The sequence below is a fragment of the Collinsella sp. AM16-21 genome (genome assembly GCF_003471905.1).
Classification (GTDB): Bacteria; Actinomycetota; Coriobacteriia; order Coriobacteriales; family Coriobacteriaceae; genus Collinsella.
In genome coordinates this window covers 60,594-117,883 of record NZ_QRKJ01000007.1, presented here as the reverse complement: position 1 = coordinate 117,883, position 57,290 = coordinate 60,594, and the positions used below count along the sequence as shown (strand labels likewise).

The 57,290-nt window shown below is 61.4% G+C and carries 47 protein-coding genes, 2 tRNA genes and 1 pseudogene (1 of these 50 only partly in view); 30 read left to right on the top strand and 20 right to left on the bottom strand.

The window, feature by feature from the left end:
• The 8 genes from DW180_RS05530 to DW180_RS05495 all read left to right on the top strand — a co-directional run.
• Positions 1-1,291, top strand: partial view of a M20 family metallopeptidase gene (locus DW180_RS05530; RefSeq protein WP_117770184.1) — the 3' portion only. Its footprint begins 146 nt before the window's first position; only the last 1,291 of its 1,437 coding nucleotides appear in the window; its start codon lies beyond the left edge, outside the window; its stop codon occupies positions 1,289-1,291.
• A 389-nt stretch (positions 1,292-1,680) separates the two neighbouring features.
• Positions 1,681-2,619 carry a phosphate ABC transporter substrate-binding protein gene (locus DW180_RS05525; protein ID WP_117770185.1) on the top strand — a complete coding sequence of 313 codons (939 nt, stop codon included), beginning with the start codon at positions 1,681-1,683 and terminating at the stop codon, positions 2,617-2,619.
• 24 nt (positions 2,620-2,643) lie between these two features.
• Positions 2,644-3,552, top strand: a complete 909-nt coding sequence (gene pstC / locus DW180_RS05520) for a phosphate ABC transporter permease subunit PstC (RefSeq protein WP_006235426.1) — start codon at positions 2,644-2,646, stop codon at positions 3,550-3,552.
• Positions 3,545-4,471 (top strand): phosphate ABC transporter permease PstA, encoded by a 927-nt coding sequence (gene pstA, locus DW180_RS05515; RefSeq protein WP_117770186.1) that lies wholly within the window; start codon positions 3,545-3,547, stop codon positions 4,469-4,471. Before pstC ends, pstA begins: the two co-directional genes overlap by 8 nt.
• The gene (gene pstB / locus DW180_RS05510) at positions 4,468-5,340 is read left to right on the top strand and encodes a phosphate ABC transporter ATP-binding protein PstB (RefSeq protein WP_199411381.1); all 873 of its coding nucleotides are present in this window, start codon (positions 4,468-4,470) and stop codon (positions 5,338-5,340) included. Before pstA ends, pstB begins: the two co-directional genes overlap by 4 nt.
• Positions 5,341-5,544: 204 nt before the next feature.
• The gene (locus DW180_RS05505; RefSeq protein ID WP_118237791.1) at positions 5,545-7,404 is read left to right on the top strand and encodes an ABC-F family ATP-binding cassette domain-containing protein; all 1,860 of its coding nucleotides are present in this window, start codon (positions 5,545-5,547) and stop codon (positions 7,402-7,404) included.
• A gap of 6 nt (positions 7,405-7,410) precedes the next feature.
• Complete coding sequence (locus tag DW180_RS05500) at positions 7,411-8,181, top strand: Cof-type HAD-IIB family hydrolase (RefSeq protein WP_117759698.1); 771 nt, start codon at positions 7,411-7,413, stop codon at positions 8,179-8,181.
• A gap of 208 nt (positions 8,182-8,389) precedes the next feature.
• Entirely contained in the window at positions 8,390-8,779 is a 390-nt protein-coding gene (locus DW180_RS05495) for a metal-dependent transcriptional regulator (RefSeq protein ID WP_118237789.1), read from the top strand.
• Between the two features lie 279 nt (positions 8,780-9,058).
• Here DW180_RS05495 and DW180_RS05490 read toward each other — a convergent pair whose 3' ends face one another.
• The 5 genes from DW180_RS05490 to DW180_RS05470 form a co-directional block, all read right to left on the bottom strand.
• Positions 9,059-11,011: a heavy metal translocating P-type ATPase gene (locus tag DW180_RS05490; RefSeq protein WP_199569892.1), complete on the bottom strand. Its 1,953-nt coding sequence runs from the start codon at positions 11,009-11,011 to the stop codon at positions 9,059-9,061.
• Between the two features lie 100 nt (positions 11,012-11,111).
• A complete protein-coding gene (locus DW180_RS05485; RefSeq protein ID WP_035137286.1) occupies positions 11,112-11,330 on the bottom strand; it encodes a cation transporter in 219 nt (72 codons plus the stop codon).
• Positions 11,331-11,392: 62 nt separating this feature from the next.
• The gene (locus DW180_RS05480; protein ID WP_055285819.1) at positions 11,393-11,758 is read right to left on the bottom strand and encodes a helix-turn-helix transcriptional regulator; all 366 of its coding nucleotides are present in this window, start codon (positions 11,756-11,758) and stop codon (positions 11,393-11,395) included.
• Positions 11,759-12,177: 419 nt separating this feature from the next.
• Positions 12,178-13,368: a hypothetical protein gene (locus tag DW180_RS05475; RefSeq protein WP_117759704.1), complete on the bottom strand. Its 1,191-nt coding sequence runs from the start codon at positions 13,366-13,368 to the stop codon at positions 12,178-12,180.
• Between the two features lie 350 nt (positions 13,369-13,718).
• Positions 13,719-14,687: a 3'-5' exonuclease gene (locus tag DW180_RS05470; RefSeq protein ID WP_117759705.1), complete on the bottom strand. Its 969-nt coding sequence runs from the start codon at positions 14,685-14,687 to the stop codon at positions 13,719-13,721.
• Between the two features lie 171 nt (positions 14,688-14,858).
• On the opposite strand from DW180_RS05470, the gene DW180_RS05465 reads away from it, so the two are divergent.
• Positions 14,859-15,947, top strand: coding sequence for a putative manganese transporter (locus DW180_RS05465; RefSeq protein WP_117759706.1), 1,089 nt, complete (start codon positions 14,859-14,861; stop codon positions 15,945-15,947).
• A gap of 132 nt (positions 15,948-16,079) precedes the next feature.
• On the opposite strand, the gene DW180_RS05460 is transcribed toward DW180_RS05465, so the two are convergent.
• Both DW180_RS05460 and DW180_RS05455 read right to left on the bottom strand, forming a co-directional pair.
• Positions 16,080-16,562 (bottom strand): DUF188 domain-containing protein, encoded by a 483-nt coding sequence (locus tag DW180_RS05460; protein ID WP_117758351.1) that lies wholly within the window; start codon positions 16,560-16,562, stop codon positions 16,080-16,082.
• Entirely contained in the window at positions 16,563-17,165 is a 603-nt protein-coding gene (locus tag DW180_RS05455; protein ID WP_117583774.1) for an HdeD family acid-resistance protein, read from the bottom strand. It abuts the gene before it with no gap.
• Positions 17,166-17,398: 233 nt separating this feature from the next.
• Between DW180_RS05455 and DW180_RS05450 the strand changes: the two genes are divergently transcribed.
• From DW180_RS05450 to DW180_RS05440, 3 genes are all read left to right on the top strand, one after another.
• The gene (locus tag DW180_RS05450; RefSeq protein ID WP_117563980.1) at positions 17,399-18,070 is read left to right on the top strand and encodes a nitroreductase family protein; all 672 of its coding nucleotides are present in this window, start codon (positions 17,399-17,401) and stop codon (positions 18,068-18,070) included.
• A gap of 82 nt (positions 18,071-18,152) precedes the next feature.
• Positions 18,153-18,695 (top strand): histidine phosphatase family protein, encoded by a 543-nt coding sequence (locus DW180_RS05445; protein WP_055252053.1) that lies wholly within the window; start codon positions 18,153-18,155, stop codon positions 18,693-18,695.
• A gap of 17 nt (positions 18,696-18,712) precedes the next feature.
• The gene (locus DW180_RS05440) at positions 18,713-19,348 is read left to right on the top strand and encodes a histidine phosphatase family protein (RefSeq protein ID WP_117758350.1); all 636 of its coding nucleotides are present in this window, start codon (positions 18,713-18,715) and stop codon (positions 19,346-19,348) included.
• 131 nt (positions 19,349-19,479) lie between these two features.
• On the opposite strand, the gene DW180_RS05435 is transcribed toward DW180_RS05440, so the two are convergent.
• Together DW180_RS05435 and DW180_RS05430 are read right to left on the bottom strand one after the other, a co-directional pair.
• A complete protein-coding gene (locus tag DW180_RS05435; protein WP_117758349.1) occupies positions 19,480-20,160 on the bottom strand; it encodes a DUF1015 family protein in 681 nt (226 codons plus the stop codon).
• Positions 20,161-20,199: 39 nt separating this feature from the next.
• On the bottom strand, positions 20,200-21,420 hold the full coding sequence (locus DW180_RS05430; protein ID WP_118237787.1) for a M20 family metallopeptidase: 1,221 nt from the start codon (positions 21,418-21,420) through the stop codon (positions 20,200-20,202).
• 397 nt (positions 21,421-21,817) lie between these two features.
• Between DW180_RS05430 and DW180_RS05425 the strand changes: the two genes are divergently transcribed.
• Positions 21,818-22,624 carry a hypothetical protein gene (locus DW180_RS05425; protein ID WP_233545190.1) on the top strand — a complete coding sequence of 269 codons (807 nt, stop codon included), beginning with the start codon at positions 21,818-21,820 and terminating at the stop codon, positions 22,622-22,624.
• Between the two features lie 348 nt (positions 22,625-22,972).
• Here the strand turns inward: DW180_RS05425 and DW180_RS05420 are convergent, their stop codons facing one another.
• The 3 genes from DW180_RS05420 to DW180_RS05410 form a co-directional block, all read right to left on the bottom strand.
• Positions 22,973-24,136 (bottom strand): phosphoglycerate dehydrogenase, encoded by a 1,164-nt coding sequence (locus DW180_RS05420; RefSeq protein ID WP_118237783.1) that lies wholly within the window; start codon positions 24,134-24,136, stop codon positions 22,973-22,975.
• A gap of 69 nt (positions 24,137-24,205) precedes the next feature.
• On the bottom strand, positions 24,206-25,330 hold the full coding sequence (serC, locus tag DW180_RS05415; protein WP_117833492.1) for a 3-phosphoserine/phosphohydroxythreonine transaminase: 1,125 nt from the start codon (positions 25,328-25,330) through the stop codon (positions 24,206-24,208).
• A gap of 226 nt (positions 25,331-25,556) precedes the next feature.
• Entirely contained in the window at positions 25,557-27,158 is a 1,602-nt protein-coding gene (locus DW180_RS05410; protein ID WP_117758344.1) for a potassium/proton antiporter, read from the bottom strand.
• A 253-nt stretch (positions 27,159-27,411) separates the two neighbouring features.
• Here DW180_RS05410 and DW180_RS05400 point away from each other — a divergent pair, with 253 nt between their 5' ends.
• On the top strand, positions 27,412-28,251 hold the full coding sequence (locus DW180_RS05400) for a metallophosphoesterase family protein (protein WP_117655697.1): 840 nt from the start codon (positions 27,412-27,414) through the stop codon (positions 28,249-28,251).
• A gap of 355 nt (positions 28,252-28,606) precedes the next feature.
• On the opposite strand, the gene DW180_RS05395 is transcribed toward DW180_RS05400, so the two are convergent.
• Positions 28,607-30,187 (bottom strand): lipopolysaccharide biosynthesis protein, encoded by a 1,581-nt coding sequence (locus DW180_RS05395; RefSeq protein ID WP_233539789.1) that lies wholly within the window; start codon positions 30,185-30,187, stop codon positions 28,607-28,609.
• Positions 30,188-30,539: 352 nt separating this feature from the next.
• Between DW180_RS05395 and pckA the strand changes: the two genes are divergently transcribed.
• From pckA to DW180_RS05370, 5 genes are all read left to right on the top strand, one after another.
• Positions 30,540-32,210, top strand: coding sequence for a phosphoenolpyruvate carboxykinase (ATP) (gene pckA / locus DW180_RS05390; RefSeq protein WP_199569890.1), 1,671 nt, complete (start codon positions 30,540-30,542; stop codon positions 32,208-32,210).
• Positions 32,211-32,437: 227 nt separating this feature from the next.
• On the top strand, positions 32,438-33,157 hold the full coding sequence (locus DW180_RS05385) for a B3/4 domain-containing protein (protein WP_117758343.1): 720 nt from the start codon (positions 32,438-32,440) through the stop codon (positions 33,155-33,157).
• A gap of 173 nt (positions 33,158-33,330) precedes the next feature.
• Complete coding sequence (locus tag DW180_RS05380; protein ID WP_022093866.1) at positions 33,331-33,780, top strand: MarR family winged helix-turn-helix transcriptional regulator; 450 nt, start codon at positions 33,331-33,333, stop codon at positions 33,778-33,780.
• Between the two features lie 119 nt (positions 33,781-33,899).
• Positions 33,900-34,754, top strand: coding sequence for a DegV family protein (locus tag DW180_RS05375; RefSeq protein ID WP_117758342.1), 855 nt, complete (start codon positions 33,900-33,902; stop codon positions 34,752-34,754).
• An 80-nt stretch (positions 34,755-34,834) separates the two neighbouring features.
• Positions 34,835-35,155 (top strand): MGMT family protein, encoded by a 321-nt coding sequence (locus tag DW180_RS05370; protein WP_117716818.1) that lies wholly within the window; start codon positions 34,835-34,837, stop codon positions 35,153-35,155.
• A gap of 393 nt (positions 35,156-35,548) precedes the next feature.
• On the opposite strand, the gene trpS is transcribed toward DW180_RS05370, so the two are convergent.
• Entirely contained in the window at positions 35,549-36,598 is a 1,050-nt protein-coding gene (gene trpS / locus DW180_RS05365; RefSeq protein WP_117758341.1) for a tryptophan--tRNA ligase, read from the bottom strand.
• Between the two features lie 169 nt (positions 36,599-36,767).
• On the bottom strand, positions 36,768-37,967 hold the full coding sequence (locus DW180_RS05360) for an MraY family glycosyltransferase (RefSeq protein WP_117716820.1): 1,200 nt from the start codon (positions 37,965-37,967) through the stop codon (positions 36,768-36,770).
• Between the two features lie 526 nt (positions 37,968-38,493).
• Between DW180_RS05360 and DW180_RS05355 the strand changes: the two genes are divergently transcribed.
• The 5 genes from DW180_RS05355 to proB all read left to right on the top strand — a co-directional run bounded on the left by DW180_RS05355 (position 38,494) and on the right by proB (position 43,046).
• Positions 38,494-39,432 carry a radical SAM protein gene (locus DW180_RS05355; protein WP_117716821.1) on the top strand — a complete coding sequence of 313 codons (939 nt, stop codon included), beginning with the start codon at positions 38,494-38,496 and terminating at the stop codon, positions 39,430-39,432.
• A gap of 227 nt (positions 39,433-39,659) precedes the next feature.
• Positions 39,660-39,732 (top strand) — tRNA-Ala (locus DW180_RS05350).
• A gap of 64 nt (positions 39,733-39,796) precedes the next feature.
• Positions 39,797-40,249 (top strand): hypothetical protein, encoded by a 453-nt coding sequence (locus DW180_RS05345; RefSeq protein ID WP_117716822.1) that lies wholly within the window; start codon positions 39,797-39,799, stop codon positions 40,247-40,249.
• Positions 40,250-40,333: 84 nt separating this feature from the next.
• Complete coding sequence (locus tag DW180_RS05340; RefSeq protein ID WP_117655692.1) at positions 40,334-41,839, top strand: nicotinate phosphoribosyltransferase; 1,506 nt, start codon at positions 40,334-40,336, stop codon at positions 41,837-41,839.
• Positions 41,840-41,918: 79 nt separating this feature from the next.
• On the top strand, positions 41,919-43,046 hold the full coding sequence (gene proB, locus DW180_RS05335) for a glutamate 5-kinase (protein WP_089572036.1): 1,128 nt from the start codon (positions 41,919-41,921) through the stop codon (positions 43,044-43,046).
• A gap of 101 nt (positions 43,047-43,147) precedes the next feature.
• Here proB and DW180_RS05330 read toward each other — a convergent pair whose 3' ends face one another.
• A complete protein-coding gene (locus DW180_RS05330; protein ID WP_118237781.1) occupies positions 43,148-44,566 on the bottom strand; it encodes an alpha/beta fold hydrolase in 1,419 nt (472 codons plus the stop codon).
• 112 nt (positions 44,567-44,678) lie between these two features.
• Here DW180_RS05330 and DW180_RS05325 point away from each other — a divergent pair, with 112 nt between their 5' ends.
• A complete protein-coding gene (locus DW180_RS05325; RefSeq protein WP_117655690.1) occupies positions 44,679-45,965 on the top strand; it encodes a glutamate-5-semialdehyde dehydrogenase in 1,287 nt (428 codons plus the stop codon).
• 71 nt (positions 45,966-46,036) lie between these two features.
• On the opposite strand, the gene DW180_RS05320 is transcribed toward DW180_RS05325, so the two are convergent.
• Together DW180_RS05320 and DW180_RS05315 are read right to left on the bottom strand one after the other, a co-directional pair.
• Complete coding sequence (locus DW180_RS05320) at positions 46,037-46,636, bottom strand: HD domain-containing protein (RefSeq protein WP_117758339.1); 600 nt, start codon at positions 46,634-46,636, stop codon at positions 46,037-46,039.
• 108 nt (positions 46,637-46,744) lie between these two features.
• Positions 46,745-47,230 carry a CarD family transcriptional regulator gene (locus DW180_RS05315; protein ID WP_022094807.1) on the bottom strand — a complete coding sequence of 162 codons (486 nt, stop codon included), beginning with the start codon at positions 47,228-47,230 and terminating at the stop codon, positions 46,745-46,747.
• A 342-nt stretch (positions 47,231-47,572) separates the two neighbouring features.
• Between DW180_RS05315 and argS the strand changes: the two genes are divergently transcribed.
• From argS to DW180_RS05295, 4 genes are all read left to right on the top strand, one after another.
• Positions 47,573-49,426, top strand: a complete 1,854-nt coding sequence (gene argS / locus DW180_RS05310) for an arginine--tRNA ligase (RefSeq protein WP_117800437.1) — start codon at positions 47,573-47,575, stop codon at positions 49,424-49,426.
• Positions 49,427-49,954: 528 nt separating this feature from the next.
• Positions 49,955-52,528 (top strand): transcription termination factor Rho, encoded by a 2,574-nt coding sequence (gene rho, locus DW180_RS05305; RefSeq protein ID WP_369831522.1) that lies wholly within the window; start codon positions 49,955-49,957, stop codon positions 52,526-52,528.
• A 313-nt stretch (positions 52,529-52,841) separates the two neighbouring features.
• On the top strand, positions 52,842-54,242 hold the full coding sequence (locus DW180_RS05300; RefSeq protein ID WP_117758337.1) for a hypothetical protein: 1,401 nt from the start codon (positions 52,842-52,844) through the stop codon (positions 54,240-54,242).
• Between the two features lie 7 nt (positions 54,243-54,249).
• On the top strand, positions 54,250-54,699 hold the full coding sequence (locus DW180_RS05295; RefSeq protein WP_117758336.1) for a VanZ family protein: 450 nt from the start codon (positions 54,250-54,252) through the stop codon (positions 54,697-54,699).
• A 114-nt stretch (positions 54,700-54,813) separates the two neighbouring features.
• Here DW180_RS05295 and DW180_RS05290 read toward each other — a convergent pair.
• Positions 54,814-55,704, bottom strand: a pseudogene (locus tag DW180_RS05290) (ROK family protein).
• A 141-nt stretch (positions 55,705-55,845) separates the two neighbouring features.
• The gene (locus DW180_RS05285) at positions 55,846-57,027 is read right to left on the bottom strand and encodes a pyridoxal phosphate-dependent aminotransferase (protein ID WP_118237779.1); all 1,182 of its coding nucleotides are present in this window, start codon (positions 57,025-57,027) and stop codon (positions 55,846-55,848) included.
• Positions 57,028-57,191: 164 nt separating this feature from the next.
• Between DW180_RS05285 and DW180_RS05280 the strand changes: the two genes are divergently transcribed.
• Positions 57,192-57,268, top strand: a tRNA-His gene (locus tag DW180_RS05280).
• Positions 57,269-57,290: the final 22 nt, after the last annotated feature.

Sequence of the window (57,290 nt, the reverse complement as noted above, 5' to 3'; positions counted from 1 at the left end):
TGATGCGCTCGATTGCGCGCTCGGCATCGCGCAAAAGCTCGGCTACCAGACGAGCGACGACGGGGGCTATGTGGGCATCGCCGACATTCCCGGCCGCGGTGACAAGCAGCTCGCGACCATTTGCCATGTGGACGTGGTGCCTGCCGGTCCTGGTTGGAACACTGACCCGTTTGCGATGGAGCGCCGCGAGGGCTGGCTGCTCGGCCGTGGCGTGATCGACGACAAGGGCCCGGCGGTGCTGTCGCTCTACGCCGGCGCTTATCTGCTCAAGCACGGCATTGTGCCGCGCTATACCTTCCGCGCGCTGCTGGGCTGCGATGAGGAAGTGGGCATGTCCGACGTTCATCACTATCTGGAGAACTACGCAGACCCCGACTTTCTATTTACGCCCGATGCCGAGTTCCCGGTCTGCAATGCCGAGAAGGGCCAGTTTGGGGCGACGTTTGTGAGCTCCAAGATCGACGGCGGCCGCATTGTGTTTTGGAGCGGCGCCGAGGCGAGCAACGCCATTCCGTCGCAGTCTATCTGCGAGCTCGCGATTGCCGCTGATGAGCTGCCGGCGCCGGTCGAGAACGCCGACCGCCTGGAGATTACGGCACTCGATAACGGGCATGCGCAGATTTTCGCCCACGGCATTGGCGGTCATGCCTCGATGCCCGAGGGAACGATCAATGCCGTCGGCCTGATCGTGGCGTATCTGCGCGAGGCCGAGGATGCGTTTGGTGCCCGCGGCGAGCGCCTGCTGACGCCTGCCGAGCACGAGTTTGTCAAGTTTTTGGCCTTTGTGCATGCGGACGCCTATGGCCGCGGCCTGGGTATCGACGCGACGAGTCCGGCGTTTGGCCCGCTCACCTGCAACCCCGGCGTCATCCGTGTGGTGGATGGCCATATCGAGCAGGTCATCGACGTGCGCTTCCCCGACAGCACGAGCGCCGATACCATCCGCGAGCAGCTCGAGCCGCTCGTGGGTCGCTTTGACGTGACGTATCGCTTGGGTCATGCAAAGGTGCCGTTCTCGGTGTCTGCCGATGATCCGGCCGTGAAGGCGCTTATCGATACCTATAACGAGTTTACGGGCAAGCATGCCGAGCCTTTTGCCATGGGCGGCGGCACGTACGCGCGCAACTTTGCCCGCGCCGTCTCGTTTGGCCCCGAGGAGACCGGTCTGGAGCTGCCCGCGTGGGGCGGCCAGATGCACGGCCCCAACGAGTGCGCCAACGAGGAGCAGCTCAAGCAGGCGCTCAAGATTTATATTGTGGCAATCCTGCGCTTGAATGAGCTGGAGCTGTAGGGCTTCCCCAGGCACCCGACCTTGCCCCTCAAACCGTCGCTTGCGTACCAAAGTACGCGGCGCTCCTCTTTCGGGGCAATCTCGGGCACCTGGAAAACCCCTATATCCTGCTTGGATACAAACTTGAATTACGAGCCCGGTGCTTTTGCCCGGGCTTTTTCTGTTGCGGTGGGATAGTCGTTGGCGACACTCCTCCGGTGTAAAAGGCGGGCCATGCTTGGCGGCGGGTTTGTTATTCGTTTGTAAAGCCGAGTCGCGCTTGCGGTAAGGGTCTATCAAATGACCGTAAGAAACCGCAGCTGGCGCGGGCGCTGCCCGATCGAGGTCGTATCTTTCCAAACAGCAAAGCGGGCAGGGTGCCCGCGAGTCGCATGTACGAAAGGAAGATCATGCTCGATCAGGCTTATTCTCGTCGTCAGTTCCTCGGCCTCGCTGGTGGTTTTGCCAGCATCGTCGGTCTCGGTCTCGTTGGCTGCGGCGGCTCCGGCGCATCCGACGCCGCCGACAAGGGTAGCGCCGCTGCTGCCGAGTCCGTCTCCGGCGAGGTGACCTACGACGGTGCCTCTTCGTTCCAGGCTCTCGTCGAGGCCGCTGCCGAGAAGTTCATGGATGCCAACCCGGACGTCTCCGTCTCCGGCTCGGGTAACGGTTCGGGCAAGGGCCTGACCGCTGTTGCCGCCGGCACCGTCACCATCGGCAACTCCGACGTCTTCGCCGAGACCAAGCTCGAGGCCGACCAGGTCAAGAACCTCGTCGACCACGAGGTCGCCGTCGTGGGCATGGGTCCCGTCGTCTCCAAGAACGTGACGGTCGACGACCTGTCCCTCGAGCAGCTCAAGGGCATCTTCTCTGGCCAGATCACCAACTGGAAGGAGGTCGGCGGCGACGACGCCACCATCGTCGTCCTCAACCGCAAGGCCGGCTCCGGCACCCGCGCCACCTTCGAGGCCGCCGTCTTTGGCGACGAGGCCGTCGACTTTAAGGGCGACGCCGAGCTCGACAAGTCCGGCGACGTCCAGACTCAGATGGGCAGCACCGATAACGCCATCTCCTACCTCGACTTCTCGCACTTCGATGACTCCAAGTTCAACGCCATCAAGGTCGAGGGCGTCGAGCCCAAGAGCAAGAATGTCACTGATGACTCCTTCAAGATCTGGGCTACCGAGCACATGTACTGCTCCAAGGACGCCGACGAGGCCACCAAGGCCTTCCTGGAGTTCATGCTTTCCGACGACGTCCAGGGCAAGCTCGTCGAGGAGCAGGGCTTCATCCCCGTCTCTGCCATGAAGGTCGTCAAGGACGCCAGCGGCAAGGTCTCTGCTAAATAAGTAATCGCCCCGGAAAGGTTTGCAATGGCAAAACAGCTGCCAAAGCGCGACCTTGAGAACGTGGGCCTGGGCGTCACGGGCGCGTGCGTAGCGCTCGTGACGCTTGTCGTTGCCGCGCTCATCTTTATGGTCGCCCAAAAGGGCCTCTCGGCTTTTGTCAAGGACGGCGTCTCGGTCGTCGAGTTTTTCACCGGCACCAAGTGGGACCTGGCCAACACAGCCGAAAACGGCCTGCCCTATACCGGCGCCCTGCCCCTGATCGTCACCTCGTTTGCGGTCATGGTGCTCTCCACGCTTATCGCGCTGCCCATCGCCATCGGCTCTGCCATCTTTGCGGTCGAGATTAGCCCTAAGTTTGGCTCTAAGATCTTTCAGCCGCTCATTGAGCTTTTGACCGGCATCCCCTCGGTCGTCTTTGGCCTGATCGGTTTTCACGTGGTCGTCGGTCTTATGAAGAGCGTTTTCCATGTGAGCACGGGCCTGGGCATCTTGCCCGGCGCCATCGTGCTGGCGGTCATGATTCTGCCGACGATGACCACGCTTTCGGTCGATGGCCTGCGCGCCGTGCCCGACGGCTACCGCCAGGGCTCGCTCGCGCTGGGCTACACCCGCTGGCAGACCATCTGGCACGTGGTGCTCAAGTCCGCCATGCCGTCGCTCATGACCGCGGTTATCTTGGGCATGACCCGCGCCTTTGGCGAGACGCTCGCCGTGCGCATGGTCATCGGCGGCATCGAGGCCATGCCGACGTCGCTGCTGTCGCCGGCTTCGACCATCACCACCACGCTCACCACGTCCATGGCAGTCTATGCCGAGGGCTCGGCCCAAGACGATGTTCTGTGGGCGCTCGGCCTGCTGCTGATGGGCATGAGTCTCATCTTCATCCTGATCATCCACCTTATCGGCCGCAAGGGGGCGAAGGCTCGTGGCTAGCACGCGTATCCACATCGACGAGGCGAGGCTCGGGCGTGTCCAAAAGCAGGACCGCTTCGCCACGGGCGTGTTGACGGCGATCGTCGCCATCGTCATGCTCATCGTCGTCTCCATGGTGGCCTATATCCTGTTCGAGGGCATCTCGACGCTGTTCCAGCCGGGCTTTCTCACGGAGCCGTCGCGCGCCAACGGAACGCAGGGCGGCGTGCTCTACCAGCTGTTCGACTCGTTCTACCTGCTGCTGATCACCCTGATCATCTCGGTGCCCATCAGCCTGGGCGGAGCGGTCTTTTTGGTTGAGTACGCGCCGGACGGACCCATCCGCGACATCGCCTCCACCGCCATCGAGACGTTGTCCTCGCTGCCTTCCATCGTCGTCGGCATGTTCGGTTTTCTGGTGTTCTCGGTGCAGCTGGGCTGGAAGTACTCCATCATCTCCGGCGCTGTCGCGCTCACCATGTTCAATATCCCCATCCTGGTGCGCGTGATCCAGCAGGCGCTCGAGGACGTGCCACAGGCCCAGCGCGATGCATGCCTGGCCATGGGCCTTACCCGCTGGGAGGCCACGCTGCACATCCTGATTCCCGAGGCCATGCCCGCCATCGTGACCGGCATCGTGCTTTCGGCCGGCCGTGTGTTTGGCGAGGCCGCAGCACTGCTCTTTACCTCGGGTATGAGCTCGCCGGTTCGCCTGAACTTCTTGAGCTTTAACCTGTCGAGCCCCACCTGTGCCTGGAACGTGTTCCGCCCTGGCGAGTCGCTCGCCGTGCATATCTACAAGATCTATGGCGAGGGCAGCCCCGAGGCCCAGCAGATCGTCTGGGGCACCGCGGCGCTGCTGATGATTTGCGTGCTGCTGTTTAACGTAGTCGCCCGTATCGTGGGCAAGCAACTGGCAAGGAGGATGACGGCCGAATGAGCGAGATGGGTGTAACGCCCGCAACCGAAGCGGCATCGTCCGAGACCCAGGACTTTTTGTCGAGCGTGGGGGAGAGCGAGAAGCGCGTGCGCGTGAGCGGCAAGGCCGTGAGCGACGAGGTCGTGCTCTCCACTAAGGACGTCAACGTGTACTATGGCGACCACCATGCCCTGCACAATACGTCGCTCGAGTTTCACAAGGGCGAGATCACGGCACTCATCGGGCCTTCGGGCTGCGGTAAGTCGACCTTTTTGCGCAGCCTCAACCTTATGAACCGCGAGATTCGCGGCTGCCGCGTGGAGGGCGAGATTAACTACCGCGGACGCAATGTGAACACCAGGACCGAGAACACGTACGAGCTGCGTCGCTCCATTGGCATGGTGTTCCAGCAGCCCAACCCTTTCCGCAAGTCCATTCGCGACAACATCACGTTTGCGCCCAAGCGTCACGGCATTACCGACCGTGACGAGCTTGATCGTATGGTCGAGGAGAGCCTGCGCGGTGCAGCGCTGTGGGACGAGGTCAAGGACAAGCTCGACAAGAGCGCCTACGCGCTTTCGGGCGGTCAGCAGCAGCGCCTGTGCATCGCGCGCACGCTGGCGCTCAACCCCGATGTGATCCTGTTTGACGAACCCTGCTCGGCGCTCGACCCCATCTCGACGTTGGCGATCGAGGACCTCATGTCGTCGATTGTGGCCGACCGCGCCATCGTCATCGTGACGCACAACATGGAGCAGGCGTCGCGTGTGTCCAACCGCACGGCGTTCTTCTACATGGGCGATATGGTCGAGTACGACGAGACCGACGAGATTTTCCAACGGCCCAAGGATAAGCGGCTGAATGATTACCTCACCGGCATGTTCTCCTAGTCCGGGACATGCTTGAGGCCCGCGGCGGCCACGGTTGTCACGGGACTGATTGGAGAGACGGGTCATCTCTTTTGGGAGATGGCCCGCCTTTTGCTCTGCGACCGAAACGACCGCCACAAAGGGGACAGGCGCCTTCGTGGTGGTTTGGGGTGGGGCTCGCTGCTATCATGGACAACGTTGAATTTCTACGAAGGAGCAGGGCATATGGCGATTCTTTTGGGATGCGATTCCGTCAGCCTAGAGTTTCCCACCAAGCATATTTTCGATAGCGTGACGCTCGGCGTGGGCGAGGGCGACCGCATTGGTATTGTCGGCAAAAACGGCGACGGCAAGTCGACGCTGCTGAGCGTGCTCGCCGGCACGCTGGAGCCCGATGACGGGCGCGTGACGCACCGTCGCGGCACCACGATCGGTCTGCTCGGCCAAAAGGACAACCTGGTCGATACCGACACCGTGCATCATGCCGTCGTGGGCGACACGCCCGAGTATGAGTGGGCGTCGAGTCCGCGTACGCGCCAGATTCTGGCTGGCCTTATTAGCGATGTGCCCTGGGAGGGCACGGTGGGCGAGCTTTCGGGCGGCCAGCGCCGTCGCGTGGACCTCGCGCGCCTGCTGATCGACGACTATGACGTGCTCATGCTCGACGAGCCCACCAATCACCTGGACATGCGCACTATCAACTGGCTCGCGCGTCACTTAAAGGCCCGCTGGCAGCGCGGCCAGGGCGCGATGCTCGTGGTCACGCACGACCGCTGGTTCTTGGACGAGGTCTGCACCAGTATGTGGGAGGTCCACGACGGCCAAGTCGACCCCTTCGAGGGCGGCTACTCGGCCTACATCCTGCAGCGCGTGGAGCGCGATCGCATGGCCGCGGTTACCGAGGAGCGCCGTCGCAACATGGCGCGCAAGGAGCTCGCGTGGCTAAGCCGCGGCGCCCAGGCGCGTTCCACCAAGCCCAAGTTTCGCGTGGATGCCGCTCGCGAGCTGATTGCCGACGTGCCGCCTGTGCGCGACGAGCTGGAGCTCAAGCGCCTGGCGGTGAGCCGCCTAGGCAAGCAGGTTATCGACGTGATCGACGTGGACGCCGGCTATGCGGATGCCGACGGCGCGCCCAAGCAGGTGCTCTCCGATGTGACCTGGCTTATCGGCGCGGGCGACCGCTATGGTCTGCTGGGTGAGAACGGTGCCGGCAAGTCGACCTTGCTCGACGTGATCCAGGGCAAGATCGCGCCCCTTCGCGGCCGCGTGAAGATTGGCCAGACGGTGCGTTTTGGCGTGCTGTCGCAGCAGCTCGAGGAGCTCGAGCCCTACATGGGCGACACGATCCGCGAGGTGCTCAGCAACTATAAGAAGTACTACGTCATCGACGGCAAGGAGACTTCGCCTGAGAAGCTTTGCGAGCGCCTGGGCTTTACGACGCAGCAGCTCTGGAGCCGCATCGGCGATCTTTCGGGCGGCCAGCGCCGTCGCCTGTCGCTGCTGCTGACGATCCTGGACGAGCCCAACGTGCTTATCCTGGACGAGCCGGGCAACGACTTGGATACCGACATGCTGGCGATTGTCGAGGACCTGCTCGATGGCTGGCCGGGCACGCTGATCCTGGTGACGCACGACCGCTTCTTGATGGAGCGCGTGACCGACCGGCAGTGGGCGCTGCTTGACGGTCATCTGACGCATATGCCCGGCGGCGTCGACCAGTACCTGCGCCTGTGCAACGCCACGGCCGAGGGCGAGCCCGTGGGCGCGCCGAGCGCCAAGACCGGCACGTTCGACACCGGCGCCGCAGCGATTGCAGCCGAAAAGCCCAAGTCGAGCGGCCAGCCCAATGGCCTTTCCAATGCCGAGCGCCAGAAGCTCCGCCGCGAGGTGAGCTCGCTCGAGCGCAAGATGGAGACGCAGCGCGCCCGCGTGGAGGAGGCCGAGGCCGCGATGGCCCAGGTCGATCCCACCAACTACACAGCGCTCGGCGAGCAGCAGGCAAAGATCGACGAGGCCCATGCCGCCATGGACGAGCTGGAGATGGCGTGGCTCGAGGCGAGCGAAAAGCTCGAGGGCGAGGAGTAAACGAGGATGATCAAAGCCGCGTTTTTCGATATCGACGGCACGCTGCTGAGCTTTAAAACGCATCGGATTCCGGCGTCGGCGCAGCAGGTGCTCGACAGCTTTCATGAGCAGGGGATCGCGTGCGTGATCGCCACGGGCCGCCCGACCTATCAGATGCCCGATTGGCTGCTCGACTTGGGCTGGGATGCGTACATTACGCTCTCGGGCCAGCACTGCTTTGATGCCAAGGGCACCTACCGCAGCTGCCCGATCGATCCGGACGACGTCGCGGTGATTGTGGACCAGGTGGCCGAGGGGTGCTACGACTCGCTGTGCATGCAGGGCGAGAACTCGTTTGTGAATCGCCTGTCCGAGCGCGTGGTGGCGGCCGGCAGCAACGCGGGAATCGTCTATCACGAGGAGCCGTTTGACCACGCCTTTGACGCGCCGGTCTACCAGTTTTGCGCGTTTGTGGACCCGGCCGACGAGCATATCGTGGCCGACGCGGTGTCGCATTCGCTCACCACGCGCTGGTGCGACCTGTTCTGCGACATTATCCCCGCCAACGGCGGCAAGGACTTGGGCGTGGCGGCGACGCTGGAGCGCCTGGGTGTCGACGCGAGCGAGGCGATCGCCTTTGGCGACGGCGAGAACGACCTGTCGATGTTCTCGGCCGTGGGCACAAGTGTGGCCATGGGCAACGCGCAGGATACCGTGAAGGCCGCAGCGACCTACGTGACGACCGCCGTAGACGACGATGGCATCTACAACGCCGCGAAGCACTTTGGCCTCGTGTAGCTGCGACCCGGCACTTGGGGACGCTCCTTATCTGCCGGCAGCTGGGGACACTCCTTGCGGGGCGTTCCCATTTTGTTTTCATCTCGCACGTTTTGTGAAACGCGGCTAACTTTTTGGTCAATGCAGTAAGACATGGTCAACTTTTGCGGTAAAGTAAGCCAAGGAAAGTATCCAAAGGCTAACTAGCAATCATCGCGAAAGGCGGCCCATGGCCCTACGTGAATCCGGAGAAGACTATCTCGAATCGATCTACGTCCTATCGGAACGTCAGGGCATCGTGCGCTCGATCGACGTTGCCGAATACTTGGGCGTAACCAAAGCAAGCGTCTCTAAAGCCATGGCGGCCTTGGAGAGCACCGGCTACGTGGAGATGGGCAAACGCGACGTGCATCTGACGGAACGCGGTCTTGAGGTTGCCCGTCAAATGTGGGAGCGCCACTGCTTTTTTGTAGGTCTGCTAGAGGACGCAGGCGTAACGCCCGAGGTCGCGTCGCAAGAGGGCCGCCACATGGAGCACTGCCTGAGCGAGGAGAGCTTCGAGAAGTTGAGGTCGATGTTGGGCCGGGGCGAGGCGACGGATTCAACCTCGGTATCCTAACGGATCCTCAGTAGCGCGGAGTTCACGCAAAGCGCGAACCAGCGACCGGGACCAGCGGCCCTTTCGGCCAAGTCCATTTCAGCAAAGGAGCACCGCCAGCAAGCGATGCCCAAGAACTGCCAGCTACGTCACTGCAGGCCGGGGTCGGGCTTGGTTTTGAAAACAATCCGCAGCGCGAGGCCCGCCTTTCCGTTGCTCCGCAGGAGCAGGAAAGACGGGCCTCATGCGCGAGGACGTTTTCAAAACCAAGTCCGACCCCGGCCGGAGGGACCACGGGTGCTACAGGTTCTTGACACCCATCGCGCGCATGGCGTTCAGGATGGCGATGATCGCCACGCCTACGTCGCCAAAGACGGCAAGCCACATATTGGCGATACCCAGCGCTGCCAGCACAAGGATCAGCAGCTTAATGCCCAGCGCAAAGATTATGTTCTGCCAAACAATCGACATGGTCTTGCGCGCCACGCGGATCGCGCGGGAAATGTTGGACGGCTTGTCGTCCATCAGCACCACGTCGGCGGCCTCGATCGCGGCGTCGGAGCCCATGGCGCCCATGGCAATGCCCACATCGGCGCGCGTAAGCACAGGAGCGTCGTTGATACCGTCGCCGACAAAGGCGAGCTTGCCCTTGCCACTTTCGGCCGCGAGTAGCGCCTCAACGCGCTCGACCTTGTCGCCCGGCAGGAGCTGCGCGTGGAACTCGTCGAGACCGAGTTGCTTGGCCACAGACGCTGCAACCTCCTCGCGGTCGCCCGTGAGCATGACGGTGCGGTTGATACCGGCGGCATGCAGGTCGCGAATCGTTTGCTCCGCATCGGCCTTAACGGTGTCTGCAATCACGATGTGGCCGGCGTACACGCCGTCAACGAGCACGTGGAGGATCGTGCCGACAACCTCACAGTCCGGTGCTTCAACGCCGGCCGCGGCGAGCATCTTTGCGTTGCCAACGACGACGTGCTTGCCGTCGATGGTTGCCGTCACGCCGTGGCCCGCGTCATTAGTGGAATCCGTCACGCGCTTGGGATCGAGCTCGCCCTGGAAGGCGGTGCGTACCGACTGCGCGATGGGGTGGTCGGAGAATGACTCGGCGAGGGCTGCGACTTCAAGCAACGATTGCTCGGTATAGCCTGCCTCGGGGTGCACCGCGACCACCGAGAACGTGCCGTTGGTGAGCGTGCCGGTTTTGTCGAAGACGACGGTGTCCACGTCGGCGAGCGTCTCGAGGTAGTTGGAGCCCTTGATGAGAACGCCCAGCTTGGACGCGCCGCCAATGCCGCCAAAGAAGCTCAGCGGCACGCTGATCACGAGCGCGCACGGGCAACTGACGACCAGGAAGGTCAGGCCGCGCAGGATCCAATCGGACCAAGCGCCAGTCACCAGGCCGCCGCCAAGCGCGAGCACCGCGGCCGCGCCGGTGACGGCGGGCGTGTAGACGCGGGCAAAGCGCGTGATGAAGTTCTCGGTGCGCGCCTTCTTTTCGCTGGCATTCTCCACGAGCTCCAGGACGCGCGCGACGGTGGACTCGCCAAAGGGCTTGGTGGTGCGCACGCGGATGAGGCCCGTCATGTTGATGCAGCCGCTGATGATATCGTCGCCGGTCTTGGCGGGGCGGGGGACTGACTCGCCCGTGAGTGCGGCGGTGTCGAGCTGGGTTTCGCCCTCGACGATGACGCCGTCGATAGGCACGCGCTCGCCGGGCTTGACCACGATCACGGTGCCGACGGTGATGTCATCGGGGAAGACCTGCTCGAGCGTGCCGTCGGTCTGCTCGACGTTAGCGTAGTCGGGTGCGATGTCCATCATGGCACTGATCGACTTGCGGCTCTTGCCCACGGCGTATGTCTGGAACAGCTCGCCGACTTGGTAGAACAGCATGACAGCGGCGCCTTCGGCCATGTGCGGGTCGGTGTCGGGGAAGAGCACCATGGCAAATGCGCCGATGGTCGCGACGGCCATAAGGAAACTCTCGTCGAAGGCCTTGCCGCGGCGAATGTTATTGAATGCCTTTTGCAGTACGTCGTAGCCGGCAATCAAAAACGGCACGAGGAACAGCACAAAGCTGGCGTAGATGTCGCCCGGGGTGCCGAATGCGGCAGTAAGGGTACCGAGCTCGTCGAGGGCGTACACCACCGCAAAGATGCCTAGCGCTACCAGGATGCGGTTGCGCTTATGCTCGAGTGACTCTTTTTTCTTGCGCTTCTTCTTTTTCTTTTTGGGGTCGGCGGCGGCCATGACTCGTATCCTCCCATTTGAATGTATGAACACTCGCTCATATAACTTCGCGAGCAAAGGCCGCGGCAAGCGCGGCCTTGTAGGTTGGCGTAAACCTGGGCTAGAGAATGATCTCGCAGTCCGGCTCGGCGTCGGCCGTAAACTCTACAACGCGGTTGAGCACCTCGTCGAACTCGGCGTCGTCGGCCTCGAGCGTCAGCTTCTGGGTCATAAAGTTGACGGACACGGATTTGACGCCCTCGAGCTTGGCAAGTTCGTCCTGAAGCTCGCGCGCGCAGTTGGCGCAGTCGATCTCGTCGAGTTTAAACTGCTTTTTCATGATGGGTTCCTTTCCCTGTTTTGCGGCTTGGGTGCAGGCCGCGCTGGTACCTCGGTTGGTTGCTATTCGCAGATATGGCTCATGCCCTGGTTGAGCATGGTGTAGACGTGATCGTCGGCAAGCGAGTAGAGGATGTTGCGGCCGTCGCGGCGGAACTTGACCAGGTGCGACTGCTTAAGCGTGCGCAGCTGGTGCGATACTGCCGACTGCGAGGTTTCGGTCGCTTCGGCGATGTCGGCCACGCAGAGCTCACGGCCCATGAGGGCATAGAGAATCTTGATGCGCGTGGTGTCGCTGAAGACCTTGAACAGGTCGGCGAGGTCGTAGAGAAGCTCCTCGTCGGGAAGGTCCTCGGGCGAGCAGGTGGTGGGGATCGCGGGCTCGGTGGCCTCGATGTCGGGTTTCGTTTCATCAACGCGGATGCTCATTGCAATATCCTTTCATATGAACATGCGCTCATATAACTTACTTCCGATTATATGAGCGCATGTTCATATGTCAATATCGTTTAGGCAATCCGTCGTACAAAATGATGAGGAAAAGCGGACGAGATTCCGGACTAAGCGGTTTTGATAGGTGATGCCGGGGTGGGTGCCCCTGCGCCGTGCAAAAATTGGAGTATTCTGCAACGATAGGGGGTCTGTTAACTTATCGCAGGCCAAATAATGCAGCTAAAGAGTTGTCTTAGGGTGGTAAACCGATGAGTTCTTCCTCAAATGTTGCCTAACGTTCTCACGCAAGAGTGATTTCGCTTCACTTTTGGATCCACTCGAGGGTGATGGACACCCGGCTTTGCTGAATACTCGCAATTTTGCACGTCGCTAGGGTACCCACCTTGTTAGTCAGCCTAGTTTCCGGCCCCGAAGACCCTGCCCTCGGGCGTGAAGCTGCTTGTTTGGTTGAGTGATGGGCTGTCGAGTCCGACAGTCTGCATGTCATCGATTGCCGGAGCCTTGTTAATCGTCGGATCGTCCAATGTGATGCCTTCGAGCATTGCTTTTTCGAGGTCGATTCGTTGACGCTCTTCGGAATCCTGGCGAAGCTCCTCCTGGATTCGTTTCTTCTCCTCAATAAACCGTCTGAGCACAAACAGTCTCAGGTCCTCTTGCATGATTTGAAAGTCTTTTGGCAGACGCGAGGGGCGTATGCCTTCTTTCCGCTGGATTGCCTCCATGACCCTAACGAAAGAGCTGGCATGCATAAAGGAATAACGGCTGACAGTGATGATTCCGTACCCCATGGACGCAAGCGCATTCTTGCGCTCCTCGTCGATAGCGCGGTCTTCTTCAGCGTCGTGATAAAACCCGTTGTATTCAATATCTGTTCGAGATTTCTTCAGATATGCATCCATAAAGAACTTTTTGCGTCTCGTGAGATTTTTTGCGGCGGCGGTGACCTTCACCTCGTAGTCGGTCTCAATTCCTTTAATGCCAAGCCCTCCTTCGCTTTTGGGCAACGTAAGCATCATGGCAAAGGCCGTTTCCATGGGAGACCGACATCCATCGCGTACACATTGAATCGACTTTCGGGCAAGGGCCAAACCGTCACATCTGGTAATGGAATTAAAGAACTGCTTTAGCCTCTCGGTCGAGGTAAGCGCGAAACGCTCGGTATAGGAGGTTGAAGAGCCGGTTCCTAGGGAATAAGCGCCGCACAGTTCAAAGTAGTACTCCACTAGTTCGCGAAAAGGGAGATAGGTGGCGGCCTGAAGTGCACAAAGCTCAACACCAACAACGAAGATGTCTTCTCCGAGCTCTATAAAGCGTGAGTTTGAGAATCGCTTTGACGAAACGTGGCATTGACAGTTCATCGCGTAGCGCGCGTTCCTGCGATCAAACACCGTTACCTCGAGGGGATCGTTTGCGTCGCGGGCAACATCATGTTTGGCGAGCCATTCTGCGGCTGCGTCGAGGAGTGCTCCGCTGGGGCATGATCCGTAAATTGCGGCAGGGCTGCAGGACTCGATGTCTTTCGCAGACACCGAATGCGCGGCTTGGTAGACCGCTTTTGCAGTGGTATGTGACAATACGATACTCATGGCATATATCGTGTCAGCTAATGCCGTGTTGATGGCGCTGAGTGGAAAAGTCGTTTTAGAGGTCTAACCAAATGCTGTCCAAAAGCTTGACGCAATTATGGGTCGGTACGCCCTAAATAAATGTTTTCGCAGCTTGGCTATAGCATGGAAACACTCAATTGCTGCACATTTGGTATCGGTGCATCGCCATCCGAGTACAAATCACGTGTCGGGAAAGTGCTGAAATAAGTAAAAAATAGGGTTCAGAATTTGTGAAGAGCGGGCCTGCTTATGGAACGTGGGGCGGCCCCGCTGCGGGGTTTCCCGCTGCGAGGCCGCTCGTGAGCAAGCAGTGTTTGTCGCAGGCGTTGCTATTTCGCAAACAGGTTCTTGAGGTTGAACTCGGCTTGGACGGTGCGGAGCATGAGGTCGGTGTCGTCGAGGCCCAGGTGCTGCTCGTTGGCGTCGACGGCGAGGGTGCCGCGGCGGCGCGCCCAGTTCTCGAGCGCAGCGGGCGCGGACTCGCGGGGGAGCGAGCGCACGTCGGCGTCCAGGCTGCGGCAGATCTGGCGCGAGTCGATGACGATGATCTTGCCTGCGCGGCGCGCCTCAGCGTAACCGTCCAGATGAATTTTGAACCAGCTGTCCTCGAAGGCGGCATTATGCGCCATGTACGGGTACTTCTTCATGAGCTTGAGCAGCTGCTTCTGCAGCTCCTTGTTCTCGCGGAACGGCTTTTTGCCGTCGATGTCGTCCCATGTGATGTGATGGATGTTCGATAGCGGCACATCCTCGCCGCGGTAGATGTCGGGCAGGCCGCAGTAGTGTGCCTCGGCGTCATGCGGCACGGCGTCGCTGGTGAGATCCATGATCTCCCAGCCCACGTTGATGATGTAGCCGCGCTCGGGCGCGCGACCGGTGGTCTCGATGTCGATGCCCAGCACCGTGCCTTGGATGGGCTTGCGGGCATAGGCCACGCCGAGTGCGTCGCGGTCGCCGCGGATCTCGCGCATAACGGACGCGGCGGTGCGCTTTTGCATCTTGCCGATGGCGGCGCAGGTGTCGGCGTCGGACAGGCCGCGCGAGAGCGTCGCGGGCGTCACGTTGCGCAGACGCGCCTCGCCAATCTGGTCGCACAGGTCGCGGTTGCGGTCGGCCAGGTCGCGCACGGTGGCAAAGTCGAAGCCGGGGTCGCCCTCGGCGGTAAAGTACTCGGTCTCGAGCACCTTGAGGGCCTCCTCGCCCTTCTGGCGCTCGGACTCCATGGCGCCGTGGTCGCCGTAGATAAACATGGGGATAAACGGCTGGCGCTCGTATTCGAGTGCTTGCGATACGTTCATATGCTACTCCTTGGACGGGCCGCGTTGTGCGGCTCGAGGTTACTGAGTTATGGCGAGATGATAGTTTGCCATAGGCAACTATTGGCACCGCGCCCGGGACAACTACAATACCCTAGTTGACCGCTAGGACTTTTACAATGCTGCCGAAAGACACGAAAGGTTCCGTCCGTCATGGATTTACTGATTGATATTCTGCTCGACGCCGGCAAGGACACGCTGTCGCTGGTGCCGTTTTTGTTGGTGACGTATCTTGCTCTCGAGACACTTGAGCACGTTGCGGGCGACCGCGTCAACGGCGCTATCAAGCGCGCCGGCGCTGCGGGTCCCGTGGTTGGCTCGCTGCTGGGCATGGTGCCGCAGTGCGGATTTTCGGCCATGGCAGCAACGCTGTACGCCGGCCGTGTCGTGACCTTGGGCACGTTGGTGGCGGTGTTCCTTTCGACCTCCGATGAGATGCTGCCGCTGTTGCTTGCCGAGCAGGTTCCCGTGCAGACTATGGCGATGCTTTTGGCTTCGAAAGCGCTGATCGCACTGGTCACGGGTTTTATCGTGGACGCTGCCATTCGCGGCCTGCGCCGTAACGCCCGCGCGCACGCGGCGATTCGCCGTACCGTGCTGGGAACCGCGGCCAATCCGGCCCACGTGAACTGCGCGCACGACGACCACAGCGGCGGTGACATCATCGACGAGGTGGCCGAGGCGGGCGTGAGCGCCGACCACATCCACGAGCTGTGCGAGCGCGACCATTGCGGATGTGATGAAGACGAAGACGAGCACGAACACGGACATGGCCACGATCACGGTCATGAGGGCGAACATGAACACCATGATGGTCACGGTCACTCTCACTCCCACGAAGGGACGCCTGTCCTGTCGATCATCCGCAGTGCGATCTCGCACACCGTGCAGGTCTCGGTATTCATTTTTCTGGTGACGCTGATTCTGGTCGCCGTGCTCGAGACGTTCGGCGAGTCCGCGATCGAGCAGTTCCTGCGCGGCAACGAGACACTCGCTGTCCTGGGTTCGGCGCTTGTCGGGCTGATTCCCAATTGCTCGGCGAGCGTGGTCATTACACAGCTGTATCTGGAAGGCGCGCTGCAACTGGCGCCGATGCTCGCCGGCACGCTCATTTCCGCCGGCGTGGGTTATCTGGTGCTGTTCCGCACCAACCGCAGCGCCCGCGAAAATGCCGTGTTCCTGATCATGATGTACGTCATCGGCGCTGGCTGGGGCCTTATCCTTTCCGCCTTTGGGTTCTAAGTGGATGTTTGGGGCATGCCGTAAAACTAGGACATGCCATAAATTCCACCGCCATGACCTGGGCGTTGGATGCGCGTCAATCGGCAAAACAAAAAGGTAGATTATTAGGCATGTCCCAAAAACCTACCTTGGTTAGTGCAGCAACTCGGTGAGGTTGCGTTTAAAGCGGGCGCGGTCTTCGCTGGTAAATGCTGCCGGACCGCGAGTGCGTCCGCCGGCGCGGCGTACCTTCTTTTCCTCGTGGCGAATAAACAGCTGCATGTCGATGGTTGCTTTGTCGTAGACGCGCCCGCGCACACCGATAGCGGCGGCATCGCGCCCGAGCACCATGCTCGCCAAGCCAATGTCCTGCGTCACGACCACGTCGCCCGCCTGCAGGCGTTCGACAATGGCAAAGTCGGCGCTGTCGGCGCCCACGCTCACGTCGAGCGTCGTGATCCAAAAGCCGCGTCGCGCGTGCTCGGCATCGCGCGGGTCGTCGCGGCGAATGTGCCGTTCCAGGTTTTGCGTGCTGTTGCCGGCGATAACAACGGCGACGCCCGCCCGCCGCGCGCAGTCAATCGACTCGCGCGTGACCGGGCAGGCGTCGGCATCAATAAAGAGCGTCTTTGGCATCTAGCGCACCAGTTTGCCAAACTGAATGGCGCGAACAATGAGCGTCACGCCAAACACCAGCAGCGCGGCACCGCTAAAGATGACGAGCATCTTGGCCGACCACAGCGGATAGATAAACACGAACATGCCCGCGATGATGGAGAGCGCGCCGCTCAGGATGGCGAGGGCGCGGTTGGCGGAAAGCTCGGATTCCAGAATCGACATGACGCCCTCGACGATCCAGCCAAAGCCGGCGACGACCACCACGAGCGTGGTGAGCGTCGCGGTCGAGAAGGCCTGGTTGCGCAGGATTATGACGCCGCCCAGAATGATGAGCAGGTTGGAGATGATGCTCGTAACGCGCCAGCCGGTGGGCAGCAGCGGCTCGAAAACAGCGGTAAACAGCCTGATCGCGGCCGTGATCACAAAGTAGATGCCCAAGACGGTCGTCAGGAAGACGAGGGATTTGGCGGGCGCAAACAGCAGTGCGATGCCGGCGACGAGCGCCAAGACGCCCGTGATGGCGTAAATCCAGCGCACGGCCTTGACGGCCTTGCCTGCCATGCTTTTCTCGTCAAATCCAAACGCGCTCGATTGCTTGTCATCGTTCTTAAAGATGCCCATGATGTCTCCTTTCCGTGCGGCGTAAGCCGTAGCTCTTGCAACCAGTATCGCCCAAGGGCGCCGTCGCGTGGGGCGGGAAGGGCGAATGGGAGCCTCATCTTCCCGAATTGTTACCTTTGTTCCCGTTTGGATGCGGAATATTCAACAGGTGTGGAACATTGCGCCGCTGTGTGTAATTGCCTACGTTTTAGGTTAGATTTTCTTAAGAACAATATGCTTTTATTGGGGGTCTTATGAACGAAGCTGTTCCCGCGGCGCCGGTAAGCGCCGAGTCGATGGCAAAGCAGGGTTGCGAAAAGCTTGGCCTGGACACGTTTGACGCGCTGGTCCGCCGCGCCCGTACGTGCCGCCGTTTTGACGAGTCCATGCGCGTGCCGCGCGAGTTTTTGCTCGAGCTGGCGGAACTGGCGCACCTGGCTCCCTGCGGCGCCAATGCTCAGCGTCTGCGTTTTCATGTGGTGAGCGGTGCCGAGGATTGCGCGCGTGTATTTGATGAGCTTGCATGGGCCGGCGCGCTTAAGGATTGGTCGGGTCCTGCCGAGGGCGAGCGTCCGACCGGCTACATCGCGATTCTTGCCGAGCGCGCTGTTCCGGGTAAGCCCGCCGCGCCCATCACCGAGGTCGACACGGGCATTGCCGCGCAGACGATGATGCTCGCCGCTCGCAGCGCCACGCCCGAGGTGGCAGCCTGCATGTTCAAGGCCTTTACGCCCCACGCGATCGATGCTATGGGGCTCGATAACGACAAGTATGAGCTCAAGCTGATCATGGCTTTTGGCGTGCCGGCCGAGACGCAGATGATCGATGCGATCGATTCCAACCCCGACGGCTCAATTAATTACTGGCGTGACGATGCGCAGGTGCACCACGTACCCAAGCGCCCGCTCGCCGACGTGCTGGTGTAGCTGAGCGTCACCGCGGCGTGATCAGACGGTAAACCACCACAAAGGTGCCTGTCCCCTTTGTGGTGGTACGAGGGGAGAGCGTGTGGCAGATCTGTATTTGGTGCGGCATGGGCAGACTGAGCTCAATGTGCAGAGCATTTTGCAGGGCTGGCACGATTCGCCGCTTACGGCGCGCGGGCGCGAGCAGGCGCTGACGGCGCGTACGGCGTTTGCGGCGCGTGGCGTGGCCTTTGATCATGTGTATTCCTCGCCGTTGGGCCGGGCGCGGCATACGGCCGAGCTTATCGTTGGCGAGGGCCGTTCCATTGAGCTGGTCGATGACCTGCGTGAGTGGCATTTTGGCTCGCTGGAGGGCACATCAAATCGCGAGATGCCGCCGCAGCCCTGGGGCGATTATCCGGTGGCCTTTGGCGGCGAGTCGGAAGTGCAGCTTCAGTCGCGCATGGTTGCGGCGCTGTCCCGTATTATGGCCCGGCCGCAGCACGACTGCGTGCTGGCGGTTTCCCACGGCTCAGCCTGCCAGGAGTTTCTTGAGTATGTGACTGGCGGGGGAGAGCTACCCGACAACGGTGCCGTGCTTCATTTTGGCTATTGCGACGGGGCGTTTTCGCTCTTGGGTTGGTAACGAACGAAAGGACCCCTATGAATAAAGATCTGTATCTGGTCCGTCATGGACAGACGATATTCAACCTTAAGCGTATCATTCAGGGGTGGAGTGACTCGCCGCTTACGCAGTTGGGTTGCGACCAGGCGGCGCGCGCCGGCATGTTTTTACGTGCGCGCGGCATTGAGCCCGATCATGCCTACACCTCCACGCTTCATCGCACCGAGCAGACTATCGCCAACTTGTGGCCGGGCTTGGCGTACGAGCGCCTGGACGGCCTGCGTGAGTGGTTCTTTGGCGACTTTGAGGCCGAGCGCGTGATGCTTATGCCCGAGCGCCCGTGGCGCGATTTCTATCGTCAATTTGGCGGCGAGGGCCAGATCCAGGTGCGCGAGCGCATGGTGGCGACGCTGACCGAACTCATGCAGCGTCCGGACCATACGTGTGTGCTCGCGGTAAGCCATGGCTCGGCTATCAAGGAGTTTATGGATCACGTGAAGGGTGCGGCGGCCGACGAGCGCGATCGCGTGCCGGGCAACTGCTCGGTGCTGCACTTTGCGTTTGACGACGAATCCGACACGTTTGAGTTGGTCGAAGTCTTTACGCAGGAGGATTACGCGCGCGAGCTGGGGCTTGAACCGCTTGTAGCGGTAGTAGGCCCGCAGCGCGGGTAGCGCTGGCGTTGCGGCGCGGTTTGCCGGCGAAATTGTTTGATGCGAAAGGGGCGGGGATGCATGCACGGGCATTGCATCCCTGCCCCTTGTTTGTTTGGATGCTGGGTTTTCCAGCTTCGCGTTTGAGTCCGCTAGAACCGTGAGATCTGGTGAGTGAGCAGACCCGTCGGAACCTGCGGCGCGCCGCCGCTGACCTGCGCGGCGGGGAAGAGCGCAGCTACGGCAAAGTTGAACGGCTCTTTGCCGGTGTACGTTCCGGCGGCACGGGCCTCATCGGCCAGAATCTGCGATGCCCCAGCCAGTGCGGCGGCATAGGCGGAGTCACCGGCGAACACGGGGTCGGGTGCCTGATCGAGCATGGCACGGATGGCAGCAACGGCGTCCTCGCGCTTGACCTCCCACACACGGTGCGTAATGCCGGCGGGGTCGGTGACGGCATAGAGCGACGCGCCTTCTTTGGCGGCGCCGAGGATGATATCCATGACGGGCGAGGCTTCGTAGGCGAGCGTTACAGGGCGAGGCTGCACCTTAAGCTCGGCGATTGCGCGGGCGGCTGCGGCCGCATCTGCGGAGGACGCGTTGTCGTCCGTCAGTACACCAACCGGGCAAATTGCCACAACGCCCGTCACGCGTCCCAGCTCTCCCGAACACTCGTACACGTAATACGCCGCGCCTGGATCCTTGAGCATTAGGCCGTCAGCAATGGCGCCGCGCAGGGCGTCGTTGCCGCTCAGGATACCGCCCATCGCAGGCAGCGCCTCGAGCACGCGGTCCTGAGCTGGGCGGATGCAGGGAAATGGAAGTGCTTTCATGGGCGGTCCTAACGCGCGAGTCGGTTTGTTCGCGGCTTATTATGCCCCAACTTGGCCGCTTGCGTCCCAGAGCGTGTTATCGGCAAGCGCGATGAGCACGTTTTGGCAGCGAACGATATCGGCATGGGGCACATACTCGTTGGGCTTGTGCGCGAGCGCCAACGAGCCGGGGCCGTAGCTCATACAATTGCGGTTGCCTGTCTTGCCGGCAATGACGGCAGTGTCGGTGTAGCCGGTAAAGAAGCCGACGGTCGTGTCTGTGCCCGTCACGTCATCGGCGGCACGCTTGAGTGCAGCCAGAAGGGGAGAGCTTGGATCGCGCTCGATGGCGGGGCGGTCGCCTGTCACGGTATAGCTTCCATGGCAGCCGGGGACCGCGGCTTCGGCGCCGGCGATGGCCTGCTCTACCATGCGCGTCGCGGCGGCCGTATCAGTCGGCGGGGCCAGGCGCATATCGACCCAGACCTTGGCATGGTCGGGCACGACATAGGGGCGGTAGCCGCCCTCGATCTGTCCAAACGTGATGGTCGATGGCCCCAGCTCATCGTGTACGGGCAGCGCCATGAACGCGCGGCGCAACGCGCAGACGACCTCTGCCATGGCGGCGACGGCGTCGGCGCCCTTCCAAGGCTGGCTCGCGTGCGCCGTGACGCCTGCCATCTCAATCTCGAACCATGTGCGCCCCTTGTGCGCCACCTGGATCTGTCCGTCGGTGGGCTCGGTGTCCAGCACCCATTCGCGCGAACCGACCCAGCCGGCATCAATGGCCGCCTCGGAGCCACGCATAAAGTCTTCCTCGTCGACCGAGCAGATGAGCGAAAAGCCACGTCGGGGCAGCTCACCGCTTGCCGCCACGCGCTCGAGCGTATGGACCAGTGCGGCAATGGCGCAGGCCAGGCCACCCTTCATATCGCAGGCACCGCGGCCATAGAGTTTATCGTCGCGCACAACCGCCCCAAGCGGTGCGATGTCTGCGTCCCAGCCATCGCCCAAGGTGACGGTATCCATGTGGCAGATATAGACCAGCCGCGGCTCGTCGCTTTGGCCCGGCACGGTGACTTTAAGGTTGCGGCGCCCGGGCAGCACTTCGAGCTCCTCAATCTGCACGGCATCGAGCGCAGAACTATCAAGTTGTGCCAGCTGCTGCTCAATGAGCCTCTTAATGAAGCGCTCAATTTCATCCTCATACGCGCCCGGGTCTGAGCTGTCAATCTTCACAAGGTCCTGCGCAAGCCGCCAGGCAAAGTCCTCATCAACCATATGCAACCTCACAATCAGTCTGCTTTCCAAACCGATTGTAAGCCTCTTGAGAGATCCGCGGCGTGCGCGCAGCGGTATTTACCGTTCGCAGGCCGAGCCAGCGCGTTTGCCGTCCAGGCGGGTTTACGAACGATGCGGTGGGTACGTACCCTTCATGGACGACATGCTGTGCGACATATCTGCCTTTCGGTATCACCGGATACCTCCACAGGTCTTGGCAATAATGCCGGACCTGCCCGATTCTGCGGACGATCCGCGCAGGGAGCACCTATGTGAGCATCCGCTCGTCACGCATTTCCTGGGCACCCCGTTACACGTGTTGGCGCAGGGCAGCTGCGGACGTAAGGGCGATCGCATTGTCAGGCATGTTTGGAACGGGGAGAGGCCGTTTGATTCCGTGCGGCAGACGGAGTTTGGCTTCGATGTTGCGTCCCCACTCTTTACCCTGCTGACCCTGGCTTCCTCGGTCTCAAACGAGCGTCTAATCATGTGCATGTATGAGATGTGCGGCACCTTTGCCGTGTGCAAGATTGCGCCTCAGGTAAAGTCGGCACTTGAGCAGGCATATGGGAGCCGATGGAGTGACGCACGGTCGGGCTGGGAAAACGTAAAGGATGTCTCGGGGAATCCAACGGACTTGTGGAAACGACCTCCCTTGATCGAGCTCTCTGAGCTTACAGAGTTCGTCGATAAGGTCCGGGGGCTCCGCGGCGCTAAATCGTTCATACGAGCCGCGAAATGCATTACGGGGGTGGCAGCATCGCCGCTCGAGGTCCAGGCTTCGATGCTGTTTGGCCTTACGAGGTTGCGCGGCGGCGAAGGGCTGCGCCTTGCCAATAACGTTGAGATTCGTATGACGCGCAGCGCCCGCCTGATTTCGGGGCTTGATAGGCGCTATGCCGATATCCTGCTGGCAAATAAGGACGGCAGCCGAGAGTGTCTGGTTGAATGCCAGGGTAAAGCCATTCACGGATCCATTGAATCCAAGATTTCGGACTCCGATCGAACGACGGCCTTGCAAGCCATGGGATATCCCGTCGTTCTGATGACCTATGGTCAGCTGGCCGACTTCGATGCCTTCCGCGTGGTGATGGAGCTCATCATGTCCTATCTCGATGTGCCGCTGAAAGACAAGACGCCGCGACAGCAGGAGCTCGAACGGCGGCTTCGTGAGGAGATTTTTATCGATTGGGCGGGAATGTAGTCGCGCGGTGGGTAAACGGTAGCGCGAGCTAGAGTTCTGGTCGCAAAAAGGCTTCAATTTTGCCTTGGAGGGACCCTAAAAATGCTATCTAGAATAAGTTGTTTCGGAAAATAGACAGTCAACTTACATTCGGCACATAGAGACCGATTTTTACCTACTAAAGTCCCTGATAAAGCTGTTTATCAAAGCGGGTGTGCTTAGCGACTGGAGCCTCACTATCGATTATCTGAAAAAACTTGTTCTGGGTATCATTTTAAAGTCGTCCGGAGCAACAAAATCGCCCCCCCGTTTCGTGAATACGGGGGGCGAATGGGCTTCGTGGTCTGTCTGGCAGGCTTGGCACCGGCGCTATTTAATCACGCGCACGCGATACATCGACGGAATCTGCTTGAGCGCCTCGATCGTGCTGCCGTCCAGGTGCTCATCGGTGTCGAACATGGTGTAGGCGTTCTCGCCAGCGGACTCGTTGGTCATGCGCTGCACATTGGCGTTGTCCTTGGCGAGAATGGCCGTGATCTGGCCGATCATGTTGGGCACGTTGGCATGCAGGCAGGCAATACGGCTTGCGGCGCGCGCCTTGCCCATGCTGCAGGCGGGGTAGTTGACGCTGTGCGCGATGTTGCCGTTTTCCAGGTAATCCTTGAGCTCGCTGATGGCCATGTCGGCGCAGTTGGCCTCGGCCTCGCCGGTGCCGGCGCCCGAATGCGTGGTGATAAACGTATTGGGCATCTTGACGGTCTTGGGCGTGGCAAAGTCGCAGCTAAACCAGCTGAGCTTGCCCTCGCGCAGGGCGGCGTCGACGGCGTCTTCGTCAATGATGGTCTCGCGCGCGTAGTTGATGAGCACGGCGTCGGGCGCTAGCAGGTTAATCTGCTCGGTGCTGATCATACCGATGGTGTCGGCCTTGCTGGGCACGTGCACGGTGAGGTAGTCGCAGCCGCGGCACAGATCCTCGAGCGTGCCCACGCGCTGCACCTCGCGGCTCAGCACCCACGCGTGCTCGACGGAAATGAACGGGTCGTAGCCGTAGACGTCCATGCCCAGATCGACACAGGCGTTGGCGACCTTGGAGCCCACGTTGCCCAGGCCGATGACGCCAATGCGCTTGCCCTTGAGCTCGCGACCCACAAAGGCCTTCTTGGCCTTCTCGGCGTCGACTTGGATATCGGGGTCGTCGGCGTTGTCGCGCACCCAGTTCATCGACTGCACCACGCCGCGGCTCGAAAGCACCAGCATGCCCAGGACGAGCTCCTTGACGGCGTTGCTGTTGGCGCCGGGGGAGTTAAAGACAACGACGCCCTTCTTGGCGTACTCCTCGACGGGGATGTTGTTGACGCCGGCGCCACAGCGGGCGATGGCGCGGATGCCCTCGGGCAGCTCGTAGCCGTGCAGGTCGGTCGAGCGCATCAGGATGGCGTCGGCCTCCTCGGCGGTGCTCACAAATTCGTAGCCCTCGCCAAACTCGACTTCGCCGTCTTTGGTGATGTCGTCGATGGTCTTGATCTTGCGCATGGAAAGCTCCTTAGCAGGTTTGTTTAAAACAAGTGGTTTGAAGTGGCTGGTCGGCCCGCTCGTTGCGGGCTAGTTAGATCGCGGGCTCAAACTATGCTGCGCTTCGAAGTCCTTCATATACGTGGCCAGCGCCTGCACGTCCTCCATGGTGACGGCGTTGTACACGCTGGCGCGCATGCCGCCGACGAGGCGATGGCCCTTGACGTTTTGAATCTGGTGCTCGGCTGCGCCTGCGACAAAGGCGGCGTCGAGGCCGGCATCGTCGGTGCGGAAGGTGACGTTGGCGATGGAGCGGCTGCCGGTCTGCGCGGTGCCATGGAACAGCTCGCTGTGCTCGAGCAGATCGTAGAGCAGATTGGCCTTGGCCCAGTTGCGCTCGGTCATGGCGGCAAGTCCGCCGGTTTGCTCCACCCAACGGAACACCTTGCCGCATACGTAGATGCCAAAGGTGTTGGGCGTGTTGAGCATGGAGCCCTTGGCGGCCTGGGTCTTAAGGTCCATGTACTGCGGCGTCTGCGCAAAGGCTGGACCGTCGGCGATCAGGTCGTCGCGCACGATAACCACGGTGACGCCCGCGGCGCCGGCGTTTTTCTGAGCGCCGGCGTAGATGAGTCCGTAGCGCTCGACGTCGAGCGGCTGCGACAAAAAGCAGCTCGAGACATCGGCGACCAGCGGTACGTCGCCGAAGTTAGGCAGCTCGTGGTACATGGTGCCAAAGATGGTGTTGTTCTGGCAGATGTAGACGTAGTCGAGCCCGCCGCCCGCGGCCTCGGCGGCAATGCGCGCGTTGATGTCGGCCATGGCGGGAATGCGGTCGAAATTGGCGTCCTCGGAGCTCGCGAGCAGCACGGCCTCGCCGTACTTGGCGGCTTCCTTGTACGCCTTGTTGGCGAAGTTGCCGGTCACGACGTAGCCGGCGCGGCCGCGGCGCATGAGGTTCATCGGGATGCCCGCAAACTGCAGCGTGGCGCCGCCCTGCAAAAACAGAACACGGTAGTTATCGGGGATGCTCAGCAGGCGGCGCAGGGTTGCCTCGGCGTCGTCGATGATCTGCTGGTACATGCTAGATCGATGGCTCATCTCGAGCACGGACATGCCGCAACTGCGGTAGTCCATCATCTCGTCGGCGATCTCGGCGAGCACGCTTGTAGGCAGTGCGGCCGGGCCAGCTGAGAAGTTGTGCACACGTGCCATCTTCTAGTTCCCCTCGTAGTCGTTTGAACGTTCGGGATACTTTAGCACAGTGGAGCGTCAGGCGCGACCGCATCACGGTAAAACTCGAGTGCGCCGCTATGATTTACAGGATGGTTACATGGGGGAGGGGTGCTTTACTCCTCGGGCAAATCCAAATCTGCGAGCGAAGGCATGAGGTTCTCTAGGCGCTTGATTTCTTCGTCGCAAATTAGCTAACCCCTGGTCACTACGACGCCAGCGTGGCGATGACGGCTTCGTCGCCGGCGTATATGAGGGTGTTGCCGTCGGGGATGATCGTTTGGCCGTCGCGCTTGAGCATCACGACGATAAACGGGTGCTTGCCTTGCGGCACATCGCGCAGGCGCTGGCCGGCCAGGCGACCGTGGGGGGTCACGGTGACCTCGCGCAGCGTAACCTCGGCACGCTCTTCAAACGTCGGGGCGGCCATAACCAGAAGGTCGCCTTCCTCGATCACGGTATCGCCGTTGGGCAGCACGGGGTGCGCGCCGTCGCGCAGCACCAGAACCACAAGCATGTCCGTCGCACTGCCAATGTCGGCGAGCGAACGTCCGGCAAACGGATGTCCAGCTCCCATCTTGAGCTTGACGAACGACATGCCGTCCTCGTCGCGGTAATCGTTAAAGGTGCGGCGCACGTCGCCTTCCGCATCGATCATATCGAGCTTCTTCGCCACCGCCGGCAGCAGCGAGCCCTGCACCACAATGCTAGACACGGCAATCACAAACACCAGGTCAAATAGGTCGTGTCCGCCGGGAACACCTGCCACCACGGCAAAGAGACTAAAGACGACCGAAGCTGCTCCGCGCAGACCCGCCCAGCTTACGAGCGCGACCTGGCGGGGGTTCGTCTTAAAGGGCGCCAGGAGCATGCCGACGGCGATGGGACGGCTCGCAAAGAGCATAAACGCCATGAGCGCCAGGCCCGGCAGCAGCATTTGCGGCAGGCGGGCGGGCGTCACGAGCAGGCCGAGCAAGAAGAAGATCGTCATCTCGGCCATCTCGGTGAGGGTGTCAAAGAAGTGCGCCAGCTCGACCTTGCCGGTGATGTCGCTCGCGCCCAGCACAATGCCGGCCAGGTACACGGCCAAAAAGCCGTTGCCGCCCAGGTAGCTCGGCAGCGCGTAGGCGACGATTGCCACGGCGAACAAAAAGATGGTCTGCGCGCCCTCGGCTGTTGCGCGTGCGCGTTCAATCAGGTGGCCCGCCGCCCAGCCGATGGCAAGGCCCAGGCCCACGCCCAGGATAATCTGCTTGGCCAGCAGTGTGGGAATGTTGATGTCGCCGCCGGCTGCGAGTGTGGCGAGCACGGCGGTGAGCATGTAGGCGACGGGGTCGTTGGAGCCCGATTCGACCTCGAGCAGCGAGTCGGTGCCGCCCCTCAGCGAAAGGCTGTGCTCGCGCAGAACGCTAAAGACGCTGGCCGCGTCGGTGGACGCCACAACCGATCCCAGCAGCAGGCCGCCGATCCAGTCGAAGCCCAGTACAAAGTGCGCGAACACGCCGGTAATGCCGGCAGTGATGACGACGCCGAGCGTGCTCAGCAGCACCGCAGGCGCGGCGACGGGCTTGGCACGGTCGATGTTGGTGTTAAAACCGCCGTAGAACATGATGAACAGCAGCGCCGTGCTGCAGACGGTTTCGGTGAGCGCGTAGTCGCTAAAGTCGATGTGAGCCGGGCCGTTGACGCCCAACAGCATGCCGAGCGCGATAAAGATGAGCAGGGTGGGGAAGGGGAGTTTTTTGCCGACGGGCTTGATGGTCAGGCACAGAATAATAACGAGGCCGATAAAGAGAAGGATCTGGTTCATGGATGGTGTCCGCTCCTGGGTGGTTGGCGTGGCACGGTCAGTTGTCTGCGGTTATTTGTACCCAAAGATGGTGGGTTTATGGGGTTGGATTGCGGGCGTGCGCGATATCGTCATAGACGGCTGCCGTCTTTGCCTCTGCTTGGAAACCCTTTCCAGCTTTATTGCAACGGAGTACAATGGGTAACGTTTAAGTTCAACTTGAAGTTTTAGTTGCGGCGCCGGGCTTCGGCCGCAATGCAAGGAGAGGCGTACCATGGCGATCTATGTGACATCTGATGCTCACGGGCACGTGCGTGCGCTTGACGAGGCCCTGTCTAAGATCTCGTTGACGTCCGACGACACGCTGTACGTGCTGGGCGACATGATCGATCGCGGGCCCGATCCGGTCGGCGTTATTAAGCTCGTGCGCTCGCTGCCCAACGCCCACGTGCTCAAGGGCAATCACGAGCAGATCATGCTCGATGCCATCATTGGCCAGGATCCGCTCGATGCCGAGACCTGGGATATCAACGGTGGCTGGACGACGCGCGAGCAGCTCAACGACATGGAATTTGAGGCATACGAGGAGCTCGTGCGATGGATGGCCGCGCTGCCGCTCTACGCGGTGGCCGAGACCGAGGAGCGCCCGTACCTGCTGGTGCATGCCGGCATCCAGACCGAGGCGGCGCGCGCGTTTTTGCTTGAGCATGGTGTCGATTGCGGTGACGGCAGGGGAGCGGTCGATGCCGATAGCGAGCTGCTGCGGCAAATGCTCGCCGTGCAGTCGTTCGATGACCTGCTGTGGATTCGTCACGGCTATTGGGATGCGCCGACGGGACTGCTTTCTGCCGAGGGCGAGGGGCCGGTCGTGGTGAGCGGCCACACGCCAACGGTGTCGCTCGGGCGTTATTGCGAGGTAGGTGGCCTTGCGGGACTCGATGAGGAGTCGGGCCGCGGGCAGATTGTGCGTCTGGGTGGCGAGGATACCGCCGGCGTGCCCGATCGCATCGATATCGACTGCGCCGCCGCCACCGGCTCCGAGTTCGGTCGCGTGGGCATCCTGCGCCTTGATGACGGCGCCGAGTTCTATGCGAACATCAACCCAGGCGAATAATCGGTGCAAAGGGTAGCTAATTTGGGACGGAGCTTTTTTGACTACTTTCGGAGAATAGCGCCTTTTTGCTCGGTAAGCGCGAGAAATGAGGAGCGTCTGCGTCCTCGGCAGTGCGAAAATGCTCAAAAAACCGTCGCAACGGAGTCAAACGACGTTGCGACGGTTCTTTTTTGGCTGCCCGCTGGCTAAGTGAGTAGACTTTTTTGGAAATGCCGAGCAGCCGGCAAATTTGCCTCAACAAAACCGCAGGTCACTGACTTGTGTTTTGCCGGTGTGGTCAGGGATTCGGCAAAAGTCTACTCACTTAGTTTTGCGTGTCGCAAATCGTCCGCAACGAGACCCCCCATTGCGCCAATTAGGCGCCGTACGGGTTGCGGTCGCGTTCGATGCGTTGGCGGATGTGGGCGTATTCGATAATCAGCAGCACCAGGAGTAGGGCCATGATGGCTAGGTAGCTCACCACGGCGCCCATCAGACCCAGCAGCTTAATCAGGATCACCGGCACCACCACGCTTACGGCGAAGCAGATCAGGTAGATCTTGGTGACATCGCCGGCGTGGCGCAACACCGTGATAATGGCATAGATAAAGTCGATTGCCGCGGTGACGCCGCCGGCGACAACCATTAGCAGTGCAAGCGTGCGGTAGCGCTCAAAGTTGAGGCCGTACATAAAGCTCATGAGGGGAATGCCGGGGCCTGCCATAAATGCGGCGCACGCTCCAGTAATGACTACGATCAGTGCCATAACGGCAACAATAATCAGATCAAAGCGGCGACGCTTGCGCGGATTCGCCCAAATGCTCGACAGACGTAGGAGCTGCGGTTTATAGATAAATCCAATGCTCAACAAAATGGCCTGCGCCGGAAAAAACAGTGCATTAAAGTACAGCTGATATTTGTATGCCAGCGTGCCCTCCATCACAAACTTGGGCATGCTCTCGATAAGGTTGAACAGGAACAGCGCACCAAAGAGCGGGGCGCACTGGACAAACAGGTGGCCAGCCTCGCGCAGACTCATGCGGCGTGATTTTTCGGTTTCGAGCAGGGCGAGCGGGGCGGTGACCAGCACGAGCGAGGCAATCGCGGCGATGCCCATGGCCATGGCGGCGATGGGCATGCTGCGCGTGAGGAACAGTGCCACGCTAAAGACCGCGATGACGCCGACGGATCGTAGCGTTTGGCTCATGCCGGCCAGGTAGAGTTTGTCGGCCTGCTGCAGGCGGCCCTCGTACACGTCGGCAATGCCGTCGATCACCTTATACAGGTAGACGCCCAGGCCGATTGTGGCCATCTGCGCATCGTAGCCGCGGGCGCTGCTGTACACCAGGCCGCATGCCAGCGCGAGCGCTCCGCAGAGCCAGCGGTTGAGCTGGTAGGAGGCGAAGGAGGTCTTTTCGTCGATGTCCGAGACCTGAAAGTTGCGCACGCCGTAGTTGCACGCGATCATGATGAGCGTGCCGGTGACAAAGGCGATGGAGAATTTGCCAGCCTCCTCGGCGCCCACGAGCTGTGTGGACACGATGGTGAGCAACGGAAACACCATGCCCCACACGGCGGTGCCCAGGGTATTCCAAAGGTAGTCGCGACGGGTGGCGTGATCTTCGTACTCGGCTTCTTGCGTGGAGAAGCCGCCGCCGTAGACGGCTCCGAGCAGGCGGTTCCACCAGGCATTGACCATGCGGTGGATGGGGCCGGGTTGGCGATCGCGCTCGCGACGACGGCGTGTGGCCTGGCTGCTGTCGGGACCGCCGGCGTTACGTTGGCTTAGTTCTTGGATTCGCGCGAGCTCCTCGGCGGTGTGCGATGCGGGGAACAGGCCGTTCTCGATGCGTCCGCCCTGGGCCTTTGCGGTGCCGCTGCTCGCTATGGCGGGGTCGGCGACGCCATTGCGGCGGGCGATGGCGCGGCGGATGCTATCGAGGGGCGTGATGCTCAAAGCGGAGTCCTTTCTATTGCTACGCTCTAGTATAGACGCGACGGTGTTCGTTCGTGTTTTTGAACAGGTTGTTCGATAATTTCGGCGGCGCCATTCAGTAGACGGCATTTGGGGACGTTCCTTATGTGCCGGCACTTTGGGAACGTCCCTAAGTGCCGGCATCCGGGGTCGCTCCTTGGTTGTTGCCTGTTCAAGAGTGTCTCTAACGACTAGGCCGCTTGCCTGCGATTTTTGACCGTTGGGCGGGCGCTTCGCCGTTGCCGCAAAAACGTTTTTGCATATCGGGTACAACGGGCTTTACGTGAGTAAAGTGCGCGCCGCGTCCACGTGTCGCGCTTTTAAAGGAGGCCCCATGCCTGGTGTTACCCCTGCAGAAGTTCTGTCCAACTTTGGTATTGCGCTGGTCGAAGATCCCGCCGAGAATCAGCCCCGTCTGCTGGTCGATCTACCCGCCGCGGAGCTCGTCGAGCACGCTATCCGCCGCGAAGAAGGCCGCATGGCATCCAACGGCGCGCTGGTGATCGAGACGGGGGAGCGCACTGGTCGTTCCCCCAATGACCGCTTTATCGTCGACACCCCCGATGTCTACGACAAGATTGCCTGGGGCGCCGTCAACCGCCCGCTGTCCGTCGAGAGCTATGAGGCCATCAAGGCCGGCATCGTCGACTATCTCAACGAGCGCGACGTGTTCGTTACCCGTGGCATGGCAGGCGCCGACCGCAACCACACGCGTCGACTGCTCGTTGCCTGCGAGCGTGCCAGCCAGGCACTCTTTATCAAGCAGATGCTCGCCCGCCCGCTCGCCCGCGAAATCGCGCGCACCGGCGAGCCCGACTTCTGCGTGCTCGCGGCGCCCGGTTTCCAGTGCGATCCTGCCATCAAGGGCCTCAACTCCAGCGCCGCCGTGGTCATCAATTTCCAGGAACGCGTGATTCTGGTCGCCGGCACCGGCTACTCCGGCGAGATTAAAAAGTCGATCTTTAGCGTCATGAATTACCTGCTGCCCGTCGAGGACGACGTGCTACCCATGCACTGCTCGGCCAGCATGGATCCCGTCACGCACGAGACCGCCGTGTTCTTTGGCCTTTCGGGCACGGGCAAGACCACGCTTTCGGCCAACCCCACGCGGCTGCTGATCGGCGACGACGAGCACGGTTGGTCCGACATGGGCATCTTCAACATCGAAGGTGGCTGCTACGCCAAATGCGAGGGCCTGGACGCGTTCCACGAGCCCGAGATCTTCAACGCTGTCCGCTTTGGCGCGATCTGCGAAAACGTGGTGCTCGACGAGAACCGCAAGCCCAACTACGACGACATCTCGATCACGCACAACACGCGCGTGGCATACCCTGTGGAGCACATTCCCAACGCGTGGACCAAGGGCATGGGCACCACTCCAAGCGTCGTGCTCTTCCTGACCTGCGATGCCTTTGGCGTGCTGCCGCCCATCTCGCGCCTGACGGCCGACGCCGCCATGTATCACTTTGTGACGGGCTTTACGGCCAAGATCCCCGGCACCGAGGTCGGCGTCACCGAGCCCACGCCCACGTTCTCTTCGCTGTTTGGCGAGCCGTTTATGCCGCTCGACCCCATGGTCTATGCCAAGATGCTCGGTGAGCGCATCGCCGACGGCCGCACGCGTGTGTACCTGGTCAACACCGGCTGGATCGGCGGCGGCTACGGCGTGGGTCATCGCATCGAGCTTGCCTACACGCGCGCCCTGGTGGCCCGCGCCCTCGACGGTACCATCGAGGACAGCGAGTTCGTGCACGACGACATCTTTAACGTCGACATTCCCACCACGTGCCACGGCGTACCCGACGGCATCCTGGTGCCGCGCCAGTATTGGCAGAGCACCGCTCGCTACGACGAGGCCGCGCACAACTTGGCCGTGATGTTCGAGGAGAACTTCGAGAAGAAGTACTCGCACCTGCCCGAATCCGTCAAGGCCGCCGGTCCGCACGCTCAGGTGCACGCCGACGCCCGTCATCGCGGCCACGGCCTGCTGGGACTTCGCCACTAGCGTCGCCTCAGACCCAAAACCATCATAAAGGGGACAGGCACCTTTGTGGTGGTTTTACTCGCGCGGATGACTCGGGTTATAATACGCCTAACATATCGCTCCCTTCTCCGGATGGGGGCAGCGTAAGCGCTCTTGTGGCGGCACCGTAGGACTTTGAAGGTGGCCGTCGTAAGGGCGCTTTTTGTTTAGGCACCCGGGCTCGGGCGCATGCTATGAAGGGAGAGCACATGAAGAGTTTCGTTGCCGAGGATTCGTTTTGGGAGCTATTTCCGCAGGCGGCTGTCGGTGTTGTGGTCGTAAAGGGCATGAAGCCCGCGGCTCAGATTCCTCAAGAGGACGTGGACGCGATTGCGGCGTTGCTCGACCGCGCCAATATCGACGCGGAGCGTCATCTGACCAGCGATACTATCAGCGAGAATGCGCCGGTTAAGGCATGGCGCGAGGCATATCGCCTATTCAAGACCAAGAAGGGCGCGCGTTGCTCAATTGAGAACCTGCTCAAACGCGTGCTCAAAGGCAAGCCGGTGGGCCACATTACGCCCGCGGTGGACATTTACAACACGGTGTCGCTGACCTACGCGTTACCCGTAGGCGGCGAGGATTTGCATGCGATCGAGGGAGACCTTCGCTTGAAGGTGACCGACGGCGGCGACGCGTTCCTGCCGCTTGGCGAGGAAGCGGATGACCCGACGCTGTCCGGCGAGCTGGCCTACGTCGATGATGCGGGCGCCGTGTGCCGCTGCTGGAACTGGCGCGACGGCGTTCGAACGGCCCTGTCCGACGATTCGGCGGACGCGTTCCTGGCGATTGAGTGCGTAGAGCCCGAGCGAATGGGGGACTGCCAGGCCGCCATCGATCGTCTTGCCGATTTGCTCGAGCGCTATCTGGGAGCGACGGTTGTCGTTAAGACGCTTGTGACTCGCGACAATCCCTGCGTGGAGCTGTAGCGGCGCCTGCGGATCATGTTCGCCGGTCAAAACCGCCACAAAGGTGCCTATCCCCTTTGTGGTGGTTTTTATGTTGATGGGTTAACAAATGGGGTATTTGGGTACGGGTGTCGGCTTATGCGACTAAGATGTTTACCCGTAAGCATTATGCAAGCGAAAGGCGGTCGTCTCCCATGCAGCAGAACGACGAGACACGTTTCGAGGACTTTGTTGGACTGATCAGCGGGCTCTACAAGGAGATTCAGCGTATCAAGACGTCCGAAGGCGCAAGGCTGGGCCTCAAGGGCTCCGACGTTATGTGCCTGTACTATCTTGAGCGCAGCAAGGACGGCCTGACTGGCGCCGACCTCGCCCGCATGGCCGGCGTTACCCGTGCCGCCGTTTCGCGCACACTGGCACATCTGGAGGAGGGCGGCTACGTCGAGGTTGACGACTCGGGTGATGCGGCCGTCAAGTATCGTGCTCCGGTGCGCCTGACTGCCCTGGGCGGCGAGAGCATGAGCGAGGCCGATCGCATCATTCGCGAGGTGCTCGATACCACCGGCAAGGCCATGGGCGTGGAGCAGCGCGAGCAGATGTATGCATCGCTGCGCACGATCCTCAACACCCTGCGCGAGATCTAGAGCCGCGCTGGCGCTAGCTTTCAGCCAAGAACTGCATCGTCCCGTTTGAGCGCGTACGCCGTGCCGGGACATTGCTGTCAAAATTCCCTGCGCGGGACCTGCGCAAGAAAGGATTCGCTATGTCCGTCCGCATTATTACCGATTCCGCAAGCGATATGTCGCCGGCCGAGCACCCGGCACTGGACGTTTTGCCGCTGTCCGTCACCTTTGGCACCGATGTGTATATGGATGGCGTCGACATCGATCACCAGCGCTTTTACGAGATGCTTGTGGAGCGCGACGAGCTGCCCAAGACCGGCCAGGTCAACCCGTACGCGTTTTCGCAGGCGATTGCCGAAGCACGTGAGGCCGGCGACGAGGCTGTGATTATTACCGTGGGCGCTAAGCTATCAGGCACCAATCAGAGTGCCCGTACCGCACTTGCCGAGGCGCCAGGTGGCGACGTGTTCGTGGTAGACAGCAACAACGTCACCCTGGGCGAGCGCGTCCTGGTCGAGTATGCGCTGCGCTTGGTGGACGAGGGCCGCAGTGCATCTCAGATCGCGGCGGCTGTCGAGGCCGTGCGCGACCGTGTGGTGGTTATCGGCCTGCTCGAGACGCTGGAGTACCTGGTGCGCGGCGGTCGTCTGTCTGCTGCGGCCGGCGCCGTGGGCACGCTGCTCAACGTGAAGCCCGTGGTGGCTGTCGAGGACGGTCTGATCGTGCAGCTGGGCAAGGCGCGCGGTTCCAAGAACGGCCGCAACCTGCTGAACCAAAAGGTCGAAAAGGCGGGCGGCATCGACTTTTCCATGCCGCTGGCGCTCGGCTATACGGGTCTTTCGGATGCGGTGCTCAAGAAGTATATCGAGGACAGCGCGGCACTGTGGGCTGGTCACACCGAGGGCGAACTGCCCGTTCACACCATCGGCGCCACCATCGGAACCCACGTTGGCCCCGGCGCCGTGGCAGTAGCCTTCTTCCAGCCCGCCAACTAACCGACCTGCCATAAACCATCACAAAGGTGCCTGTCCCCTTTGTGATGGTTTATGCTTTTCCGGGTGGAAGGGAGCGAGCAATGGCGTCTGAGGGCTTTTTTGATCGGGTGTACGGGGTGGTCGAGCAGATCCCCGAGGGGATGGTCGCCACGTATGGTCAGGTGGCACTGCTTGCCGGTCGTCCACGAAGTGCGCGGTACGTGGGGTATGCCCTTCATAGTAATCCGCGCCCTGGCCAAATTCCCTGTCATCGCGTGGTGTTTGCCGACGGCCGTATCTGTGAGGGCTTTGCCTTTGGCGGCCCCGATGCTCAGCGCGAGCTCTTAATGGGGGAGGGCGTGACGTTTGCCGATCCCATGCATGTTGATCTGGCCGCCTGTCGTTGGCCTGCTGGACTCTAACAGCTCTGCCGTGGTCAAAGCCACCACAAAGGTGCCTGTCCCCTTTGTGGTGGCTTTCCGTTGCAGGTTTACCTGGGCTAACTTATGGAGAAGGTGTGTTGGGGTAGTTTGACGCTAGAAAGTAAGCCACGGTGAACTATATTGGTTTCAGCAACGGAGCAGGCAATAGGCGATGAAAAAGCCTGCCCTGTTGAGTTTGATTCGCATCCCTCCCCTCTGTGCGATTCAACGGTGTACTTCGGGAACAGGCCCGCTGGCAGCTAACTGCCGGCGGGCCTGTTCCTGTTTGTCGGGAGAGTGTGATGGATGGAGCTGAAGCGGTCCGGCTCCAAAAAAGGCGGACGCCGTAGCGCCCGCCCTAAAGCAATCGAAAGCTCAAGCCAGCAAATCGGTCTAGTACACCATGCCCATGGCGTCCTGAACCTCGGCCAGGGTCTGCTCGGCGATCTCATTGGCGCGACGGTTGCCCTCATGCAGGACGTCCTTCACATAGTCCAGATCGTTCTCGTAGCGCTGGCGACGCTCGCGGATAGGTGCGAAGTACTTGTTGACGGCCTCGGTCACGTACTTCTTGAGCTGGCCGGAGCCGCCCATGCCAATCTCCTCGGCAATCTCGACTTCGGAACGGCCGGTGCAGATGGCGGCTGTTGAAAGCAGGCCAGACACGCCGGGGCGGTTCTCGGGATCGAACGTGATCATGCGCTCGGAGTCGGTCTGGCTCTTCTTGATGCGTTTGGCCGTTTCCTCGGCGGTCATCGAGATGTTGATGGCGTTGCCGTAGCTCTTGCTCATCTTGCGACCGTCCAGGCCCGGCAGCAGCGGGGTCTCGGACAGCAGCGCGTCGACCTCGGGGAACACCTTGCCGTAGCGGTTGTTAAAGCGGCGGGCGATGGTGCGGGTGAGCTCGATGTGCGGCAGCTGGTCGCGGCCGACGGGCACGACGTTGCCCTTGCAGAACAGGATGTCGCAGGCCTGATGCACCGGGTAGGTGAGCAGAAGGCCGGTGAGCTCGTGGCCCGAGGCCTCCATCTCGGCCTTGACGGTGGGGTTGCGCGCCAGCTCGGCCTCGGAGACCAGCGACAGGAACGGCAGCATGAGCTGGTTGGCGGCGGGCACGGCGGAGTGCGCGTAGATCATGGTCTTGTCGGGATCGATGCCGCAGGCAAGGTAGTCCATGACCATGTTGTACACGTTGTCCTGGATGTGCTCGGTCGTGTCGCGGTCAGTGATGACCTGGTAGTCGGCGATGAGCACGTTGGTCTTGGCGCCCATGTTCTGCAGCTCAACACGGCCCTTGAGGGTACCGAAGTAGTGGCCCAGGTGCAGACGGCCGGTGGGGCGGTCGCCGGTGAGCATGGTGAACTTCTCGGGCGTTTTGGTCAGGCCCTCGCGAATGGCGTTGCTCTTTTGCAGCGCGACTTCGTAGCTGTTCTCGTTTGGCATGATTGCTCCTAACGTATGTTCATGGGTCAAGATGATAACGCGTTTATTGGAGGGGCGGTGCGTAAGTAGGCGAGGGCGGGAGAGGGACGCGCGTGGTGCGGCTTGTGCGATGGGCGCGGCGCGGCCGCGCTTGGCCAACGGTGCCTTGGCACATCCTCGGCAGCTTGCCCTAGAGCTTGTGGTGGCGCTCTTCTTTGCGCTCCTCGGCTGCCTGCTCCTCCTGCTTAAAGGCGGGGTCGTCGGGGGTGACGAGCTCGTCCTCGTGCGTGCGCTTGTTGTAATGGTGGCGTAGCACGGGTTCAAACAGGTGCAGGTGCTTGGCGAAGGCCGCCGAGCCAATGGCGAGCACGGTAAAGATGAGCACACGCATGGGCACTTCGACCTGGTTAATCGCGGCGGCGCCGGCCGAAAGCATGATGCACCAGGCATAGATGAGCAGCACGGCCTGTTTTTGGTTGTAGCCTTCTTGGATTAGGCGGTGGTGGATGTGGCCCTTGTCGGCCTGCCCAATGCTAATGTGGGCGCGCCTGCGGCGCACGATGGCGCTAAACGTGTCGATGATGGGCACGCCGGCAACGATGAGCGGGATGATAAGCGAGGTGAGCGCGGCGGTGCGGCTCACGTTGAGCAGCGAGATGGAGCCCAGTGCAAAGCCCAGAAGCAGCGACCCCGAGTCGCCCAAGAAGATGCTTGCGGGGTTGAAGTTGTAGCGCAAAAAGGCCAGGCAGGCGCCAAAGAGCGCAATGGAGAGCGCGGCGGCGTCGATGCGGCCCGAGAGAACGGCCATCGAAAACATGGTGAACGAGGCGATGCCGCAGATGCCCGTGGCCAAGCCGTCGAGGCCGTCGATGAGGTTAATGATGTTGGTGAATGCCACCAGATAGATTACGGTGATGGGGTAGGCGAGCCACCCGAGCATGATTTCGCCGGGGGCAAACGGGTTGACGATGACGCCGATCCGCAGGCCGCCGATACAGGCGATGAGCGCGGCGAGGACCTGCCCGGCCAGCTTTTGCTTGGGCTTGAGTTGGAAGACGTCATCGATAGCGCCGGTCGCAAAGATGACGGTAAAGGAGAGCGCCAGCATGGGATAGCTAATGTGAAGGCGCGGGTGCGGCACCAGGACGGGTGGCCAGCCTAGGTGCCAGGTGCCTAGGATTTGCACAATGCAGGCAACGACCAGGCCCAAAAACACCGCCGTTCCGCCCAAACGCGGGATGGGCTTTGTGTTGATGCGGCGCTTAGAAGGATAGTCGACGGCATCGAGCTTAATTGCCAAGCGCTTGACCAGGGGCACCGCGAGGAAGGTCGTGATAAAGGCCGCCGCTGCCACGCATAGGTACGGTATGTAGCTCGGGGATGAAGCCATGAATCTAAAAACCGCCAAGCGTCGAAGGAAAAGGTCAGAAGAACGCCATGCGCAAAGGGCATAGCCGAACCATAATACTCGACCAAGGGGGGTGCATGTAATTGCACGCAGCGATAATCACGCGCTTACCAGATATTGGGATGTTGTCGATGGCTTGTCGGGATGCCGACGGGGATCCATATGGACCGTGATGGTGATTTTCGGCAAAAGAAAACCACCCCCCACGTTACGAAAATGAACCCACCTAAAACAGGTGGGTGCCCTCATCGACTGTTCCAGCGTCCTTAACAACGAAGGATACCTGTACTAGGTACGACTGTGTGGGCTCCCTAAATAAACGCGACGGTTCACCCAGTTGCTCCGCGGGGGGCGGAATACCTACATCATAAAGCGGCACTTTATCGATTCCAGTCTTGACATTACAAAAATCGTGTCGGACGATTACGGCGCCTTGGGGCTCGAGCCGTCTACGCGGCCTGGCCCTTTACGTTTGAGCTGCTGAATCGTTGTTTTGGAGCATGTTTTTATGCCGACGTCGTTGACCGAACTTTTTTCGCCCGCCTGCCATTTGTGTCCCCGCCGTTGCGGTGCGGCGCGCGATGAGGGCGTGCGCGGCGTATGCGGTGCTAACGACACGCTCAGGGTGGCCCGCGCGGCGCTTCATATGTGGGAGGAGCCGCCTATCTCGGGCGAGGCCGGTTCGGGCACGATCTTCTTTAGCGGCTGCTCGCTTAAATGTATCTACTGCCAGAACCACGAGATCTCGACCGGCAATTTTGGCCTTGAGATTTCGCCTGAGCGTCTGGTCGAGATTATGCTGGAACTGCAGGACCAGGGAGCCAACAACATCAACCTGGTGACTGCGACGCATTATGCTCACCTGCTGCCGGCCGCGATTGCCGCAGCGAGGGAGCGCGGGCTGGACATCCCGATCGTTTACAACACGAGCGGCTATGAGCGGGCGAGTGCCGTAGCTGCCCTGGGTGACCTGGTCGATGTGTGGCTCACCGACTTTAAATATGCCGATGCCGGGCTTGCGCAGTCGCTTTCTCATATTAAGGATTACCCGCGCGTGGCCGTGTCGGGCCTGGCACAGATGGCGTGCGAGATCGAGCGCCGCGGGGGAGAGCTGGTGGACGAGGACGGGCTCATGAAGCGCGGTATCATCGTGCGCCACCTGGTGCTGCCGGGGCATGCGGACGATTCGTGCCGCGTGCTGGACCTGGTGTGGCAGACGGTGGGCGACGTGCCGATTTCGGTTATGAACCAGTACACGCCCAATGCACTCATGCGCGAGCAGGGCGGCGAGTTGGCCCGTGCCGTAACGCGCGAGGAGTACGAGCAGGTGCTCGACCATGCCGACGACCTGGGCTTTACGACGATGTTTTGGCAAGAGGGCGGCGCGGTAGACGAGAGCTTTACCCCGGCGTTTGACACCACCGGTGTTCTTACCAGCGCAAAGTAGCTCTGCTGAGTAGTCTTTTTGGGACGGGGCTTTTTTAGCCCCAGCAGAGAGCGCACACGTTTTGGCCGATTAACGGCAGGGGCAGCTAAAAAGCCCCGTCCCAAAAAGACTACTCTCGGCAGGGGTCGAGCCGGCATCTGAAAGTAGCTAAAATAGCCCCGCCCCAAAAAGACTGGTTATTGGGCGTTGACAGTTGGCGAGCCGTAGGTAAAATATCGACTTGTCCTGGGGACGTAGCTCAGTTGGGAGAGCGCTGCCGTCGCATGGCAGAGGCCGAGGGTTCGACTCCCTTCGTCTCCACCCTTGGATTTGATAAGCCGCTGACATTGTGTCGGCGGCTTTTTTTAAAAGAAAGGGCTGTACCATGGCCGAGCTTGAGTCCCAACCATTGTCCGACGAGGAGCGCGCTGAGTTGGAAGAGCTCCGCGCTGAGAAGGCACGCCGCGAGGCTCGGGAAGAGGCCCGTCGCGAGCGTGAGGAGCTGGCTGCCCTGCGTGCCGAGCGTGCGAAGGCCGAGGAGGTCGCCGCGAACGCCGCACCCGCACCGGCGCCCGCGCCCAAGCCCGCTGCCGCGAAGCCTGCACCTGCCGCGCCCAAACCTCAGCCTAAAAAGGCCGCTCGTTCCAAGTCCGTCGAGCCCAAGCCGAGCCGTGACGAGATGACCTTTGCCCAGCGCATGGTTACCTCCAAGGAGCCTACGGGCGAGAACGAGATCCCTGGCATGGCGCCGGCTCAAAAAATCATCATTGTCCTTGCCCTCATCGCGTTTGTCATCTTTATGGGCTACACGATCCTGACCAGCATGGGCCTGCTCTAACCGATTTACATCGGGCGTCATGTCCGAACACTCTGCCCTTGTCCAACCCTCAACCTCTGCACAACGCATCCGAAAGGTCGCCCCATGGCTTTGACCGATATCTCTCATCCCACCGACATCGCAATGCTTACCGATCTGTACGAGCTCACTATGGCCCAGGGCCTGTGGGAGAGCGGCAAGGCCAATGAGCAGGGTTGTTTTACCGCGTTTTACCGCGACCATCCCTTTGGTAGCGCCTATGCCGTCATGTGCGGTACCGCCGAGCTGCCCGAGCTGGTCGAGAACCTGCGCTTTACGCCCGAGGACATCGACTACCTCGCCTCGCTCCAGGCCCCGGCCGGCGGCGCGATGTTCAAGCCTGAATTCCTCGACTACCTGCGCGATTTTCGTGCGCATGTAAACATCGACGCCGTCCCCGAGGGCGAGCTCGTCTTTCCGCGTGAGCCCATGGTGCGCGTTACCGGCCCCGCGCTGGAGTGCCAGCTGCTCGAGACGGCGCTGCTCAACATCGTCGGCTTCCAGACGCTTGTCGCCACCAAGACGGCGCGCGTGGTGCTGGCGGCGGACGGCCGTCCCGTGGCCGAGTTTGGCCTGCGCCGCGCCCAGGGTCCCGATGGCGGCCTGGCCGTCGCGCGCGCGAGCTACGTTGCCGGCTGTTCCTCTACGTCCAATGTGCTCGCCGGCCGCCGCTACGGTATTCCCGTCTTTGGCACGCATGCGCACAGCTGGGTGATGAGCTTCGATTCCGAGCTCGAGGCCTTCCGTGCCTTTGCCAAGTCGAGCCCCAAGAACTGTACGCTGCTCATCGACACCTACGATGTGCGCGAGGGCTGCGAGCATGCCATTACGGTTGCCAAGGAGATGGAGGCGGTGGGCGAGCGCCTGTCGGCTATTCGCATCGACTCGGGCGACCTCGCCAAGCTCTCCAAATATGTGCGTGGCCGTTTTGATGCCGAGGGCCTGCCCTATGTAGGGATCTCGGTTTCCAACGATCTGGACGAGTACACGATTCAGTCGCTGCTCGATCAGGGTGCGCCCATCGATAGCTTTGGTGTGGGTACCAAGCTCGCGACCTGCTACGACCAGCCGGCGCTTGGCGGTGTGTATAAGCTTTCCGCCCGCCGTGCGAGCGAGACGGATCCGTGGACGCCGGTGGTTAAGCTCTCCGAGCAGCCCTACAAGCGCACGATCCCGGGTGTGCAGCGCGTGCGCCGTTATTACGACGGCTTTGGCGGCCCGATCTGCGACATGATCTATGACGAGGATCATCTGTCTGGGGAGGGCGCCGCGCGCGGTAATACCCTCGTGGCCGTGAACGATGCTGCGCTGGTGACCGATGTGTCCGAGCTCGAGTATCGCGAGCTGCTGGCGCCGATCGTGCGCGATGGCAGCGCCGTTGCCCCGCGCGAGAGCATTGAGGACGCACGCGAGCGTTGCACCTGGGCACTGGACCATCTGGATCCGGTCTACAAGCGCTTCCTGTACCCGCAGACTTATGTGGTGGGCATGGAGCAGGGCTTGGCACAGGTGCGCGACGAGCTTGTGCGCAAGAACATGGCCGCGGCTTCTGCCTTTCCCTGGGCTCACTAATTCCTTGGGCGGTAGGGGCGAGTCACGCTTCCTTGGCCGCCAGCTCGGCCGTTCGCTGAACAGTTGATTGGTTTGACGTATGACGACTTCTTATAAAACGATGGTGGTAAAGATCGGTTCGTCCACGGTGGTGGGCGCCGACGGCAAGGTCAACCGCGCCTTTATCGGCGGGCTTGCCGACCAGGCCGCAGCGCTGCGCGAGCTTGGCTGGCGCCTGATCGTGGTGAGCTCGGGCGCCATTGCCTGCGGCTATCCCGTGCTGGGCTTCGACCGTAAGCCGGTCGGCGACCTGCCGAGCCTGCAGGCCTGCGCCTCGGCCGGTCAGTGCATCATCTCGTCGGCCTACGACGAGGAGTTCCATGCGCGCGACCTGCTCACCTCGCTCGTGTTGCTCACGCGTCACGACACGGCGCGCCGCACGTCCTACCTGCACGCGCGCGACGCCCTGCTTCGCCTGGTGGAGCTCGGCGTGGTGCCGGTCGTCAACGAGAACGATACCGTCACCGTCGATGAGATCAAGTTTGGCGACAACGACACGCTGGCGGCGCTTGTGAGCTGCCTGGTTTCTGCCGATCTGTGCGTGACGCTCTCGGACATCGATGGCCTCTACACCGCCAATCCGCATGAGGATCCGACGGCCGAGTTTATCCCGGTCGTGCATAAGATCGATGCCAAGATTATCGCCTCGGCGGGCGATTCTTCCACATCGGTGGGTACGGGCGGCATGATCACCAAGATTCGCGCGAGCCGCATTCTCATGACGGCGGGCATTCAAAGCGTGATTTGCTCGGGCGAGGAGCCCGATGCGCTCGTGCGTCTGGCCCGCGGCGAGAGCGTGGGTACGCTGTTCGATCCGCCGGCGGAGCGCCTGGACATTGCGCCGCGCAAGTTGTGGATTGCACTGGGCGACAAGGCGCACGGCTCGGTGACGGTCGATGACGGCGCCGCGAAGGCGCTGGTCAGCCGCGGATCGTCGCTGCTCGCGGTGGGTATTCGCGAGGTCGATGGCCAGTTTGCCGAGGGCGATGTGCTCGACGTGTGCGACCCGAGCGGCATGGTTGTCGCCCGTGGTATCGCCGAGGCCGATTCGGACGTGCTGGAGCTTGCCGCCGGCCGCCGCCAGGACCAGATTGCCAGCAACCGCCTGCTCGCAGACCTGGCCGAGAAGCCCGCGATCCATAGGGACAACTTGATAGTGTTTGCATAAAGAGAGGCAGCGCTGCGGCTCGTTTTGCCAGCAGTGCTGCCTCTCCTTTTCCGGCACTTGGGGACGTTCCTTATGTGCCGGCACTTTGGGACACTCCTTTGCTAGAAGATCTGGCGCAGGTCTCCGCGGTTGAGGGCTTCGTCGAAGAGGTGCTTGAACACCACGCTGCCGTGCAAGCCGTCGTGCTCGAACTCGTTGGTCACCCAGGCATGCGAGTTGCCCACGCGGCTGAGCGTATCGAGCTGCATGCCCGAGTCCACGTACATGTCATCGAAGTACACCGCGGCCTGCAGGGGCACCTCGTTGCACGCCAGGCGCTGCGGGTCATAGATCTTGTCCCAGCTGGTGTCTTCCATAAGCAGATCCATCGCCGGCTTGAAGGGCTTAAGTTCGGGCATCTGCTCAAACATCCACGGGAACATGGCCTCGCCGGTAAACATGAGCGGTCGCGTGAGCGTGTCGAACTCGGCACGATGGGCCTTCTCTTCTGCCGCGGCCCAGCGAATGGGCATGGTGTCGCCGTCGGCGTAGATGAACTCCTGAAGCGTCCAGTACAGCGGATTCGTGCGCGTGTTGGTGCGCTCGAAGGCGCGCATCAAAAAGCTGTCAGATACCGAGGCGCCGCAGGCCAGCGTGCCGTCGCCGTCAACAAAAGCATGATCGATAATCCAATGCATGCGCTCAAAGCTCGGCTTCATGCCAAAGTCGCTGCCCATGAGCTGCAGGCGTTCGACCGTCATCGGCGAGCCGTCGGGTAGCAAGGGCTTTTGCTCCTCGAGGGCATCTGCCAGGGCCGCCACGCGCTCGACGTCGGCGGGGTAGCGGTTGTAATACTGCTGCGTCTTGGCAGCCATGCGCGGGAAGGTGTGCGCGTAGACCTCGCTTGCGCTCGCCGGTACGTGGGGGATGCCGCCGCAGGTAAAGCTTGCCGCCACGCCCTCGGGGAAGAGCGACAGGTAGCTCAGCGTCAAAAAGCCGCCGTAGCTCTGCCCGAGCGTGACCCAGGGCCTGCCGCCAAAGCCCACCAGGCGCAGGTACTCAAAATCGCGCACGATGGAGCTGGCGAGGTGGCGCTTGAGGAAGTCCGCCTGCGAGCGGGCAGCATCGGAGCCGGCCGCCTCGGCGCGCTCGCCCAGTGCGGCAATCGTGCGCCCGTCTACACAGCTGCTGCGCCCGGTACCGCGCTGGTCGGGCAGCACGACGCGGAAATGCTTGACGGCCTCTTCGATCCAGCCATCGCTTGTGGGCGACAGCGGACGCGGGCTCTCGCCACCGGGGCCACCCTGCAAAAAGAGAAGGAGCGGCAGGTCGTCGTTGATGCGGTCGGGTGCGCAAACCACGCGGTAGAAGAGCTTGATGCTCTCGGGCGCACCGGCGATGGGTGTCGGTATAGCGCCGCGGCGCATGGTGCTGCCGACGGCCAGGAGCATCGGCTCCAGGCCGCGCCAGTCGAGGGGGACGTCGATGCTGTGGTCCTCGACATACAGGCCGGGGACGTGGTACGAAGTGATGAGGGCCATGTGAGTCTTCCGTTCGTTGCGGTGTTTCGGGTTGACCAATTCTACCGCCGCGGGCGAGGCCATGCGCAAATCGGCTACCATGGTTGCAAACTTCTAGGAGAAAGGGCCGCCCATGTCGGTCGATATAGCCACGTATGTCCACGATCTTGCCGTTGCCGCCAAGGCAGCGTCGGCCTCGCTTGCCACGGCGAGCGATGAACAGCGCCAGGAGGCCGTGCGCGCCATGGCCGCGGCGCTGCGCGACGGCGTCGACTCCATCGTCGCCGCCAACGAGCTCGATATGTCCGCTGCGCGCGATGCGGGTACCTCGGCCGGACTGCTCGATCGTCTGCTGCTGACGCCCGAGCGCGTCGAGGGCATGGCCGCCGGCCTGGAAAAGCTCGCCGAGCTGCCCGATCCCGTGGGCCGCGTGCTCGACCACCGCGTGCTTGCAAGCGGCGTGGACCTGACCCGTGTGAGTGTGCCGCTGGGCCTGGTCGCCATGGTTTACGAGGCGCGTCCCAACGTGACGGCCGACGCCGCGGGCATCTGCATCCGTACCGGCAACGCCTGCATTCTGCGCGGCGGCTCGCTGGCCTATCACTCGTGTGCCATGATTTCTGAGCTGCTGGCCGATGCGCTCGAGGCCAAGGGCTTCCCGCGCGAGGCCGTGTCGATGATCGAGTCCACCGACCGCGAGGCCACTGGCGAGCTCATGAAGCTCCGCGGTGTTGTCGACGTACTCATTCCGCGCGGCGGTGCAGGCCTGATCCAGCGCTGCGTGCGCGAGTCGCTCGTTCCGGTGATCGAGACGGGCACGGGTAACTGCCACATCTACGTGCATGAATCCGCCGACTTCGATAAAGCGCTCAATATTATCGTCAACGCTAAGACGCAGCGCGTGGGCGTGTGCAATGCCGCCGAGTCGCTGCTGGTCGACCGTGCCGTGGCCGATGCGTTTTTGCCTGCGGTCGTGGCCGTGCTGCATGACCACGGCGTGCTCATTCACGGCGACGAGGCCACGTGCGCCGCATGCGCCGACACCGGGCTTGCCGAGGGCGATGACTACGTTGCCGCGACTGAGGAGGACTGGGGTCGCGAGTATCTGGCGCTCGAGATGAGCGTGAAGGTCGTGGCGAACGAGGACGAGGCCATCGCGCACATCAACCGCTACGGCACGATGCACTCCGAGGCCATCGTTGCAGAGGACACGGATGCTTGCGAGCGCTTCCTGGACGAGGTCGATGCCTCGGCCGTGTATGCCAACGCCAGCACGCGCTTTACCGACGGCGGCGAGTTTGGCCTGGGCGCCGAGATTGGCATCTCGACCCAAAAGCTCCACGCCCGCGGCCCCTTTGCCGCCGAGGCCCTCACCACCTACAAATACAAGCTCCGCGGCACCGGCCAGGTCCGCCCCTAAACCTGTTGCAAACGAAAAACCACCACAAAGGCGCCTGTCTCCTTTGTGGTGGTTTTAGGTGGCGTGGGCGGTTAGGCCTGGAAGGTATCGCGATCGGGCGCGAAGGATTGCATGGCCGCGATGGTACGGTCGAAGAGCTCGGGAAGCTCCCAGCCCAGCATCTCGGCGCCCTGCGAAATCACGTCGCGTGAGCAGCCGGCGGCAAAGCGCTTATCCTTGAACTTTTTCTTGAGCGACTTGGTCGTAAAGTCCATGACGCTTTTGCTCGGACGCATGATCACGGCAGCACCGATTAGACCGGTGAGTTCGTCGCAGGCAAACAGGATCTTCTCCATCTGCAGCTCGGGCTTGGGTAGCGAAGAGTTGAAGTCGGACGTATGCGTCTGAATTGCGCGGATGAGCTCGGGCGATGCGCCCTCGTCCTCGAGGATCTCGGCCGCATAGATGGTGTGGTTCATGGGGTCATCCTCATGCTCCTCCCAATCCAGGTCGTGCAGCAGGCCGACGATGCCCCAAAACTCCTCGTTCTCGGGGTCGAACTCGCGCGCAAAGTAGCGCATGGTGCCCTCGACCGTCTCGCCATGGGTGATGTGGAACGGGTCCTTGTTGTGCTCGTTGAGCAGTTCGAACGCGCGGTCGCGGGTGATTCCGGCGGTAAGCGGCTCTGCCATAAGAGACTCCTTGTGCTCGTGGGTATCGCTAAGAATGAATACTACTGGAACAAGAAAACCACCACAAAGGTGCCTGTCCCCTTTGTGGTGGTTTTTGGCGCGGATGGGTTAGTTGAGGGCGGCTTGGGCTAGGCGAGCTTCGGCGTCCTCCTCGGTGACGCCCAAGGCCACGGCGAACTCCTCGATGGAACGACGCTTGGCCTCCTTGAGTACGCGCATGTAGTAGGAGCTGGGCTTTTTATCAGCTTCCTCGGCCTGGCGAATGCGGTGCATCATGGTTTTTGCCACACGGACTGTCTCGGGTGCACCTAGCTTAAGCTGCTGCTTAAAGTGCGTTTCCTCAAGCGAGCTGTTGCGCTCGGTAAAGGTGTCGCATTCCAGCTCGTCGTAGTGGCTCAGCAGGTGCTCGGCATCCTGTTGAGAGATGGCGGCATGTAGACGGTCGGCCTGCGCCACGGGGTACATGAGAATCGTCTGCGCATGCCCCTGCTTGGTCTCGAGCAGCAGCATGGGCTGCGGCGTGTCGTCCCTAAAACCGACGACGGTGCAGACTCCCTGACCCGGATGAATGACGTGTTGACCGATTGAGAACATGCTACCTCCAACTTATACGAATTTGCGTATGTCTAGAATACCACGCTGACGTGCGGAAACCCTTACTTTATGCAGGAAAAGCACACAATTCTGATAGGTAAGAGTATTCGATAACAGACGCAGCTCATTCACACCTTTATGCATTTTCAACGCCTGCATAATCTGCAGGCAGACCGGCATCTTTGAGTGACTCCATGCAAGCTGTAGTCATTTTTGTGCATATGCAATATCTATTAGCTTTACCCTGCGACAGTGCCCGTCGCTTGTGATAGAGTGCTACAAACTCTGGCTTTTGCCCTACGAGTGACCAAGAGCTCGGGGGCTTTAACACAAGGAGGATCTATGCCCGAGAAGATTGAAGAGCTGGTACGCGCTGCGCTTGCTGCGGCCCAGGAGGCCGGCGACCTTTCCGCATTTGAACTTGACGATTGCGCTATCGAGCGACCGGCTGACACTTCTCATGGCGAGTGGACCTCTACCATGGCCCTGAAGTCCGCCAAGCTGGCCCACTGCGCCCCGCGCAAGATCGCCGAGGCCATCGTTGCCCATATGCCCGAGGACCCCGCGATCGAGAAGGTCGAGATCGCAGGCCCCGGCTTCATCAACTTCTACCTCTCCGTTGCCGTCAAGAATGCCATCTTTGGCGAGGCTCGCGAGAAGGGCATGGACTTCGCTAAGTCTAACGTCGGTGGTGGCCTGAAGACCCAGGTCGAGTTCGTTTCCGCCAACCCCGTCGGCCCCATGCACATCGGCCACGGCCGCTGGGCCGCGCTGGGCGATTCGCTCTGCCGCGTTATGGACCACGCCGGCTATGAGATCCAGCGTGAGTTCTACATCAATGACCACGGCTCTCAGATGAACACCTTCGGCAACTCCATCAGCACGCGCTATATGCAGCTTGCCGACATCATCGCCAAGCAGGGCGTTGATATCGACGAGGCTCACAAGCTGCTGATCGCCGATCGCGACGCCTTCGTTGCCGACGAGAACGACGAGCATCCCGAGACCCATCCGTATCAGGACAACTTTGCCGAGACCCTGGGCAAGGACTCCTACGGCGGCGACTACATCATCGATGAGGCTGCCGAGTTCTGGCGCACCGACGGTGACAAGTGGGTCGACGCCGATCCGCAGGAGCGCATGGAGAGCTTCCGTGAGCGCGGCTACGTGAAGATGGTCGACAACATGCGCGACCTCTGCCACGCCGTCAACTGCGACTTTGACCGTTGGTACTCCGAGCGCTCGCTGTATGTGAAGGACACCGAGGGCGAGACCGCCGGCACCTCCGCCGTCGACCGCGCTTTTGAGAAGCTCGACAAGATGGGCTACCTCTACACCAAGGACGGCGCCCTGTGGTTCCGCTCCACCGATCTGGGCGACGACAAGGACCGCGTCCTGATCAAGTCCGACGGCGAGTACACCTACTTCGCCTCCGACGTCGCCTATCACTGGGATAAGTTCCAGCGCGTCGATCACGTCATCGACATCTGGGGCGCCGACCACCACGGTTACATCGAGCGCGTCCGCTGCGTCTGCGACGCTCTGGGTTACCCCGGCAAGTTTGAGGTTCTGCTGGGTCAGCTCGTCAACCTGCTGCGTAACGGCAAGCCCGTCCGTATGTCCAAGCGCAAGGGCACCATGGTGACCCTGCAGGAGCTCGTCGACGAGGTCGGCTCCGATGCCGCTCGCTACACGCTCATCTCCAAGAGCTCCAACCAGATGGTCGACTTCGACATCGAGGCCGTTAAGAAGCGCGACAACTCCAACCCGGTCTATTACGTGCAGTATGCTCACGCCCGCGTGTGCTCCATCCTGCGCCGTGCCGCCGACGTTACCGCCGAGCAGGCCGACGAGATGGGCATGAAGGCCGTTGCCGCCAAGGCCATCGGTGAGAACGTCGATTACTCGCTGCTGACCGACCCGACCGAGCTCGCCCTTTCGCGCAAGCTCAACGAGCTCACCGACCTGATCGCCAGCTGTGCTCGCGATCGCGCTCCGTTCCGTCTGACCCACTTTGCCGAGGAGCTCGCCGGCGACTTCCACAGCTTCTACGCTGCCTGCCAGGTTCTGCCGAGCGAGGGCCGTCCCGTCGACCCCGAGCTTTCGCGCGCCCGTCTGGCAGCTTGCGACGCTGTCCGCGTGACGCTCGCCCTGGTGCTTACCCTCGTTGGCGTTTCCGCGCCCGAGCAGATGTAATCTGCGGGTCATTTGACCGTGTAGGTTTGGTTTAACTGAGCCCTATAAGCCCGATCTCCTACGGAGGTCGGGCTTTTTTCGCAAACGCCGACGTATTGATGAATTTGGAGCTGCTAGAAATACGAAACTATGCCGGTTTACTACGATGAATTGAGGAATTCTAACCACGCCGGCTTTTTGCTAAAAAGTGCAAGGCATCTACCTGCGGTTTTAGTTCAACAAGTTTCGGAGTGGTCGCGGTTGAGCGATTCATCGTAGTAAACCGCCATAGTTTTGGCGGAGGCAGTCAGATTTGTGGGTGGCAAACAAAGAGTGTCCCTTTTGACTAGTCGTTTAAGAACGTCCCCAATGACTAAGTTGCAGGTGGCGGCGGTTGTGTTACACTAACGCTGCGTAGTTGACGCAATCATCTCGATACAGATCAATGATGTCCGTCGTTTTGAACGGAACTAGACTGTTTAGCCGCCCTGAAGGTTTATGCAGGGAGCATGTGATCACAGGGCTTGAAAAGAAAGTTGAGCAAACACTGTGTCTGATCAACAGCAAGAAAACGAAATAACGACGACGCAGGCCGCTCCCGCTGCACCGGTTGCGTCGGACCAGGTCGCGGCGCCCGCGCAAGCCTCGGCTCCTGAGACGCCTAAGGCTGCTTCGACGCCTATGCCTGTAGCGGCTGAGAAGGCCGTGCCTGCAACTGGTGAGGAGGCTGCTCCGGCAAAGCCCAAGCGCACGCGCCGCACGGCCAAGCCTGCCGCTGACGGCGAGGAGGTCACCAAGCCAAAGCGCCGTACCACGCGCACGACGCGCGCCAAGCTCACCGTTGCAGCTGACTCCTCGGCGCCGATTTCCGATGAGGTCGCGCAGGCACGTGCGTTGGCGCAGATTAGCGAGGCTCAGGTGGTGCGCGCCCGCCGTCGTGCTGCCGAGCGCGAGGCCGCGGCTCTGACCGAGCTTGCAGCTCCGTCTGTGCTCGAGACGCCTGCCGCCACCGAGACTCCTGTCGCCGACCAGCCGACCGAGAAGCCGGTACCGCGCACACGCCGTCGCACGGCTGCTAAGGCCGAGCAGGTTGCTGAACAGGTAACCCCCGAGCTCACTGAGGCTTCGGTCCGTTCCGCGGCAGGGGAGGGCACATCGCCTGTTGAGCCCGCTGCGCCTGTCGAGGCCAGCGAAGTTCCCGTTGTCGATCCGGCTTTGCGCCCGCACCGTCGCGGTCGCAAGCCCAAGGCCTTTGTCGAGGCCGAGAAGGCCGCAGCCGCAGCCGCCGCCGCTCGGGATGCTGCGGCGACCGCCAAGTCCTCAACTGCTGCCGATGAACCCGTCCAGGATGCTACGACTTCCGAGGCCGTTTCTGCCGATGCCGAGCCCGCCGACGTCCGTCCCGGTCGCAGGCGTCGCACTGCTGCTAAGCGCACGTCCAAGGCTAAGGCTGCCAAGAAGGGCGCGTCCGAGGATTCCACCGAGACGACCGCCGATGTATCGACTGATGCCGCCGAGCCCCAGGACGTCGAACAGCCTGCATCCGAGAAGCCCAAGCGCGGTCGCAAGAAGTCCGTTAAGGCCAAGGCCGCCGAGCAGCATGCTGATGTCGAAGCGCAGGTTGATTCTGGCGCCGAGGCCAATGACGCCGCTGCGGCCAATGTTGACACCACCGCAACCGATGGTGCCGCCCCCGCCGAGAGCGAAGACGGCGCTCGCCCCAACCGTCGCCAGCACAAGCGCAACGAGGAGCGCAACGAGCGCAAGGACGAGCGCAACAACGACCGTCGCAACCGCCAGCGCGATCGCAAGCAACGCAACAAGGAGCGTAATGCCGCTCCCACCGAGCCTACGCTTTCGCGCGAGGAGCTCGCTGCCATGAAGGTTGCCGAACTTCGCGAGAAGGCCAAGGAGTTCGAGATCGAGACGACCGGCAAGAAGAAGGCCGAGCTCGTCGAGGAAATCTACGTCACCGCTGCGAAGGCCGAGGGCTTCCGCGACATCAAGGGCATTCTGCAGATTCGCCCGGACAGCTCCGGCATCATCCACGCCCATGGCTACATGAAGTCCAACGACGACGCCTTCGTGCCCGCCTACCTCATCCGCTCCGCGCGCCTGCGCACGGGCGACGTCATCGAGGGCTCGCTGCGTCCTTCGCGCGGCGGCGACAAGCGCGCCGGCCTCGCCAAAATCACGACCGTCAACGGTCTGGACCCCGAGCAGATTCGCAACCGTCCCAAGTTCGGCGACCTCACCCCGGTCTATCCCAACGAGCCGCTGCGCATGGAGCACGGCAAGGACTCTATTACCGGTCGCGCCATCGACATCGTGTCACCGATCGGCAAGGGCCAGCGCGGCCTGATCGTGTCCCCGCCCAAGGCCGGCAAGACCACGATCCTCAAGAAGATCTGCCAGTCTATCTCGATTAACAACCCCGAGGTGCACCTCATCTGCCTGCTCGTCGACGAGCGCCCCGAAGAGGTCACCGATATGCAGCGTTCCATCAGGGGTGAGGTTGTGGCGTCGACCTTCGATATGCCTGCCGACAACCACACCCGCGTGGCAGAGCTCGTCATCGAGCGCGCCAAGCGCATCGTAGAGCTGGGTGGCGACGTCGTGGTGGTGCTCGACTCCATCACGCGCCTCGCCCGCGCCTACAACTTGGCGGCGCCTGCCTCGGGCCGCATCCTTTCGGGCGGCGTCGATTCGGCGGCACTGTATCCGCCCAAGCGCTTCCTGGGTGCAGCCCGCAATATCGAGAACGGCGGCTCGCTCACCATCCTGGCCTCTGCCCTCATCGACACCGGTTCCAAGATGGACGAGGTCATTTTCGAGGAGTTCAAGGGCACCGGCAACATGGAGCTTAAGCTCGACCGCGACCTGGCCGACCGCCGCATCTTCCCGGCTATCGACCCCGTTGCCTCCGGTACGCGTAACGAGGACCTCTTGGTCGACGAGCAGATGCGTCCGTTTGTCTTTGGTCTGCGTCGCATTCTTGCCGGCATGAACAATACCGAGCGTGCGGCGGCGTCGTTTATCAAGGGTCTGAAGGGCACCAACACCAACCAGGAGTTCCTGGTGCGTTCGGCCAAAAAACACAGCGACTACGAGCAGACGTTCTAGGTTGTCATCCACGCGCTGCGATAGTCATCAATGCGATAAAGGGTCGGGGCTTTGAGCCTCGGCCCCTTTCCATTGCGCCGCTCCGCGCTTATTTTTGACCGTAAGACCGACGAGCAGCAGGTTTCCCGTTTCAATCCGACATCGTCGCTTGCAATCGGCAGGGTGGTTTCGCATAATAGCTTTTAAGCTTCGCGACGGAAAACGCAGATGAAACGAACCATATACCGTTGCTTTGGGGCATAGCCCCGCTTCATCTTCTCTCGCGCAGCCAACTGAATGATGCGATTTGGGTGCTGGAAGATGGGGAGAGCTCATGGCTTCTTCTGATGCAACACAACGAGCAGTCCTTGCCGGACTTTCGTGCGGGATCGGCCTTGCCGCTCCCGTGGTTATGTATGCCGCGACGCTGCCGTTTTCGTCGGTGAACGAGACGGTCGTGGCGGGTGCGGTTCCCTTCGCCGTGGGCGCGGTGGCGGGCGTGGGTATCTATGCCGCCTCGCTGGGTATCTCCGAGTATCGTGCGCAGCGTGAAGAGCGTCTGTTCCAGCCCGATGCCATGGGCGGTGCCGCCAATCTCAATCAGCATCAAAGCGAGTTCAAGACCGCCTCGATTCCAGCTCAGCAGCAGGATGCGACTCCATACGCTGCGGCTTCTGCTTTTCAGGCTCAGTCGGAGCAGTCTACCTCGGCATTCCTTTCCGGCCTGACTGGTGCGTTCCAACGCCGTCATGCCGACGATGGTGTCCCTACCATCGCTCGAGCCGCAGATGCTATGGACGAGGCCGAGGCTTGGTCCATGATCGACAGCATGCTCGACGACGATTCGCCGGTTAGCTGCGACCCTGCGCGCTCGCGCGACGTCTATCAAGTCGCCATCGACGAGCTCACCAACGGCGGGCAGACCGGCTCCTTCAATCGCGATGACATCGCCGCTGCGGCACGCGCCGTGTCGGGCTCCCAGGCCGCCCCTGCGGGCAGCACGGCGGCTTTCGTGGCACTCGTTGCCAACGCGGCAGCCAATAACGCCTGCAGCGCTACCTCGGCGGACGCGAACGCTTCTGCCGACAATTCGTACGTTGATGAAGCCATGGCCGCGGACGAGGAGGCCGTTGCCGCCCGCCGCGCCGCCGAAAGCTCGCTTTGGGGCGCTCCTGCCCGGCAGCAGGCGGCCGAGGCTGCGCCGTACAACGCAAACCTCGCCAGCATGCCTATCATCTCCGGTGTCGCGGACATCGATCTCGATGACCTCGATGAGCCTGCAGCCATCACCGCATCGATTGATGCCCAAGATCGCATCGACACCGGCGACCTTCCGGACGCCTCGCTCGAGGTTGATGTCCCCATGGCCGATTACTCGGGCCACGAGGGTATGTGGGCCGCCGCCACCGCGATTCTGGATGAGATTGACGAGCCTGCTCCTGTTTCAGCCCCCGCTCCCGTCGCTGCCCCTCAGCCTGCTGCCCCCGCCTATGTCGGCCGTCACAGCGCTGTGTTCCCCGAGGATACTGCCCGTATCTCGCGTGAGAGCATCGAGCGGGCCGAGGCTATTGCCGCCGGCATTATGGAAAATCGTCGTCACGAGCGCGTCAATCAGATCCTCGAGGAAGAGATCGAGCGTCTTCAGTCCTCTACCGCCAAGCGTACGGGCCGTGCTTATCTGAGCGTTATCGAGGGCGGTACCGCCAGCTTCGCGCCGCTCCGCGCGGAGGCATAACTTCTGCATGGTTAAGATCAATCGAAAATGGGCGGTCGTAACCTGCCTGATGGCGCTCTTGATCTGGGGCAATTCGCTGGTTCCCGGCTCGGGGTCGGGCTCACTGAGCCTAACGGTCATGGAAGCTATCCGCGGTTTCCTGCACGGCGTGGGACTTCCATATGAATGGGTGACCAACTTTGTTGTTCGCAAGTGCGCGCATTTTTCCGAGTATATGGTGCTCGGCATCCTGGCAACGCACGCCTTTGATTTTGAGGGCCGGCGCACCTTTGACGTGCTGCTGCCCACGGCGGTGTTCCTGCTGCTGATTCCTTCGATTGACGAGACGATTCAGCTCTTTGTGCCGGGACGCGCCGGCATGATCACCGATGTGATGATCGACTGCTGTGGAGCGGCAACGGGCGTTGTGCTCCGATATCTCTTACGGTCGCTGATGTGCGCCAAAAAGGCCGCCTAGGACGTATTGTTTGGTCCTAGGCGGCCTTTTTTATTTGAGGGCTTATATGAGGCGTGGTGGCGTCGTTTCGTAGGTCGGATTTGCCGGGCGCGCCACGCCCTGTGGGTTCATCTGCTACTGAAGCGCCTGTGCGCCCAGGGCCAGGCAGCCCATAACGCCCTGCTTGCCCTCGAGGCTGTTGTTGACGATGTAGTTATTGATGTCGTTGACCTCGGTCGTGACGATATAGCCGTTGAGCATCTCGGCACACTTTTTGCGTGCGAGCGGCACGATGGGAGTGTGGTCGGCCACGCCGCCGCCGATGATGATCTTTTGCGGCGCGTAGCACAGCGTGTAGGTCATGAGTGCCTGTGCCAGATAGCCGGCGAGCAGGTCCATGGCTTCCGGGTCATCAGCCATGTCTCCGGCGCTCTTGCCATCCCAGCGCTTTCTAACGCCGGGGCCGGCGATGAGGCCTTCGAGGCAGTTGTCATGGAAGGGGCAGGCGCTGTGCTCGCCAATGGTGTCGCGCGGGTCGCGCGTGACCAGGATGTGGCCAGCCTCGGGATGCATCATGCCGTGCACGAGCTTACCGCCCGAGAGCACGCCAGCGCCCACGCCGGTACCGATGGTCAGATACACCACGTCAGTGAGGCCCTGGGCGCAACCAAAGGTGACCTCGCCCAGGCAGGCGACGTTGACGTCGGTGTCGTAGCCGCAGGGAATATTGAGCTCGTTTTGGATGGTGCCCAGCAGGTCGAAGTAGCGCCATGCCGTTTTGGGCGTCTCCAGGATCTTGCCGTATTGGGGCGAGGCAGGGTTGACTGCGGTGGGGCCAAAGGCGCCGATGCCCAGCGCGGCGATGCCCTTGTCGGCAAGTCATGCGTTGACGGCCTCGACGGTCTCCTGCGGAGTCGTGGTCGCGATCTGCTCACGCTCCAGGACCGTGCCGTCCGCATAGCCCGTGGCGCAGACCATCTTGGTGCCGCCGGCCTCGAGCGCTCCGATAAGCTGCTGCTCTGCCATAGTATTCCTCTCTCCGGGATGAGTTGCTCCGTGACTAAAATATAGCGCTCTAAACCATTTAAGAAAGCGCTATAAAAAGAAGCCTCGCAACGCGGCGGGCGATGCGGGGCTTCTTTGGTTACTTTAGTTGCCGGGCCGTCCTTACCCGCGCGGGTTGATTTTATCACGTAGCGACTTGAGGTTCTCAAGCGCAGCGTTGAGCGTCTCGTCTCGCTTGGCAAAGTGGAAACGAATCAGATGGTTGACGGGCTCGCGGAAGAAGCTCGAGCCCGGAACGGCGCCCACGCCCACCTTGGAGGCCAAATCCTCGCAGAAGTCGAGGTCGCTGTCATAGCCAAACTCCGAGATATCCATCATCACGTAGTAGGCGCCCTGCGGCACGTTGTGCGTAAGGCCGATGCTGTCGAGTCCCTGACAGAACAGGTCGCGCTTGGCGGTGTAGAGGTCGAGGACCTCCTGGTAATAGCTGTCGTCGAAGTTGAGGGCGGTGACGACGGCTTCTTGCAGGGGAGCGGCGGCGCCTACGGTGAGGAAGTCGTGGACCTTTTTGATGCGCTCGGTGATTTCGGCGGGAGCGATGGTGTAGCCTAGGCGCCAGCCGGTGATGGAGTAGGTCTTGGACAGCGAGCTGCAGCTGATGGTTCGATCGAACATGCCGGGCAGCGTGGCCATATAGACGTGCTCGTGGGGCGCGTAGACGATGTGCTCGTATACCTCGTCGGTAATGCAGTAGGCGTCGTACTGTTTGCAGAGGTCGGCGATAAAGGTGAGCTCCTCGCGCGTAAAGACCTTGCCGCAGGGGTTGGAAGGGTTGCACAGGACGATGGCCTTGGGATCGTTGTCGCGGAAGGCCGCCTCGAGTGTCTCGCGGTCAAAGTCGAACGCAGGTGGGTTGAGCGGCACGTAGATAGGCTCCGCACCCGAAAGGATCGTGTCGGCGCCGTAGTTCTCGTAGAATGGCGAGAAGATGACGACCTTGTCGCCGGGGTTCGTGACCGTCATCATGGCGGCCATCATGGCCTCGGTGGAGCCGCAGGTGACCACGATGTTCTCGTTGGGGTTGATCGGCATGCCCATAAAGTGCTCCTGCTTGGCGGCAAGCGCCTCGCGCATGGCCTGGGAGCCCCAGGTGATGGAGTACTGGTGGTAAAGCGGCTTGGGGTCGGTGGCAATGGTGCTGAGGCTATCGAGCAGCTGCGCCGGGGGATCGAAATCGGGGAAGCCCTGCGACAGGTTGACGGCACCATACTTGTTGGAGATGCGCGTCATGCGGCGGATGACCGAATCGGTAAACGCCGCCGTGCGGTTGGAGAGTTCTTTCATGCCTATCCTTTCGAGCATTGGGTGGAGCAAGTTTACTCCTATGGAACCGGTGGGATTTGCTCGAAACGGGCTCGAAAAACTCTTTTCAAAATTCTTGAAAATTGGGGCTTGCATCGCGTGGCGTTCCTTGCAATAATAGTCGAGCGCGAAGCGCACAGGACACGGTGGGTGTAGCTCAGTTGGCTAGAGCGACGGGTTGTGGTCCCGTAGGTCGAGGGTTCGAGTCCCTTTACCCACCCCAGTTCTTGCTTCGTGTCGATATC

What these genes read in the sequence shown, in the direction of transcription:
- DW180_RS05325 (WP_117655690.1), top strand. Translation starts at nt 44,679, where the DNA reads ATGTCGGTCGATATAGCCACGTATGTCCACGATCTTGCCGTTGCCGCC.
- DW180_RS05500 (WP_117759698.1), top strand. Translation starts at nt 7,411, where the DNA reads ATGATCAAAGCCGCGTTTTTCGATATCGACGGCACGCTGCTGAGCTTT.
- DW180_RS05380 (WP_022093866.1), top strand. Translation starts at nt 33,331, where the DNA reads ATGCAGCAGAACGACGAGACACGTTTCGAGGACTTTGTTGGACTGATC.
- DW180_RS05505 (WP_118237791.1), top strand. Translation starts at nt 5,545, where the DNA reads ATGGCGATTCTTTTGGGATGCGATTCCGTCAGCCTAGAGTTTCCCACC.
- DW180_RS05360 (WP_117716820.1), bottom strand. Translation starts at nt 37,967, where the DNA reads ATGGCTTCATCCCCGAGCTACATACCGTACCTATGCGTGGCAGCGGCG.
- DW180_RS05295 (WP_117758336.1), top strand. Translation starts at nt 54,250, where the DNA reads ATGGTTAAGATCAATCGAAAATGGGCGGTCGTAACCTGCCTGATGGCG.
- argS (WP_117800437.1), top strand. Translation starts at nt 47,573, where the DNA reads ATGCCCGAGAAGATTGAAGAGCTGGTACGCGCTGCGCTTGCTGCGGCC.
- serC (WP_117833492.1), bottom strand. Translation starts at nt 25,330, where the DNA reads ATGGCACGTGTGCACAACTTCTCAGCTGGCCCGGCCGCACTGCCTACA.
- DW180_RS05285 (WP_118237779.1), bottom strand. Translation starts at nt 57,027, where the DNA reads ATGAAAGAACTCTCCAACCGCACGGCGGCGTTTACCGATTCGGTCATC.
- DW180_RS05435 (WP_117758349.1), bottom strand. Translation starts at nt 20,160, where the DNA reads ATGAAAGCACTTCCATTTCCCTGCATCCGCCCAGCTCAGGACCGCGTG.
- proB (WP_089572036.1), top strand. Translation starts at nt 41,919, where the DNA reads ATGACGACTTCTTATAAAACGATGGTGGTAAAGATCGGTTCGTCCACG.
- DW180_RS05470 (WP_117759705.1), bottom strand. Translation starts at nt 14,687, where the DNA reads ATGAACGTATCGCAAGCACTCGAATACGAGCGCCAGCCGTTTATCCCC.
- DW180_RS05455 (WP_117583774.1), bottom strand. Translation starts at nt 17,165, where the DNA reads ATGGGCATCTTTAAGAACGATGACAAGCAATCGAGCGCGTTTGGATTT.
- DW180_RS05420 (WP_118237783.1), bottom strand. Translation starts at nt 24,136, where the DNA reads ATGCGCAAGATCAAGACCATCGACGACATCACCAAAGACGGCGAAGTC.
- DW180_RS05375 (WP_117758342.1), top strand. Translation starts at nt 33,900, where the DNA reads ATGTCCGTCCGCATTATTACCGATTCCGCAAGCGATATGTCGCCGGCC.
- DW180_RS05315 (WP_022094807.1), bottom strand. Translation starts at nt 47,230, where the DNA reads ATGTTCTCAATCGGTCAACACGTCATTCATCCGGGTCAGGGAGTCTGC.
- DW180_RS05450 (WP_117563980.1), top strand. Translation starts at nt 17,399, where the DNA reads ATGAACGAAGCTGTTCCCGCGGCGCCGGTAAGCGCCGAGTCGATGGCA.
- DW180_RS05495 (WP_118237789.1), top strand. Translation starts at nt 8,390, where the DNA reads ATGGCCCTACGTGAATCCGGAGAAGACTATCTCGAATCGATCTACGTC.
- pstB (WP_199411381.1), top strand. Translation starts at nt 4,468, where the DNA reads ATGAGCGAGATGGGTGTAACGCCCGCAACCGAAGCGGCATCGTCCGAG.
- DW180_RS05410 (WP_117758344.1), bottom strand. Translation starts at nt 27,158, where the DNA reads ATGAACCAGATCCTTCTCTTTATCGGCCTCGTTATTATTCTGTGCCTG.
- DW180_RS05480 (WP_055285819.1), bottom strand. Translation starts at nt 11,758, where the DNA reads ATGAGCATCCGCGTTGATGAAACGAAACCCGACATCGAGGCCACCGAG.
- DW180_RS05340 (WP_117655692.1), top strand. Translation starts at nt 40,334, where the DNA reads ATGGCTTTGACCGATATCTCTCATCCCACCGACATCGCAATGCTTACC.
- DW180_RS05475 (WP_117759704.1), bottom strand. Translation starts at nt 13,368, where the DNA reads ATGAGTATCGTATTGTCACATACCACTGCAAAAGCGGTCTACCAAGCC.
- DW180_RS05465 (WP_117759706.1), top strand. Translation starts at nt 14,859, where the DNA reads ATGGATTTACTGATTGATATTCTGCTCGACGCCGGCAAGGACACGCTG.
- DW180_RS05385 (WP_117758343.1), top strand. Translation starts at nt 32,438, where the DNA reads ATGAAGAGTTTCGTTGCCGAGGATTCGTTTTGGGAGCTATTTCCGCAG.
- pckA (WP_199569890.1), top strand. Translation starts at nt 30,540, where the DNA reads ATGCCTGGTGTTACCCCTGCAGAAGTTCTGTCCAACTTTGGTATTGCG.
- DW180_RS05330 (WP_118237781.1), bottom strand. Translation starts at nt 44,566, where the DNA reads ATGGCCCTCATCACTTCGTACCACGTCCCCGGCCTGTATGTCGAGGAC.
- DW180_RS05400 (WP_117655697.1), top strand. Translation starts at nt 27,412, where the DNA reads ATGGCGATCTATGTGACATCTGATGCTCACGGGCACGTGCGTGCGCTT.
- pstC (WP_006235426.1), top strand. Translation starts at nt 2,644, where the DNA reads ATGGCAAAACAGCTGCCAAAGCGCGACCTTGAGAACGTGGGCCTGGGC.
- trpS (WP_117758341.1), bottom strand. Translation starts at nt 36,598, where the DNA reads ATGCCAAACGAGAACAGCTACGAAGTCGCGCTGCAAAAGAGCAACGCC.
- DW180_RS05345 (WP_117716822.1), top strand. Translation starts at nt 39,797, where the DNA reads ATGGCCGAGCTTGAGTCCCAACCATTGTCCGACGAGGAGCGCGCTGAG.
- DW180_RS05355 (WP_117716821.1), top strand. Translation starts at nt 38,494, where the DNA reads ATGCCGACGTCGTTGACCGAACTTTTTTCGCCCGCCTGCCATTTGTGT.
- DW180_RS05370 (WP_117716818.1), top strand. Translation starts at nt 34,835, where the DNA reads ATGGCGTCTGAGGGCTTTTTTGATCGGGTGTACGGGGTGGTCGAGCAG.
- DW180_RS05460 (WP_117758351.1), bottom strand. Translation starts at nt 16,562, where the DNA reads ATGCCAAAGACGCTCTTTATTGATGCCGACGCCTGCCCGGTCACGCGC.
- DW180_RS05490 (WP_199569892.1), bottom strand. Translation starts at nt 11,011, where the DNA reads ATGGCCGCCGCCGACCCCAAAAAGAAAAAGAAGAAGCGCAAGAAAAAA.
- DW180_RS05525 (WP_117770185.1), top strand. Translation starts at nt 1,681, where the DNA reads ATGCTCGATCAGGCTTATTCTCGTCGTCAGTTCCTCGGCCTCGCTGGT.
- DW180_RS05430 (WP_118237787.1), bottom strand. Translation starts at nt 21,420, where the DNA reads ATGGTTGATGAGGACTTTGCCTGGCGGCTTGCGCAGGACCTTGTGAAG.
- DW180_RS05440 (WP_117758350.1), top strand. Translation starts at nt 18,713, where the DNA reads ATGAATAAAGATCTGTATCTGGTCCGTCATGGACAGACGATATTCAAC.
- DW180_RS05320 (WP_117758339.1), bottom strand. Translation starts at nt 46,636, where the DNA reads ATGGCAGAGCCGCTTACCGCCGGAATCACCCGCGACCGCGCGTTCGAA.
- DW180_RS05485 (WP_035137286.1), bottom strand. Translation starts at nt 11,330, where the DNA reads ATGAAAAAGCAGTTTAAACTCGACGAGATCGACTGCGCCAACTGCGCG.
- DW180_RS05300 (WP_117758337.1), top strand. Translation starts at nt 52,842, where the DNA reads ATGGCTTCTTCTGATGCAACACAACGAGCAGTCCTTGCCGGACTTTCG.